The organism is Burkholderia sp. AU16482 (genome assembly GCF_002223285.1).
GTDB lineage: Bacteria > Pseudomonadota > Gammaproteobacteria > Burkholderiales > Burkholderiaceae > Burkholderia > Burkholderia semiarida.
In genome coordinates this window covers 675,928-733,598 of the sequence record NZ_NKEY01000003.1, presented here as the reverse complement: position 1 = coordinate 733,598, position 57,671 = coordinate 675,928, and the positions used below count along the sequence as shown (strand labels likewise).

Genomic DNA, 57,671 nt, shown 5'->3' with positions numbered 1-57,671 from the left:
CTTCGCCGAGCGTCGGATGCGCGTGGATCGTGCCGCCGATGTCTTCCAGCCGCGCGCCCATCTCCAGCGACTGCGAAAACGCCGCGGCCAGCTCCGATACACCGCGCCCGACCGCCTGCCAGCCGACGATCAGATGATTGTCGCGCCGCGCGACGACGCGCACGAATCCGTCGGTCGCCTGCAACGTCATCGCGCGTCCGTTCGCGGCGAACGGGAACGACGCGCTCAGACAATCGACGCCGGCCGCGTGCGCGTCGTCCGGCGACCAGCCGGCCGTCACGATCTCGGGATCGGTGAAGCACACGGCTGGAATCGACGCGGGCGTGAACCGGCGGCGCCGGCCGGCGATCAGCTCGGCCACCATCTCGCCTTGCGCCATCGCGCGATGCGCGAGCATTGGCTCGCCCGCGACATCGCCGATCGCCCACACGTTGCGCATCGAGGTCCGGCATGCGTCGTCGATCCGCAGCGCGCGGCCGTTGCGATCGAGCATCAGCGTCTCGAGTCCGAACCCGTCGACGCGCGGCCGGCGGCCCACGGCAACCAGCACGCGGTCGGCCGGCAACGTCTGCTCGGCGCCATCGGCCGCCTGCACGCGCACCGCGCCGTCCTTGGCCAGCCCAAGCACCTTGTGGCCGAGCCACAGCCGCACGCCGAGCCGCGCGAGCGAATCGGCAACCGGCCGCACGAGTTCGGCATCGTACGCGGGCAGCACGCGCTCGGCCGCTTCGACGACGCTGACGTCGACGCCGAGCTTGCGATAGACGATCCCGAGTTCGAGCCCGATATAGCCGGCCCCGACGACGACCAGCCGCTTCGGCAGCGTCGCGGGCGACAGCGCTTCGGTGGACGACACGACGTGTCCGCCGAACGGCATCGACAGCAGCTCGACCGGCTCGGACCCGGTCGCGAGCAACAGATGTTCGCAGCCGATCCGCACCGTATGGCTGCCGGCGACCACTTCCACGGTCTTGCCGTCGATCACGCGCGCTTCGCCGTGCAGCACGCGCACGCCGTTCTTCTTGAGCAGCGCGCCGACGCCGCGCGTCAGCCGCTCGACTATGCCGTCCTTCCAGGCGACGCTTTTCGCGATGTCGATCTCCGGCGTGCGCACACGGATGCCGAGCGCCTCTTCGCCCGCGTGGCCGCACGCCTGTTCGAACGCGTCGGCCACGTGGATCAGCGCCTTCGACGGAATGCAGCCGATGTTCAGGCAGGTGCCGCCGAGCCGGTCGCGTTCGACGAGCACGGTCGGGATGCCGAGCTGGCCGGCGCGGATCGCGGCCACGTAGCCGCCCGGGCCGCCGCCGATGACGAGCAGTGTGGTGTGTTCGTTCTTCATCGGCTCACTCCACGAACAGCAGTGCCGGGCGTTCGAGCACCGCGCGCACGGCCTGGATGAATTCGGCCGCATCCGCGCCGTCGACGACGCGATGATCGAACGACGACGACAGGTTCATCATCTTGCGCGCGACGATCGCGCCGTCGCGGATCATCGGCCGCTCGACGATCCGGTTCACGCCGACGATGCCCACTTCAGGATGATTGATCACCGGCGTCGACACGATGCCGCCGAGCGCGCCGAGGCTCGAGATCGTGATCGTCGAACCGCTCAGTTCGTCGCGCTGCGCACGGTTCGCGCGCACCGCGTCGGCGAGCCGCGCGATTTCCGCCGAGATCGACCACACGTCGCGCGCTTCCGCATGGCGCAGCACGGGTACCGTGAGGCCGCCGTCGGTCTGCGTCGCGACGCCCATGTGCACCGCGCCGTAGCGCGTGACGACGCCCGCCTCGTCGTCGAAACGCGCGTTGATCTGCGGGAAATCGCGCAGCGCGATCACCATCGCGCGAATCAGCAGCGGCAATGGCGTGAGCTTGCCGCGCGTGTCGCCGTGGCGGCGATTCAGTTCCGTGCGCAACGATTCGAGCTCGGTGACGTCGATTTCCTCGACGTAGCTGAAATGCGGGATGCGGCGTTTCGCTTCCTGCATCTTGCGCGCGATCGCGCGCCGCAGGCCGATCAACGGCACGTCGGTTTGGTCATGGCGTTCGTCGTAGCCGCGCGGTTGCGCGCCGCCCGCGCCGCCGCCGGTACGCGCATACGCATCGAGATCCGCATGCAGGATCCGCCCGGCTTCGCCGGTGCCGCGCACGTAGCGCAGCTCGATGCCCATGTCCCACGCGCGCTGGCGCACGGCCGGCGACGCGAGCGGCCGTTCGCCCGGTGCGAGCGCCGCGCGCGGCTGCGCGGCCGGTTCGTCGCGGCGCGGTTTCGCCGGTGCGCGAGGCGCCGCATGCGCGGGCGACTCCGGCGGCTCGGGCGATCCGGACGGCGCGTCGGCCACCGGCTTCGACGCCGCCGACGCGACCGGTGCGGTTGCTACCTTCGTTTCTCGCACCGGCGCCGCCGCCTTCAGGTTGCCGTCGCCTTCGACTTCCAGCCGAATCAGCTCGCTGCCGACCGCCATCATCTCGCCGATCCGGCCGCCCAGCCCGATCACCTTGCCCGCCACCGGTGACGGAATCTCGACCGCCGCCTTGTCGGTCATCACGTCGGCGAGCGGCTGGTCCTCCTTGATCGTCTGCCCGACTTCCACATGCCAGGCCACCAGCTCGACCTCGGCGATCCCTTCGCCGATATCCGGCATCTTGATGACATGAATCCCCATCTCACGCCTCCATCACGCGTCGCAACGCTTCACCGACCCGCGTCGGCCCCGGAAAGTACGCCCATTCCTGCGCATGCGGATACGGCGTGTCCCAGCCCGTCGTGCGCTCGACCGGCGCTTCGAGGTGATAGAAGCAGTGTTCCTGGACCAGCGATACGAGCTCCGCGCCATAGCCGCAGGTGCGCGTCGCCTCGTGCACCACGACGCAGCGCCCGGTCTTGCGCACCGACGCGACGACGGTATCGAGATCGAGCGGCCACAGCGTGCGCAGGTCGATCACTTCCGCGTCGATGCCCGTCTCCTCGGCCGCGGCCAGCGACACGTGCACGGTCGTGCCGTACGTCAGCACCGTCACGCCGTTGCCGGGCCGCACGATGGCGGCCGTATCGAGCGGCACCGTGTAGTAGCCTTCGGGCACCGCGCTCGCCGGATGCTTGAGCCACGACGTGACCGGCCGTTCGTGATGGCCGTCGAACGGGCCGTTGTAGAGCCGTTTCGGTTCGAGGAAGATCACCGGATCGTCGTTCTCGATCGATGCGATCAATAGCCCTTTCGCGTCGTACGGATTCGACGGCATCACCGTGCGCAGCCCGCACACCTGCGTAAACATCGCCTCCGGGCTCTGGCTGTGCGTCTGTCCGCCGTAGATCCCGCCGCCGCACGGCATCCGGATCGTCATCGGCGCGGTGAACTGGCCGGCCGAGCGGTAGCGCAGCCGCGCGCCTTCCGACACGATCTGGTCGGAGGCCGGATAGAAATAGTCGGCGAACTGGATCTCGCAGACGGGCCGCAATCCGTACGCGCCCATCCCGACCGCCGCGCCGACGATCCCGCCTTCCGAGATCGGCGCATCGAACACGCGCGACTTGCCGTATTTGTTCTGCAGTCCTTCGGTACAGCGGAACACGCCGCCGAAATAGCCGACGTCCTGCCCGAACACGACCACATCGCTGTCGCGCCCGAGCATCACGTCCATCGCGGAGCGCAGCGCCTGGATCATCGTCATCGGCTGCGTCGCCGTATCCGTTTCGTGTCGCGCCATGATCACGCTCCCAGTTCCTGGCGCTGACGGCGCAGGTGCGCGGGCAGCTCCTTGTACACGTCGTCGAACATCGAGGCCGGCGACGGAATCCGGTCGTCGGCCAGCGTCCCGTATTTCTCCGCTTCCTTCTGCGCGGCGATCACCTCGGCCTCGAGCTCGGCCGTCAACGCGTCATGCGCGCTGTCCGACCAGATGCCCTTCACGATCAGGTGACGCTTGAAGCGCTCGATCGGGTCGCCAAGCGGGAAATGCGACCAGTCGTCGCTCGGCCGGTACTTGGTCGGATCGTCCGACGTCGAATGCGCGCCCGCGCGGTAGGTCACCCACTCGATCAGCGTCGGGCCGAGATTGCGGCGCGCGCGCTCGGCCGCCCAGCTCGACGCCGCGTAGATCGCGAGGAAGTCGTTGCCGTCGACGCGCAGCGACGCGATCCCGCAGCCGACGCCGCGCCCGGCGAAGGTCGTGCCCTCGCCGCCCGCGATCGCCTGGAACGTCGAGATCGCCCACTGGTTGTTGACGACGTTCAGCACGACCGGCGCGCGGTACACGTGCGCGAACGTGAGCGCGGTGTGGAAATCGGCCTCGGCCGTCGCGCCGTCGCCGATCCACGCGGACGCGATCTTCGTGTCGCCCTTGATCGCCGACGCCATCGCCCAGCCGACCGCCTGGATGAACTGCGTCGCGAGGTTGCCGGAAATGGAGAAGAAGCCGGCTTCGCGATCCGAGTACATCACCGGAAGCTGGCGGCCCTTCAGCGGATCGCCTTCGTTGGACATCAGCTGGCAGATCATCCGCTCGAGCGGCACGTCGCGCGCGATCAGGATGCTCTGCTGCCGATAGGTCGGAAAGCACATGTCGCCGTCGCGCAGCGCCATCGCGTGCGCGGTGCCGATCGCCTCTTCGCCGAGGCTCAGCATGTAGAAGGAGATTTTCTTCTGGCGCTGCGCGATCATCATGCGCGCGTCGAAAATGCGGGTCTTGAGCATCGCGCGCAGCCCGGCGATCAGCCGCGCATCGTCGAGATCGGGCGCCCACGGGCCGACGGCCTTGCCGCTGTCGTCGAGCACGCGCACGAGGCTGCGGGCGAGATTGGCGGTGTCCGCCGCGGCTACGTCGATCGGCGGGCGGCGGACCGCGCCGGCCGGCGATAGATGCAGATAGGAAAAGTCCGTCTTGCAGCCCGGGCGCCCGGTGGGCTCCGGCACATGCAGACGCAATGGCTCTGACAGGCTCATCGTGTCGTCTCCACGCTCGATTGTGTCTCACGCTGGTTGGGAACGCGCGAGCCGGTTGCCGGCCCGCGCGTGAGCTGACGCACGGATAAGCGCGTCAACCTTGGAAATTTATGCCTGGCAGCGGCGGGCGTCGATGCCCAAGCCGCTCGTTCGTGGTGAGCAGATTTGCCATGGCGCCGGCCGGCGCTCGTGAGTGCGGCGGGCAGAGGCGGCGAAGGACGGATTTGCTGCAGCGCATCGTTGCTGCGGCTGAGACGACGAGCGGGCATCGAGGAACGGACGAATCGGCGCCGTCCCGATCATGCGAGGGTACGAAGCAAAAGACCCCGGGAGAAATCCTGGGATCTCCGCGGGGTCTTGCGTCTGGTTCGGGCGCTTGTGCGCCCGGTTGCCGGCTTACTGCGGCGCGCGATCGATCACGCGTCGGGGCGGAACAGGTCGAAGCGGCTGTCGGGTTTCACGTGCACGTAGGCCGACGGGCCGCCCGCACGAAGGATGATGCCCGCGCCGAACGTGTCGAAGATGCCGTCCTTCAGCAGGTCGTGGCGGATATGGACCGCGATGACCTCGCCCAGCACCAGCGTGGCTGGCGTCTCGACACCGTGATGATCGCGCAGCCGGATCACGTCGGTCACCTTGCATTCGAAGTTCACGCCGCTTTCCGCGACGCGCGGCACATTCACGAGACGCGACGGCACCGCGGTCAGGCCGCCGAGTTCGAATTCGTTCACGTCGTACGGCACGGCGGCGCAGGTCTGGTTCATCCGCTCCGCGAGATCGCGCGTCGCGAGATTCCACACGAACTCGCCAGTCTCCTGCACGTTGCGCACGCTGTCCTTCGCGGCGGTGCTCGAAAAGCCGATGATCGGCGGGCGGTAGTTGAACGCGTTGAAGAAGCTGTACGGCGCGAGGTTCAGCGTGCCGTCGCTGCCGCGCGATGAAATCCAGCCGATCGGGCGCGGGCCCACGATCGCGTTCAACGGATCGTGCGGCAGGCCGTGGCCTTGCGACGGTTCGTAATAGTGATGGGTCGAGTCGGTCATGACGGGTGGTCTGGCGAGAGGCAAACGATGGGGAAAAAGCGGTCGGGGGACGCGTTCGCCAAGGTGACGCTGGCGTACGCCGCGACGAGCGTGCCAGTATCACATGGCGCGGTTTTCGGCGCAGCGAAGCTCATCGCGAGCCACGCCGGCGTGCCGCCGCACATGCGTGCGCGCAATAAAAAACCCGCGAGCGCTGATTTCTCGCGGGTTTTTTACACCGTTATCGAATCGCGTCAACGCAATCGATGGTGCCGGGGACCGGACTCGAACCGGCAAGCCAGTTAAGGCGGCGGATTTTCGTCACACTGCTTCTTTCAAAGCCGGCCTCGCGTGCGAGAACCGTTCGTGCGCTGGACTATGCCTTCACCGTCGCGCGCGGGCATGACCGCTGCCCGTGCGCCTTAGGCGCCCCCCGTCTAGTCTCTACACCTTCCTCGCGGGTGCCGCGAGGCTTGGCTCGGCGTTGCCTCGATGCGCGCATCAGGGGTTTCGCCGAATTTGAAGGGTTCTGCACCGACCGTTTCCGGCCGGGCACTCAATCGTTTAAGTCCGCTATGTTTACCAATTTCATCACCCCGGCAAGAGGGCGGACGCGATTCTACCATTGCTTGGCGCATGCGTTCCCTTATTCCGCCGCGCCGCATCGCGACACCGGCCATCGTCGCACCGCCTCGGCCTGCGCATTCGATACCGACACCACGCCCGACGATTTCATCCCGCGCCGCCGCCTCCGTCGATACAATCGGTCGCGCGTCGTCCGACGCCGTCAACCGTCTGACGTTTGTGTCGTGCCGTTCGCGAAACAAGCGTCGCATGCGTCATCGCGAAGTCACAAACGTTTTCGATAATTCCCCGGCCGAAAACGTTTACATCGCATGACTTCATGACCTCGACCATCAAAGACGTCGCTGCCCTCGCGGGCTTCTCGATCGCCACCGTTTCGCGTGCGATCAACGCGCCGCATACCGTCAGCCCCGCCACGCTGCAGACGATCCGCACCGCCATCGACACGCTGCAGTTCCGCCCGAGTCCGCTCGGCCGGCAACTGCGCGGCGAACGCACGCGGCTCGTCGGCGTCGTCGTGCCGACGCTGTCGAACCCGGTGTTCGCCGACTGCCTGCAAGGCATCGACGCGCTCGCGACCGCGGCCGGTTTCAAGTTGATCCTGATGACCACCGAATACGATGCGGCGCGCGAGCGTCATGCAATCGAGACGCTGCGCGAGCAGCGCGTCGAAGGGCTGATCCTCACCGTCGCCGATGCGGACACGCACCCGCTGCTCGACATGCTCGACCGCGACGGCCCGCACTACGTGCTGATGCACAACGACACGCGGCGCCGTCCGTCGGTGTCGGTCGACAACCGCCGCGCCGCCCATGACGGCGTGCAATTGCTGACCGCGCGCGGCCACCGCCGCGTGCTGATGCTGGCCGGTTCGCTCGCCGCGTCGGATCGCGCGCGCCAGCGTCATCTCGGCTATGCGCAGGCGCTCGAGGAAAGCGGCGTGGCCCCGCTGCCGCCCGTCGAGGTCGACTTCAACGCACCCGAACTGCCCGATGCGGTGCTCGCGCATCTCACCGCGCACGCCACGCGCCCGACCGCCCTCTTCTGCAGCAACGACCTGCTCGCGATGGTCGTGATGCGCGGCCTGCGCCGCGCGGGTTTCTCAATTCCCGACGATCTGTCGGTGCTCGGCTTCGACGGCATCGCGATCGGCGAGTTGCTCGCGCCGCCGCTCGCGAGCGTCGCGACGCCGAACCACGACATCGGCTGCCACGCGTGGCAGCGTCTCGTCGAATGCATCGGCGGCGCGGCGATCGACCGCACGTCGACGATCCTGCCGCATGCGGTGCGCGACGGTGCGACGATTGCGCCGCCCGCCACCGACCTGCAACTGCGCAAGGCCTGATCGCAACACGCACGCGCCACGCAAACCGACCACCCTCCCACTCGCCCGGAGACCCACCGTGTCCTTTCGCCTGACCTCGCTGCTGCGCGCGCTTGCCGCGCCGCTCGCCCTCGCCGCGCTCGTTGCCGGCGCCCCCGCGGCTCATGCCGACGAAACGGCGATCTGCTACAACTGCCCGCCCGAATGGGCCGACTGGGCCGCGCAGATCGCGGCGATCAAGCAGAAAACCGGCATTCGCGTGCCGTTCGACAACAAGAACTCGGGCCAGTCGATCGCGCAATTGATCGCCGAGCAGAAGAGCCCGGTCGCCGACGTCGTCTACCTCGGCGTGTCGTCGGCGTTCCAGGCAAAGGAAAAGGGCGTGATCGCACCGTACAAGCCCGCGCACTGGAACGACATTCCCGCGAACCTGAAGGATCCGCAAGGCTACTGGTTCGCGATCCACTCGGGCACGCTCGGCTTCTTCGTGAACAAGGGCGCGCTCGACGGCAAGCCGGTGCCGCGCTCGTGGGCCGATCTGCTGAAGCCCGAATACAAGGGCATGGTCGGCTACCTCGATCCGTCGAGCGCGTTCGTCGGCTACGCGGGCGCCGTCGCCGTCAACCAGGCGCTCGGCGGCAGCCTCGACAACTTCAAGCCGGCGCTCGACTGGTTTCGCAAGCTGAAGGCGAACGCGCCGATCGTGCCGAAGCAGACCGCGTATGCGCGCGTGCTGTCCGGCGAGATTCCGATCCTGCTCGACTACGACTTCGACGCGTATCGCGCGAAATACAAGGACAACGCGAACGTCGAGTTCGTGATCCCGAAGGAAGGCACGATCGCGGTGCCGTACGTGATGAGCCTCGTGAAAGGCGCGCCGCACGACGCGAACGGCAGGAAGGTGCTCGATTTCGTGCTGTCCGACGAAGGCCAGAAGCTGTGGGCCAATGCGTACCTGCGCCCGGTGCGCGCGCAGGCGCTCGGCGCCGACGTCGCCGCGAAGTTCCTGCCGGCGAGCGAATACGCGCGCGCCAAGCCGGTCGACTTCGGCAAGATGGCGGCCGGCCAGCAGGCGTTCGGCCAGCAGTACCTGCAAGTGATGCAGTAAGCCGCGGGACGCAACCGATGCTCGACCTCACTTTTCCGCTGCGCTGGCGCATCGCGCTCGTCGCGCCGGCGCTCGCGGTATTCGCCGCGTTCTGGCTGCTGCCGATGGCGTCGCTCGTGCAGGTGTCAGCCGACGGCGCCTTCTTCTCGCACTACGCGGCGTTGCTCGGCAATGCGCGCTACATGAAGAGCCTCGGCGAGACGGTCGCGCTGTCCGCGGGCGTCACGCTCGCGACGCTCGCGCTGTCGACGATCTCGGGTCTGCTGCTCGCGCGCCGCGAATTCGCCGGCAAGCGCGTGCTGCTCGCGCTGCTCACGTTTCCGCTCGCGTTCCCGGGCGTCGTCGTCGGCTTCATGGTGATCATGCTCGCCGGGCGCCAGGGGCTGATCGGCATGCTGTCGGCGAAGCTCACGGGCGACAAGTGGGTGTTCGCGTATTCGGTTGCCGGCCTGTTCATCGGCTACCTGTACTTCTCGATTCCGCGCGTGATCGTCACCGTGATCGCGGCCGCGTCGAAGCTCGACGCGTCGCTCGAGGAAGCCGCGCGTTCGCTCGGCGCGTCGCCGTGGCGCATCTTCGCCGACATCGTGCTGCCCGCGCTCGCGCCGGGCCTGATCGCGGCCGGCGCGATCTGCTTCGCGACCGCGATGGGCGCGTTCGGCACCGCGTTTACGCTCGCCACCGACCTGAACGTGCTGCCGATGACGATCTACACCGAGTTCACGCTGAACGCGAACATCGCGACGGCGGCGGGCCTCTCGATCGTGCTCGGCATCGTCACCTGGGCCGTGCTCGCGCTCGCGCGCCGCTTCACCGGCCACACCGCCGCCGCCGCGGCCTGAGGAATCCTTCATGCAATCGCTTTCCGGCTCTTCCACGCTGTCGTCGGCGCCCGCTCCGTCGCATGCGAACGGCGTCGCACGACGGGCACCGCGCGTCACGGGCGCGCGCGCGATCGCCGCGCTGCAATGGAGCGTCACGCTGCTGCTGTGCGCGTTCCTGATCGTGCCCGTCGTGATGTCAGTGCTCGCGGGGCTGACCGTCAACTATTTCCGCGGGCTGTCGAGCGGCCTCACGCTGCGCTGGCTCGAACAGGTGTGGCAGCAGTATCACGGCTCGGTCGCGCTGTCGCTCTACGTCGCGTTCGCGACGCTCGCGATCGTGCTCGCGATCGGCGTGCCGGCCGGCTATGCGCTCGCGCGCAGCAAGAGCCGCGTCGCGCGTGCGATCGAGGAAGCGCTCGTGCTGCCGGTCGCGCTGCCGGGCCTGGCCTCGGCGCTCGCGCTGCTGGTCGTGTACGGCGGCTTCACCGCATTCCGGATGAGCCTGTGCTTCATCGTCGTCGGCCACGTCGTGTTCACGCTGCCGTTCATGGTGCGCGCGGTCGCGGCGGTTGCGGCCGGCGCCGACCTGCGCACGCTCGAGGAAGGCGCGGCGAGCCTCGGCGCGTCGTTCGTCACGCGCTTCGTCACGATCGTGCTGCCGAACCTGCGGCCGGGCATCGTCGCCGGCGCGCTCGCGGTGCTCACGCTGTCGATCGGTGAGTTCAACCTCACGTGGATGCTGCATACGCCCGACACCAAGACGCTGCCGGTCGGGCTCGCCGATACCTATGCGTCGCTGCGGCTCGAAGTCGGCAGCGCGTACACGATCCTGTTCCTGCTGATGACGCTGCCGCTGCTCGTCGCGATGCAGTGGCTCGGCGTCGATCCGTCCGGGACGCGTGCGCTGAAGAAGCGCCCGCGCTGACCCTGTGCTGACTTTACCGATTCCATGAAACTCGATTCCACGCCCATCACCCTGACCGGCTGCGCGAAGACGTTCCGCGGCACACGCGTGCTCGAGCCGCTCGACCTGTCGATCGGCGCCGGGGAAACGCTCGTGCTGCTCGGGCCGTCCGGCTGCGGCAAGACGACCACGCTGCGCCTGATCGCGGGCCTCGACACGCCGGACGCCGGCGGCACGATCGCGTTCGGCGACGACGACGTGACCGCGCTGCCGATCGAGCGCCGGCAGGTCGGCATGGTGTTCCAGAACTACGCGCTGTTTCCGAACCTGACGGTGCGCGGCAACGTCGGCTACGGGCTGAAGATCCGCAAGACCGAGCCGCGCGCGTTGCGCGAACGCGTCGACGAACTGCTCGCGATGATGCGGCTCGACGCGCATGCGGACAAACCGATCGATCAACTGTCGGGCGGCCAGCGTCAGCGCGTCGCGCTGGCGCGCGCGCTCGCGGTGCGGCCGCGCGTGCTGCTGCTCGACGAACCGCTGACCGCGCTCGACGCGAAGCTGCGCGACGTGCTGCGCCGCGACATGAACGCGCTGCTGCGCGCGCTCGGCGTGACGACCGTCTACGTGACGCACGATCAGGCCGAGGCGATGGAGCTCGGCGACCGGATCGTCGTGATGGGCGCGGGCCGCATCGAGCAGATCGGCACGCCGCGCGAGATCTACTACCACCCCGCGAACCGCACGGTCGCGCACTTCATCGGCACGCTGAACCGGCTGGCGGGCCAATGGCGCGACGGGGCGCTCGCAACGACGGGCGGCGCGATCGTCACGCCGCATGCGGCCGACGAATGGTTCTTCCGCCCCGAGGACGCGCAACTCGCCGATCCCGCGCACGCGCCGCTGCGCGGGGCGGTCGGCGCATGCGCGTTCCTCGGCGAGCGCACGCGGCTCACGATCGAGGATGCGGCGCCCGACGCGCTCGTGATCGACGTACCGGGCCGCATCGCGCTCGCGCGCGGCACGGCGGTCGGTCTCACGATCGCGCCGGAAGGCCTGATCGCGCTCGGCGCGTAAGCCGCCGATCGGGCATCATGCATGCAGCCCCCCACGACGGCGCACGCCGCCGCGACAACAACCAGACGATTCCGAGGAACGACGATGCTGCTTGCTCAAATCAGCGATCTCCACATCAAGCGGCCGGGCCAGCTCGCGTACCGGCGCGTCGACACCGCGGCCGCGCTCGCGCGCTGCATCGCGAAGCTGAACGCACTCGTGCCGCGCCCCGACGCCGTGCTCGTCACCGGCGACCTGACCGACTTCGGCCACGATGAAGAGTACGGCAACCTGCGCGAGCTGCTCGCGGCACTCGAGATGCCGTACTACCTGATGATCGGCAATCACGACGACCGTGCCGGTCTGCGCCGCGCGTTCGCCGATCGCGCCGAGTTGCAGGACGGCGAATTCGTGCAGTACGCGCTCGACGTCGGCGCGGTGCGCGTGCTCGCGCTCGATTCGCAGGTGCCGGGCGCGAGCCACGGCGACCTGTGCGACGCGCGGCTCGCGTGGCTCGCCGCGCAGCTCGACGCCGCGCGCGCGCAGCCGGTGATCGTCGCGCTGCATCACCCGCCGTTCGTGTCGGGCATCGGCCACATGGACAAGCTGCGTCTAGCGCCCACCGCCGCCGCGAAACTCGATGCGCTGCTGCGCGCGCATCCGAACGTCGAGCGCGTGCTGTGCGGCCACGTGCACCGCACGATGTTCACGCGCTTCGGCGGCACGCTCGCGTGCGCGGTGCCGTCGCCCGCGCACCAGGTCGCGTTCGACCTGCGGGCCGACGCGCCGTCCGCGTTCCGGCTCGAACCGCCGGCGTTCGCGGTCCACCGTCATGCGCCCGATACGGGGATGACGTCGCATCACGTGTATATCGACGAAGGCGCGGGGCCGTATCCGTTCTACGAGCCGACGGGCGAGCTGGTCGACTGACCGATGTGAAGCGCGGTGACGGGCGACGGCCGGCCCGTCGCGCCGGCTTGCCGCCGGCAGGATTCGCGTCGCTCCGGTATGATCGGCAGCCTCGACCGGCGCCCGGCCTGCCGGCGCATCCGACGCGTGCGCCGCCTGCCGCGCCGCCCCACTCCGTTGCCGCCGCCATGTCCACCGCCTCCACCGACCGTCCGACCGACGCCGCCTCGCCCCACTACTCGCGCAGCCTGCTGTTGCTGCTCGCGACGATCGCGGGCGTGTCGGTCGCCAACATCTACTACAACCAGCCGCTGCTCGACAGCTTCCGCGCGACCTTTCCGGACGGCGCGTCATGGATCGGCGCGGTGCCGACCGCGACGCAGCTCGGCTATGCGGCCGGCATGTTCCTGCTCGCGCCGCTCGGCGACCGTTTCGATCGCCGCGGGCTGATCCTGCTGCAGATCGCCGGGCTGTCGATCGCGCTGATCGTGGCGGCCGCCGCGCCGTCGCTGGCCGTGCTCGCGGTCGCGAGCCTCGCGATCGGCATCCTCGCGACCATCGCGCAGCAGGCCGTGCCGTTCGCCGCCGAAATCGCGCCGCCGGCCGAACGCGGCCACGCGGTCGGCACCGTGATGAGCGGCCTGCTGCTCGGCATCCTGCTCGCGCGTACCGCCGCCGGCTTCGTCGCAGAGTATTTCGGCTGGCGTGCGGTGTTCGCCGCCTCGGTCGCGGCGCTCGTCGCGCTCGCCGTCGTGATCGTGCTGCGGCTGCCGCGCAGCTCGCCGACGTCGACGCTGTCGTACGGCAAGCTGCTCGGCTCGATGTGGCATCTGGCCGTCGAATTGCGCGGGCTGCGCGAGGCATCGCTGACGGGCGCCGCGCTGTTCGCGGCGTTCAGCGCATTCTGGCCCGTGCTCACGCTGCTGCTCGCCGGCGCGCCGTTCCATCTCGGCCCGCAGGCAGCCGGATTGTTCGGGATCGTCGGCGCCGCGGGCGCGCTCGCCGCGCCCTATGCGGGCCGCTTCGCGGACACGCGCGGCCCGCGCGCGATCATCTCGCTCGCGATCGCGCTGCTCGCGCTGTCGTTCGTGATCTTCGCGCTGTCGGGGTCGAGCCTCGTCGGGCTCGTGATCGGCGTGATCGTGCTCGACGTGGGCGTGCAGGCCGCGCAGATCTCGAACCAGTCGCGCATCTATGCGCTGAAGCCCGACGCGCGCAGCCGCGTGAACACGGTGTACATGGTGTGCTACTTCATCGGCGGCGCGCTCGGCTCGTCGGCCGGCGTCGCCGCATGGCGCGCGTTCGGCTGGACCGGCATGTGCGCGGCCGGCCTGCTGTTTGCCGCGCTCGCCGGCTGGTCCCACCACCGCGGCGGCCGGCGCGGCTGAGCGGGATCGGCTGCGGCTGCGGCTGCTGCGGCTGCGGCGGCGTCACGCGTCGGTGCGCGCAGCGGCCGGCTCGGCGGCGGCGGGCGGCGGCGCGAACGCCGGGGCCGGGTCGATCACCGCGCCGGGATCCATGACCGCGGCAGGCGTCGGTACCGCCAACGGGACGGCCGAAGGCGCGAGAATCGGCGCCGGATCGGGTGTCGCCATCGGCGCGGACGGCGGCGAAGCATCGCTTGTGAGCGCCTGCTCCACCGCCGCGGCCGGTGCGGCCGGTGAAGTGGCGGCCGAGGCGGTGGCCGTCGCAGCCGCGGGCCGACGCGCCGGATCGAACACGAACGACAATCCGACGCTGCCGAGAATCGCGACGGTCGCGACGACGGTCGCCATCGTCACTGGTTCGCCGAGCAGCAGCGCACCGAGCGCGACCGCGACGATGGGATTCACGTACATGCAGCTGCTCGCGATGATCGGGCTCGTATGGCGGATCAGATAGCCGTACGCGACGTACGCGGCCATCGTGCAGAACACCATCAGGTACACGAACGCGAACACCGACCCGACGGCCAGTTGTTCGACGCGTTCGCCCAACAGCCACGCGACGATCGTCGACATCAGCCCGCCGAGGCCGATCTGCAGCGACGTCGACAGGAACAGGTCGGACGGCAGCTTGAGCCGCGTCGCGAGATGCGCGCCGCCCGCCCAGAACAGTGCGCCGGCCAGCACGCAGATCGTGCCGAGCGCCGAGTTCGCGGCGGCCGCGCCGCCCGAATTCAGCACGACGATGCCGACCATCCCGAGCGCGACGGCCGCCCATTCGCCCTTCGCCACCGGCCGCCCGGCGACCGCCGCGATCACGGTCGCGAACAGCGGCACCGTGGCCACCATCACCGCGGCCGACCCGCTGCTGACCGTGCGCATGCCGAGCGCGATCGTGCCGGACGACAGCGCGACGAGCATCGTGCCGACGATCGCCGAGTTGCGGATTTCCAGCAGCGTCGGCCATTCGGGCTTGCGCCGCAGCGCGAAGATGAACAGGCCGATCCCGCCGAGCAGGTTGCGCAGCCCCGACAGCAGCAGCGGCGGAAACGACTGCAGCGCGAAATGCAGCCCGCTGTAAGTCGAGCCCCAGACAAAATAGATGAAGACGAGCGCCAGCGCCACGCGACCGCCGCGGCTTTGGGGCAGGCGGATCCGGAACGAAAATCGGGCGAGGAAATCGAGAAGGCGGTCGAGCGGTGTCATTGCGCTGCCCGCCCGCACGTCGCGTCGCGTGCTCCGCGGAAAGACGCCGGCAATGCCGGCAAACGGTCCAGGCGGAACCGGGAAGGCAGAGCAAACGTGCGGAACGACATGGCAGTGCGAACGGCGACGAAAAAGAACCGGCAAGCGGCGGCAGAGGGACAAAAAAAACGCGCGCAACCGTTTTCGGTTGCGCACGCTCGGCATTATGGCATCAAGGATTCGAAAGCATCGTCAGACCTATCCGAAAGGATCGGGAGTGACGTTTCGGCGCGACACCTGGCGTGCCGCGAGCCCTTCCCGTCTACCGCGCCAGTTCGACCTGCACGACCGCGCCGCTCTCGTCGGCCGACAGCACGGTGATCCGGCGTCCGGACACCGTATCGACGATCGACTTGCCCGGCATCAGCGGCGCGTCCTTCATGCCGTCCGCGCTGCCGGGCGTCGCATCGACGAGGGTGTTCTTGATGCTCACGGTGTTCGGGTGGCGCATGATCCGCACCGTCACGCCGTTGACGAACGGTGACGTGTCCGGCCAGTCCTCGAACGTGCCGCGCTTGCCTGCGTCGAGCTGCGGACGGCGGAATTCGAGCACCAGCGCCGAGCCGTCCCCACGCGGCAGCCGGTAGCCCTGCTTGCCCGGCAGCGTGCTCCACAACGGCGCGAGGCGATACGTGCCGGGCTTGACGATGGCGGGCACGTCCTCCTCGGAAAGCCAGCCGGTAAACAACTGGTAATCGATCGGATACATCCGCCGGCCGCCACCGCCCACGGTATCGGTCGGATCGTCGATGCCGCCCGTCACGCAGCCGTTGCCGATCACGACGGCGCCATCCTTGACCGGGCAGTGTTGCAGCGAATCGGGGTGGTGTACGCCGAGCCCGTGCCCGAACTCGTGCGTCCACATCCAGTACCCATGCCCGGAGCCGTTCGACAGGATCCACGCGCCCGGGCTCCCGGCCAGACCTGAAAATCTGCATTCGCGGTTCGACGGGAAATCGACGAACAACAAGTTGAACTTGCCGGCATCGACGCCGCGCGCCTTCGCCGCGGCCTTCGCCTGCGCGCGAATGGCGACCGAATCGCACCCCTTGGGGAAATCGCCGAGATCCACGTCGGTCAGCATCGTGCCTTCGATCCCAAACTTGCCGCGCGATGCCAGCTTGAGGTAGTGCGCGAGCGACGAAAAATCGTCGCCGTCACCGAATACCGCCTTGCGGATCGGCTCGGCGGGATTCGCCGTCTGGCCCGTAAAGCGGCCCGTTATCAGCAACACGCGATCGGTGCCGCCGACCCTGCGCATCAGGGTCGGCACTTCACCTTCGTAGGTCCAGCGTGCGGCGGGCTGGCCAGCCTCGGGCAGCATCGCGAGCGCGTCCTCCGTCGCCTGCAGCGCGGTGCCTTTGTTCGTATCGGCCCAGTGCTTGTTCAGCATCGTGAACGCGCCGTTCGGATCGAGCATCGCCGCACGCCACAGCCGCGTCGTCGGGTAATCAGCGCCGCCGCACGACGACATGCTCACCGCGCCCGGCGCGGCAGGCGCCGCACGCAGGCAGACGTCGCGGCTCTGCGATGCGGCCAGCACGTTCTTCACCCTGAAGTTCTCGTTGTTGGCCCGCTCCATCCGCCAGCGCTGCGCGTCCGATCCCGAACAGGCCGCGAACCCGACGGACACGCCATCGACAGTCGACATCGTGAGGCAACGCTCACCGCCTTGCGCGAGGTTGCGGATGGCGAAGCTCGTGTCGATGGGTGCTGGCGGCGGTTCGACCGGGGGTGGTTCGACCGGCGGAGGCTCGACCGGCGGAGGCTCGACCGGCGGAGGCTCGACCGGCGGAGGCACGATCGGCGGCGGCACAACCGGCGGCGGCACAACCGGCGGCGGCACAACCGGCGGCGGCACAACCGGCGGCGGCTCGCCGGGCACCTCCTCGGGCAGCGTGGGCGCCGGATCGGCCAGTTCGACGTCGCCCGGCTCCGGACGCGGGCTCGCGTCCTCGATCTGCACGACCTCGGACGAATCGTCACCGCCGCAGGCCGACAACGTCAAACCCGCCAGCAGACAAAATGCTCCCAACGGCAAACCACGCCGAAAAAATACAAGATTCATGCTAATCGACTCACCGCGAATAGGAAAAAGGAAGGCGCAGCCGCACACGCATCACACCGTGCGCGACCAGCGTTACTCGACCTGTCATTCGCGATTCGAATAGCGAATAGGTTAAATTCCGCTGCTGCCAGATACATACGTCAATTGACGCCGATCTCCCGCGAGGAGACCGGCGCGACGAGAAAATTATAAAATTCGACGTATTCGGCAAACAATCGTACAAGTACTAAATTGCGGCCCTCATTAACGCCATGAAATTCGACCTTTACCGATCTTTTTCGAGATAAGTCGCCAGTCCATCGCGCGATGCGGCCCACGTCACGATCCGCCGAACCAGTTGTAGCCCTGATCTACCCAGTAGCCGCCCGGGAACGTATCGGTCACGAAGATTTCCATGATGTGCTTCGGGTTCTTGTAGCCGAGCTTGGTCGGCATCCGCAGCTTCATCGGGAAACCGTACTCCGGCGGCAGCTGGCGGCCGTCGTATTCGAACGCGAGCAGCGTCTGTGGATGCAGCGCGGTCGGCATGTCGATGCTTTCGTAGTAGTCGTCCGCGCACTTGAAGCCCACGTATTTCGCGTGTGTGTCCGCGCCGGCGCGCGCGAGGAATGCGCCGAACGGCGTGCCGCCCCAGCGGCCGATCGCGCTCCACCCTTCCACGCAGATATGGCGCGTGATCTGTTCCGCGTGCGGCAGTGCGCGAAGCTCGTCGAGCGTCCATACGCGCTTGCCCGTCACGCGGCCCGACAGCACGAGCCGATACGTCGACTCGTCGACGTGCCGCACTTCGTCGATCCCGTAGTACGCGTTGAACGGGAACGGGCGCGTGATGTCGGCCTCGGTGTAGGTCGGCGCGAGCTGGTTCGGGTTGAACAGCCACGCCTGCACGCGGTCGTTCATGCGCGACACTTTCTCGAGGAACGTGTTGACCGACGCGTCGTCCTGCAGCGTGCAGCCGGTCAGCATCGTGAGGCCGCCGAGCGTCAGCACGCGCCGGTTGAAGAGCCGTCGCGACGGCATCTCGAGTTCGCGGCGCACGTCGAGCTCGAGCGATTTCCGGTCGAGCGCCCAGCGCGGCTCGCCGCGGTTTTTTTCGGATTCCGACATGATAATTTCCTTCGCCCGCGAAGCGGGTCAGCGGCCGCGCAGCATCGCGAGCAGCGAGCGCGGCACGAGCAACGCCATCGCGACATGGACGACGACGAACGCGACCAGCAGCGACATCGCCCAGAAATGCACGATGCGCGCATTGTCGTAACCGCCGAACAACTCGCGCAACAGCGGGAACTGTACCGATTTCCAGATCGCGAGCCCCGACAGCACCAAGACGACGAGATCGACGATCGCGGTCAGATACGCGGCACGTTGCACCGCGTTGTAGACGCTCAGGTCGTCGTGCGACAGCCGCCCGCCGAGCGCGGCGCGCACGTCGCGCCACACCGACGCAGGTGTCACGGGCAGCAGCTTGCGTGCGAAGCGCCCCGTCGCGATCGACATCGCGAGGTAGAACAGGCCGTTGCCGACCAGCAGCCACATCGCCGCGAAATGCCATTGCAGCGCACCGCCGAGCCAGCCGCCGAGCGTGATGCCGTGCGCGAACGTGAACGACGGATAGATCGGCGACGCGTCATAGATGCGCCAGCCGGACAACGCCATCAGGATCGCCGCGAGCGCGTTGAGCCAGTGGCTCGCGCGCACCCACCGCGGATGGATCGTCGGCGCGGGCGGCGGCGCATTCGCGCGATCAGTGACAGGGACCGTTTGCATGATGAAGACTCCCGGGATGATGTGACGGGGCGCGACGCGCGCCGGTGACCGGCCGGTCGCGCCCCGCACGCATTCGTTAGTTCGACGGGCTCATGGCGTCCTTCTTCATCGCGTCGTCCTTCTTCATCGAATCGTGACCCATCGCGTCCTTCTTCATCGCGTCCTTCTTCATCGCCTGCTTCTTCATGCCGTCCTTCTTCATGCCGTCCTTCGCCATCGCACCGTCCTTCGACATCGCGTCGTGGCCCATCGCGTCCTTCGACATCGACATGCCGTCCTTCGACATCGCATCGTTCTGCGCGTAGGCCCCCGTTGCGATCGTGGCAAGTGCGGCGATACAGGTGGCGACGAATACTTTTTTCATGACATCTCTCCGATACATGGGTTAAGGAGCCGAATAGACGGAGCACGCGGACGGAAATGACAGCGATGACGAAAATTTTTTGCGCCTGAAAAAAGGGAACGGACTACTGCCCCGCTCGGCCGTTCTGTCCGGCCCTGCATCGCGGTTCGACCGCAGCGCTTGCTGCGGCGCAGCGTGCGCGCACCAGCGGCCGCGATCCGGCCATCGCCCGGCGCCATCCGCGCCGCATCCGGTTGAAACCGCCGCCAAGCCGGTGTATCGTGTGCGCTGCTAACGCGGGGGTCCTGCAATGCGTTCGGTCAAACAACCGGCATTGCGGGTGAGAAATACCCTTTGAACCTGATCTGGATAATGCCAGCGCAGGGAAGCGTACGGATTTCGCCGCCATCCCTCTGACGAAACCCGCCGCCTCACCAAGCCTTGTCTCCTGCTTAGCTCGAGCCCCACATTCGTCAAGGGCTCCGGGCAAGCGCCGAAGCGCCTGTCCGGCGCCCGCACAGGAGATTGCATGAACGCCAATCCGAAGTTTCTGTCTGCCGACGCCCACGTCGACGCCGCCGCCGTCGCCCCGCTGCCCAATTCGCGCAAGGTGTATGTCACCGGCTCGCAACCCGACATCCGCGTGCCGATGCGCGAGATCACTCAGGCCGACACGCCGACCGGCTTCGGCGGCGAGAAGAATCCGCCGATCTACGTGTACGACACGTCGGGCCCGTACACCGATCCGGACGCGAAGATCGACATCCGCGCGGGCCTGCCCGCACTGCGTCAGCGCTGGATCGAAGCGCGCGGCGACACCGAAGTGCTCCCCGGCCTGTCGAGCCGGTACGGCCTCGAGCGCGCGGCCGACCCGGCCACCGCCGACCTGCGTTTCCCGGGCCTGCACCGCAACCCGCGCCGCGCGCAGCCCGGCAAGAACGTCACGCAGATGCACTACGCGCGTCAGGGCATCATCACGCCGGAAATGGAATACATCGCGATCCGCGAGAACCAGCGCCGCGCCGAATACATCGAGAGCCTGAAGTCGAGCGGCCCGAACGGCGCGAAGCTCGCCGCGATGATGGGCCGCCAGCATCCGGGCCAGGCGTTCGGCGCCGCGGCCTTTGGCGCGAACGCGCTGGCCGAGATCACGCCGGAATTCGTGCGCGACGAAGTCGCGCGCGGCCGCGCGATCATCCCCGCGAACATCAACCATCCGGAATCCGAGCCGATGATCATCGGCCGCAACTTCCTCGTGAAGATCAACGCGAACATCGGCAACTCGGCCGTCACGTCGTCGATCGGCGAGGAAGTCGACAAGATGACGTGGGCGATCCGCTGGGGCGGCGACACGGTGATGGATCTGTCGACCGGCAAGCACATCCATGAAACGCGCGAGTGGATCATCCGCAACAGCCCGGTGCCGATCGGCACGGTGCCGATCTACCAGGCGCTCGAAAAGGTCAACGGCAAGGCCGAGGACCTGACCTGGGAAATCTTCCGCGACACGCTGATCGAACAGGCCGAGCAAGGCGTCGACTACTTCACGATCCACGCGGGCGTGCGCCTGCAGTACGTGCCGCTCACCGCGAACCGGATGACGGGCATCGTGTCGCGCGGCGGCTCGATCATGGCGAAGTGGTGCCTCGCGCATCACAAGGAAAGCTTCCTGTACGAACACTTCGAAGAGATCTGCGAGATCATGAAGGCGTACGACGTGAGCTTCTCGCTCGGCGACGGCCTGCGCCCCGGCTCGATCTACGACGCGAACGACGAAGCGCAGCTCGGCGAACTGAAGACGCTCGGCGAGCTCACGCAGATCGCGTGGAAGCACGACGTGCAGGTGATGATCGAAGGCCCCGGCCACGTGCCGATGCAGTTGATCAAGGAGAACATGGATCTCCAGCTCGACTGGTGCAAGGAAGCGCCGTTCTACACGCTCGGGCCGCTGACCACCGACATCGCGCCGGGCTACGACCACATCACGTCGGGCATCGGCGCCGCGATGATCGGCTGGTTCGGCACCGCGATGCTGTGCTACGTGACGCCGAAGGAACACCTCGGCCTGCCGAACAAGGACGACGTGAAGGAAGGCATCATCACGTACAAGCTCGCCGCGCACGCGGCCGACCTCGCCAAGGGTCATCCGGGCGCGCAGGTGCGCGACAACGCGCTGTCGAAGGCGCGCTTCGAGTTCCGCTGGGAAGACCAGTTCAACATCGGTCTCGACCCGGACAAGGCGCGCGAATTCCACGACGAGACGCTGCCGAAGGATTCGGCGAAGGTCGCGCACTTCTGCTCGATGTGCGGCCCGCACTTCTGCTCGATGAAGATCACGCAGGACGTGCGCGAGTTCGCGGCGCAGCAAGGCGTGTCGGAGACCGAAGCGCTGAAGAAGGGGATGGAGGTCAAGGCGGTCGAGTTCGTGAAGACCGGCGCCGAGATCTACCACCGCCAGTAAGCGCGCCGCGAGCCGCACCGCTCGCATCGCGCCGCGCGAAGCCCGCTTTCGAGCGGGCTTTTTTGCGCATGTCGCGTGCCTGCCGGCGCAGGGGAAACAATTGATTACGAAACCGCGCGAGCCTTAACAAGTCCTTACAGCAGCGCCGCAGGACGGCGCGTAGATTGGGGTCATGCGTGGCCGCCGGTCGGTCGCGCGCCTTCCGTTCACTACCACAAGGACAACGATCATGAATTCGATTCGGCGTTTTGGGGTATGCGCGCTCCTCGTCGCGACAGTGGCCAGCCTGTCGGCCTGCGATTCGATGTCGCGGCGCCAGCGCGATACGGCAATCGGTGCGGGTGTCGGCGGCGTCGCCGGCGCGGCGATCGGCGGCAACGCGCTGTCGACGCTGGGCGGCGCGGCGGCCGGCGGCATCATCGGTAACCAGATCGGCAAGTAAGCAGCCCGACTCCGGCCGGCCGGGCGTCATCCGGCCACGGCCGATCGGCTCAACGGCGCTTCCGCACCGCGGACGCGCCGTTTTTGCATGTAGCGCCGCAGGGCGTGGCCGCTGACCGGAAATGATCGGTTACCGTTTCTCATACCGTGTCACCGGTCCTCGGCCTAAGCTTCGAGTATCTGCCGATAGCCGGCTGCGCCGGAGACACATCATGAACAGGACCTTCGTCGCCTCGGCGCTTGCCTGCGCGACGCTTGCCGGCTGCTATTACCCATACGCCTACTATCCCGGAGGCTATTACACGGCGGCGCCGGCGCCGGTACAGCCCGCGCCCGTGTATGTCGATCCGGCCCCCGCCTACTACTATCCGGCGCCTGCGTATGGGCCGGCGTGGGGCGGCTATTGGGGCCCGGCACTGTCGCTCAATTTCGGTTTCGGCGGACGCGGCGGCTGGCGTCATCGCTGATCGGCCGCACCGCGCGTGGCCGCCCGCCGCCGGGCACGACCGGCGACGTTCCCGTTTCTTGTCGTTTCATCCGATCATGAAACGACGGTGTGGTAACGCGGTGTAAGATCCTCGCATCCCGTCCCGCCCTCCCCGATCGATGTCGCCCAAAAACGCTTTCCTGCTGACCGTGCTCGCCGCCCTGTGGGGCGCATCCTTCCTGTTCATCCGGATCGGCGTGGTCGATTTCGGCGTCGCGCCGCTGATGGCGCTGCGCGTGGGCATCGGCGCGCTGTTTCTCGCGGGCTTCGCGCTGACGCGCTTCAAACCGGCCGATCTCGGCGCCCGGTTGCGCCGTCATGCGTGGCCGCTGTTCGTCGTCGGCGCGCTGAATTCCGGCATCCCGTTCTGCCTGTTCGCGTTCGCCGAATTGACGCTGTCGGCCGGCGTGACGTCGGTGATCAACGCGACGACGCCGCTGTGGGGCGCGCTCTTCGCTTATCTGTGGCTGAAGGACAAGCTGTCGCTGCCGCGCGCGCTCGGCCTCGTCATCGGGTTCGCCGGCGTACTCACGCTCGTGTGGAACCAGATCGCGACCGCGCACGGCGACACGGGCGCCGGCGCGACCGCGCTCGCCGCGGCGGCCGCACTGGGCGCGACGCTGCTGTACGGCGTCGCGGCCAACTATACGAAACGCAACCTCGGCGGCGTCGATCCGCTCGTCAACGCAGCGGGCAGCATGATCGGCTCGACCGTGCTGCTGCTGCCGTTCGCGATCGCGACGTGGCCGGCCGCGCCGATCGGCGTGCACGCATGGGGCGCGGTGCTCGCGCTCGGCGTCGCGTGCACGGGCATCGCCTATTTCATCTTCTTCTACCTGATCGCGCACATCGGGCCCGCCCGCGCGATTACCGTGACGTTCGTGATCCCCGTGTTCGGCCTGCTGTGGGGCGCGCTGTTCCTCGGCGAACACGTGTCGGCCGTGATGATCGAAGGCTGCGCGATCGTGCTCGTCGGCACCGCGCTCGCGACCGGCGTGATCAAGCGGATTCCCGGCGTCCGGCCCCGCGGCGGCGAAGCGGCCTGACGATCGGCACGCCGGGCGCGCACGGACCGTCGCAGGCCGCAGCCCAGTGGCCGCCGCGCGGCAATGCCGATGACGGCGCGCCGCGGGTTGGCCGACATGCCGCCGATCGCACCGCGGCGCGCGGCATTCGTCTCATTCGTCTGACAGCGGCGGCCGGCCGCCGGGATTTCCCGTATCGGGCGGCAACGACGCACGATCACGCCCTGTCGCGGGATGATCGCCCGCGGCCGCGGCGCGCTTCGTTTCGCGACGATCATGCACCGTACGCACGCATGCGGCGCCCGCGGCCGCGCCGCCGCCCGCGTGCCGGAATCGCGATGTAGCGTTTGCGTCTGGAGTTACCCTGATACGCGCGCCGCGGCAATCCCGTTACACTCGGGACACTTATCCGCAGAAGGCAGTCTCGATGCCCCACGTTCTTTCGCGTCCGCCTGCGCATGCGGCTGCATCGGCGTGGCGGAGTGTCGACACCCCGCCGCCCCCGCCTGGGCACCGTTGACATGAAGCCCACCCGCGACCTGTCGCTCGACGCCCTGCTCGAACGCCTCACGCCGACACCCCACGGCTGGCTCGCCACCTATCGCACCACGACCTTGCGCAGCGTGTTCCAGCCCGTGCTGTCGATCACGCACAAGCGCGTCGTCGGCTACGAGGCGCTGCTGCGCGTCGTCGACGGGAACGGCGCGCTGGCGTCGCCCACCGCCCTGCTCGACAAGACGCGCGGCGACGCCGACGCGCTGCTGCTCGACCGGCTCGCGCGCTGCCTGCACACGGCCAACTTCGTCGCGCAGGGCATCGGCGACGGCTGGCTGTTCCTGAACGTGACGCCGCGCGTGCTCGATACGGGCCTCGTGCAGCGCGAGTTCGTCGAGGCGCTATGCCGGCATTTCGCGCTGCCGCCGAACCGCATCGTGCTGGAAGTGGTCGAGCAGCCGGCGCGCGACGAAGCCGCGCTCGCCCGCACGATCGACATGATCCAGCATCGCGATTTCCTGATCGCGATCGACGATTTCGGCACCGGCTTCTCCAACTTCGACCGCGTGTGGCGGGCGCGACCCGACATCGTGAAGCTCGACCGCTCGCTCGTCGAGCGTTCGACCAGCTCGGCCGAGGATCGCCGCATCATGCATCACCTCGTGTCGATGCTGCACCAGGCCGGCGCGATGGTGCTGGCCGAAGGCGTGGAAAGCGACGACGCGTTGCAGGCGCTGATGGAAGCCGACATCGATTTCGTGCAGGGTTTCCGGTTCGGTCAGCCCGATGCATCGATCGCGCACGCGAGCGCGGCGGCGCCCGCGATGCTCGACGCCGCGTGGCGGCGCTTCATCGCCCGCCGGCACACGCCGGTGGCCGCCGGGCAGCCGGGCTTCGACGCGATCGAACGCCTCGTGCTCGGCGGCGCGGCCGCGTTTTCGGCGAGCGGCAACCTGCAGGACGCCGCACAGCGCGTATTCGCGGTGCCTGCCGCGCGTCGCGTGTTCGTCACGGACGAGACGGGCGAACAGTTCCTGCCGTCGATCGGCGCCCCGCTCGACGATAGTCAGGCGAGCGCGACCCGCCTCGCCCCGTTGTTCCCGGAGACCCACAGCAACTGGTCGCGACGCCCGTATTTCCAGCGCGCGATCGCCGCCCCCGGGCGCGTCGCGCTGATGGGCCCGCACTTTTCGCTGACGGAAGGCCGCGACTGCTATACGGCCGCCGTCGCGATCCGCGCGCAGAGCCGGCTCGTCGTGTTCTGCGTCGATTTCGTGCTCGACAGCGCCGGAACCGTGATGCGCTAGCGGGCCGCGCGCGGCGGACCTTCGCTCGCGACGAGCACCGGCCCGTCGTTCGTCAGTCGACCACCTTCCCTCGCCCCGACTTCACCACGCTGCGGCGCGACTTGTGTTCGAGCCGCCGTTCTTTCGACGCACGCGTCGGCCGCGTCGCGACCCGCGCACGCGGCGTGTACGCGACGCTGCCGATCAGCGTATCGAGCCGCGCGAGCGCCGCCTCGCGGTTCTTCTCCTGCGTCCGATATTCCTGCGACTTGATCACGACGATGCCGTCGCGCGTGATGCGCTGGTCGGACAGCGCGAGAAGCCGCTCCTTGAGCACCGGCGGCAGCGACGACGCGCGGATGTCGAAGCGCAGATGAATCGCGCTCGACACCTTGTTCACGTTCTGCCCGCCCGCGCCCTGCGCGCGCACGGCGGTCCATTCGACCTCGGCCGGATCGAGCGTGTAGCGGATCATCATCGCGAAACCTCCATGCGGCGCCGGGCGAGCGCCTCGTCGATGCGGGCCGCGAGCCCCGAATCGCGCTGCGTGCGCGTCGCGACTGCCTGCGCCAGCACGCGCCGCGGCCCGATCACCTGCACGCGCGTGCGGGCGCGCGTGACGGCCGTATAAACGAGCTCGCGCGTAAGCACGCGGCCGAACGACGCGGGCAGCACGAGCGCCGCCTCGTCGAATTCCGAGCCCTGCGATTTGTGCACCGTCAGCGCGAACGCCGTCTCGTGCGGCGGCAACGCGGCCGGCGACACCGCGCGCACGGTGCCGTCCGCGCGCCGGAACCACACGCGCAGCACGCCGTGCGCGTCGGGCAGCGCAATGCCGATGTCGCCGTTGAACAGCCCCAGCGCATAGTCGTTGCGCGTAACCATGATCGGCCGCCCGGTGAACCAGTGCGCGCCGACCGCGAGCGGCACGCGCGCCGCGTGCCGCACGTGCGCGGCCACCAGCGCATTGACGTGTTCCGCGCCACGCGAGCCGCCGCGGGTCGCGCACAGAATCCGGAACCGGTTGAGCGCGTCGAACAGCGGCAGCGGATCGGGCACCGGCGCGGCCAACGCGTCGCGCAATGCGTCGAGATAGGCGCCGAAGCGCCGCGCGAGCCGCTCGACCGTCGACGACGTCAGCGTGTCGCCCGCATCGTCATGAAACGACGCGGCGGCCGAGTCGTCGGCAGGCAGCGCATCGAGCGCCGCCTGCACATCGCCGCGGCGGATCGCGAGCGACAGACGTCCGATCGGCGAATCGAGACCGAACCGGTAATTGCGTTCGAGCCACACGACGCAATCCGCGAGCGGTGCCGGAGCGGACGTGCCGGCGGACGCGGCGGCGACTTCGCCGGTCAATGGCGATGCGGCGGCCGTCACCGACGCGAGCGCCGCATCGGCTGTGTCGAACGGCGGCAGCTCGACGGTGTCGAGCCACGCGAGTTCGTCGGCCTCGATCCACGCGGGCGCAGTGCCGCCCGATACGCTGACATCGGCCGGTGCCGACTCCGCGTGCGATGGCGGCGCGATGCCGGGCGACGACGCTTCGTCGTCCTGCGGTTCGTCGTCGAAGAGCGACGCCTGTCGCGCATCGACTTTCGGCCGAGCCGCCGGCTTGCGTGAAACGGGTACGGACGCCGATGGCGACGCCGAAGCCCGTACGGAAGCGGAAACCGGATGCGCGGCCGGAACCGCAGCCGGTGCGGCTTCGTCCGGCACCGGCAACGCCGCGACGAACGCCGCCTCGTCGATGCCCAGCGCCTGCGCGATGCGCGTGCGCGCCGCGGCCGTGAACGCCGGCCGCGCGCTCAGCTCCGCGAATACGGCGCCGGCCTCGACCGCGGCCAGTTGATCCTTGTCGCCCAGCAACACGAGCCGCGCGCCCGGCGCGAGCGCGTCGAGCAGATGCGCGGCGAGCGCGACGTCGATCATCGACGCCTCGTCGACGACGATCAGATCGTACGGCAACGGATTGTCGCGATGATGCCGGAAACCGCCTGCTCCACCGCCGCCCAGCAGCCGATGCAGTGTGTACGACGTGTCGGGCAGGCGCGCGGCGAGTTCCGGCGGCAGATCGCCGGCGCGCGCGTGCAGCGCCTCCTGCATCCGCTGTGCGGCCTTGCCGGTCGGTGCGGCCAGCGCGATGCGCAGCCCCGGGTGCGCGTCGAGCAGACAGGCGAGCACGCCGACGACGGTCGTCGTCTTGCCCGTGCCCGGCCCGCCGCTGACGATCGTCACGCGGCCCGTCAGCGCGACGATCGCCGCGACGCGCTGCCAGTCGACTTCGCCAGTGGCCGGCCCGAAGTAACGGGCGAGACTGTCGCGCAACCGGTCGGGCGACAGGCGTTCGTCCGGCGCGGCGACGCCGGCCTGCGCGACGAGCGCATCGGCGAGCCGCCGTTCGTAATCGAAATAGCGCGACAGGTACAGGTGATCGAGCCGGTCGACGATCAGCGGCCGCTCGTCGCCGCGCGCGAGCGTGCCGAACGCGACCACGCCGCTTGCGGCCAGCGCCGCGCGGACCTCGTCGAGCGGCGCTTCGTAGCGCTGCGCGAGCGCGCCAAGCGCGACGCACACGTGGCCGCCGGCGGTCGCGCGGCTCGTCGCGAACGCGGCGCGCGCCGCCCAGCGTGCCGCTGCGGGCGGCGCACCGGCACGCCGCGCGAGGTCGCCGATGCGGCGCGCGAAGCCTTCCGCGAGCGCGATGCCGAAATCGGCCGGCTCGGGCAGCCGCGCGACGAGGCCGCCGGTGAATTCGAGCATGTCGTCGGATGCGGTCATGCGCGGCTCCCTTCCATCATCCGGTCGAGTGCGTCGACGAGCGCGCGCGCGGGCCGCCGCGCATGCACGCCGGCCGGCTCGCCGCCGCTGCGCCAGCCGGGCCGCACACCGCGCACGAACAGGTACAGGTAACCGGCGATGTGCGTGTCGTAGTCGTAATCGGGCAGGCGGCCACGCAGGTAACGGTGCAGCGCGACCGTATAGAGCAGCGCCTGCAGGTGATACGCGTGATCGGCCATCGCGACGTCGAGCGCGCGCGGGCCGTAGGCATCCGGCGTCGTGCCGAGGTAATTCGACTTCCAGTCGACGATCCAGAAACGGCCGTCGTGTTCGACGATCATGTCGATGAAACCCTTGATGAAACCGGCGAGCGTACCCGCCTCCAGTGCAACGTCCGGATAGCCGTGCGCGACCAGCAGCCGGCGTAGCGCCGTCAGGTCGAGCGACGGCGCCGGAAACAGGAAGCCCATTTCGTCGAGCCGCTTCGCCGGATCGAGATCGGCAAGCCGCATGCCCGGCACGAGCTCGGTGTGCACGACGTCGTCGACGAGCCGCGCCATCATCGCCGGCAGGCGCGTCGCAAGTTCCGGCTCGGCCTCGACCGGCCGGTCGTGCAGCGCGCCGAGCGCGGCGGTGTGCCACGACTCGGGCTCGGTGAACCGGCTGAGCTCGAACAGGCGGTGCAGGCATTCGCCGGCCGCCGCGCCGCGCGGGAACATGAGGATGTCGTCGTCCGGCGGGCCGGCCGAGGCCGTATCGGCCAGTATCGGTTCGCCGTCGGGCGTCACCGCCGCAAGCGCATCGTGATCGGGCCGCAGTTCGTCGTCGGGCACGGCCGCGACGCCCGCCTCCTCCCGCGCCATCGACGCGGTCAGCGAGCTGAAGCTCGCCATCCGCCACGCATCGCGCAGCACGCGTGTCGCATGGCGCGCCGCGAGCATCTGCGACGCGTCGTGCCCGGCTTCGAGACGCTCGCGGCGCGCAGGCACCGGCAGCGGCGCGACGCTCACGGGGCCGCCCGCGAGCGCGTGCCACGCCGCGTCGAGCGCGGCTTCGTCGGGCGGCTCGTCGAGCCACGCATCGAACGCAGCGCCGGCCCCCGCGACGAGCCAGTTGAGCACGCTGCGCCGCGCTTCGCGCGTCGAGCGCGACGACAGGTAGGGCCCGGCGACGACATAGCAGCGATAGACCGCGCGCGTGAGCGCCACGTAGACGAGCCGCGCGCGTTCCGCGGCCTGCTCGCGCAGCGCCTGGCGCGCCGCGTGCGCGGCCGCTTCGTCGTCGCATCCGTAATGCAGCACCGCATCGCCCGCCTCGTCGTGATACTCGCGCGCATCGGGCAACGCGGACGACGGCGGCTCGCGCAGCCCGCCGTCGTTCAGGAACGGACAGAACACGATCGCGTATTCGAGCCCCTTCGACTTGTGCACCGTGACGATCTGCACGAGATTGCGATCGGATTCGAGCCGCAGTTGCGCTTCCTCGCCGCCGCCGTCGAGCCGTTGCGCGGCGAGCCAGCGCAGCGTCGGCGCGATGCCCGGCTGCGCGGATGCACGGGCCTGCGTCAACTCGGCCAGATGGTTGATGTCGGTCACGCGGCGCTCGCCGTCCGCACCGGCCATCAGCCGCTCGGCGATCCGCAGCTCGCGCGTGAACGTGCGCCACATCACCGCGAAACCGCGTTCGCGCCACAGCAGCCGATACCGCGAGAAGCGCTCGACCCAGCTCATCGCGTCGGCACCGTCGGCCGCCGGCGCGCCGGGTGGCGCGCCGCCGTCGCCCTGCTCCATGCGCCACAGCGCGCCGGCATCGAGCCCGAACCAGTCGGACGCGAGCGCCGCGCGCAGGCGCCGCAGGTCGCCCGGCGCATCGATCGCCGCCAGCACGCGTTCGAGCTGCTCGGCGTCGCCGGTCAAGAACACCGACGCCTGCGCCAGCTCGACGCTGCCGATGCCCCACGTCGCGAGTACGCGCTTCACGAGGCTGCCTTGCCGGTGCGTCTGCACGAGCACCGCGATGTCGCCCGGCGACAACGGCGTGTCTCCCAAGCGCACGCGCCCTTCACGCGCGCCGCGCATCAGCCGCGCGATCTCCGCCGCGCACGCCTGGGCGGCCTGCGCCTGCGCATCGCGCTTGAGCAGCGTGCGTTCGCCGCCCGGCAGCGCCCACACCCGGAAATCGCCGGCGGGGCCCGGATCGGTTTCGTCGACGAACGGCGCACGCACGCGCGTGCCGGCGCGCACCGCGTAATAGTCGAGCCCGTCGAGCACGAACGCGCGCGGATTCGACATGAACAAGCGGTTGCACGCGTCGACGATCGCGGGCGTCGAGCGCTGGTTGACCGCGAGCGTGTAGCACGCGCTCGCCCGTGCGCGCGCGGCGAGATAGGTATGCAGATCGGCCGCGCGGAAACTGTAGATCGCCTGCTTCGGATCGCCGACGAGGAACAGCGGGCCGCCCGGCGCGAAGATCCGGTCGAAGATCGCGAACTGCAGCGGATCGGTATCCTGAAACTCGTCGATCAGCGCGGCCGGATAGCGTGCGCGCAGCGCCTCGGCGAGCCACGGATGCGCGTGCAGCGCGTGATACAGGTTCGCGAGCAGATCGTCGAACGACACGACGCGCCGCGTGCGCTTGCGCTCGGCCAGCTCGCGCGGCGCCATGTCGAGCCATTCGGCGATCAGCGCGAGCCAGCGCGCGCGCTGCGTGGCCTCGGCCGCGGCCACGGCGGCCTCGAGCGCGTCGGCCACGTCGAAGAACGCGTGGGCGGGCGTCGCACCGCCTTTTTTCGTCGCCTTGGTCAGGGCGGTTTGCGTGAGCTTCAGCGCGGCTTTCGGCAGCGCGGCCGTCGCGTCGCCCTGCGCGAAATGCGCCGCCCACGCGGCGAGCGCATCGGCGAGCGCGTCGGGCTTGTGCGAGCGCTGATTGAGCGCGGGCTGCGCGGCGCGCAGCAGCGCATCGATCGCGTCGCGCTCGGCCGCCCACATCCGCGCGGCCTCCGCGAAGCATTCGGCCGCGGCCGCTTCGGCCGATTCGTCCGGCTCGGTCACGCCATCCCAGCGCAGCGCGGCAAGCGGCTTCTTCAGCCGGCGTGCGAGCTGCGCATCGAGCGCGGCCGGGCCGGCGCCCGATTCGACGAGCCACGTCGCGAAGCCCGGCCAGCGCGCGGCCGCCGGTTCGACACGCGTGCGCCAGAAATCCGCCGCGAGTTCGAAGCGCAGCGACGCATCGTCGGCCTCCATGTCGAACGCGAACGGCATCGCCGCCGCGAACGGCGCTTCCTGCAGCGCGCGCTGGCAGAACGCGTGGATCGTATGGATCGCCGCCTGGTCGAACGCGCGCAGCGCACGCCGGATCCGCTTCACGGCCGTCTCGGGATCGAGCGCGCCGTCGTCGCCGAGCGTGGTCTCCAGCAGGCGCGCGATGAACGGATCGCCGCCGTCGTCGCCCGTGTCGAGCGCATGCGCGAGCTGCGCGAGCCGGCCGCGAATCCGCTCGTGCAACTCGGCCGTCGCCGCTTTCGTGAACGTCACGACGAGGATCTCGTCCGCGCCGAGATCCTTTTCGAGCAGCAGGCGCACGTACAGCGCGCAGATATTCCAGGTCTTTCCGGTGCCGGCCGACGCCTCGATCTGGTTGACGCCGTCGAGCGGGCACGCGAATACGTCCAGTTCGAGCGCCTGCTGCTGCGCCCCGGCGCTCATGCGACCTCCTTCAGATGTTCGACGAGCGGCTCGAACACGAGCCGCGCGAGCGTGCCGAACGGCTCGTCTAGCGACGGATGCGCGCCGCGCCACGCGATCGCGATGGCCGGATCGTCGGCTTCGCTCACGACCCGCTCGTTGATCCACACGCTCGCGGCCTTGGCCTCGCCGTCGGACACCCGCGCCCATGCACTGCGCGGGAAAAACCGCAGCGGCATGCGCCGCCCCGCGCGGAACAGCGCGGCCAGCGGCGCGAGCCGTTCGAGCGGCGCCGCGACGGGCGTCAGCTCGAACGCGCCGCCGCTGCCGAACCACAGCGTGCGGCGCGGGCCGCCGGGCTCGATCGCACAGTAGACGAGATGCGCGAGCCACGCGGACAGGTAGTCGCGCGCGCTCGGCCGCGCATAGCGGTAGATGACCTGGCCGGCCGGTGTCAACCGGTTCAGCGTGCCGTGCAACTCGAGCGGCGCGCTCACCGCGTCGGCCGCCAGCATCGCGTCGTCGGCACCGAACAGCGCCTGTTCGGTGTCGGGCCATTTCGGCACGACGGCGAGCGAGAACGGCCGCCGCTCGATGCCGCCGGCCAGCGCACCGCGCACGTTCGACGCAAGCTGCGTCATCGAGCCGAGCGCCTGGTCGCGCCACACCGCGCCCGTCGCGCCGCCGGGCAGTTCGGGGCTCGCGTCCGCGATGCGCAGCGCGTGATCGTGCACGCCGCCCTCGCCCGCTTCGATCAGGAGCGGCAGCACGCGCTCGGCAAGCGCGTCGCTGCCGGCGAAGTCCAGCGCGAACGGCTCGGTATCGAGCAGTTCGGCCTGCGCGTCCGCCAGCACGATGCCGAGCCGGCCGCGCAGCAACGCGCGCGCCGGATGCCGCCAGAAACGTTCGAATTCGCTGAACGCGACGGGCTCGACCGGCTCGGCCGGCAGCGGCTGCGCGAAGAACGGCTGCTCGCGCGGCCCGCCGCGCGACGCTTCGGCGGCCAGCAGCGACGCAAGCGTCGCCCGCTCGGTGTCGTACGAAACGAGTTCGCTGCCGGGCTGGAAATACGCGGCCGCGAACGGCTGCAGCGGATGCTCGACGATGAACGCGCGCCGCGCGGCATCGACCGCATCCGGGGCGGCGCCGGGCCCCGCCGTGACGATCGCCAGATGATCGAGTAACTCGTCGACGAGCGCGGCGGGCGGCAACGGCGCATTGTCGCGGATGCTGCGGCCCGTATAGGCGATCAGCAACCGGTCGCGGGCAGCCAGCAGCAGGTCGAGAAACAGATTGCGCTCGTCGTCGCGGCGCTGCCGGTCGCCCAGCTTCGGCAGCACGGCCATCAGGTCGAATTCGTCCGCGCGCGCGAGGCTCGGCAGCACGCCGTCGTCCATCCCGAGCAGGCAGACGATGCGATACGGCAGCCCGCGCAAGCTCGTGAGCGACGAGAACGTGACGCCGCCCCACGGCACCCCGCCGCGGGCCGGATCGTCGAGCGCCGCGGTGAGCCCCGCGCGGACGACGGCCGCCGGCAGCGCCTCGTCGGGCGCGCCTTCCGTCATCGCGGCCAGCATCGCGTCGAGCGCGTCGCGCACGCCGGCCAGCGCGTCGGCATACGCGGCGCCCGAATCGAAGAAGCGCGCGAGCGTGTCGGCGAACAGCTCGCTCCAGCCGCGCGGCGTGTGCGACTGCGCGAGCCGCCGCGCGAAGCCGTCGAGATCGTCGGTGAAGCGTGCGAGCCGGCCGAGCAGTTCGGCCTCGCTGCCCGTGGCCGCCTCGATCGGCAGCCATGCACCGATCGGCGCCGCGCCTTCGGGCATCGCATAGCCGAGAAAGAGCCGCGCGAGCGCATCGGAGAACGTATGGCGCGGCGCGGGCACGGCCGCGTCGTCGCTCGCGCGCGGCGACAGCCCGCGCCGCGCGCCGGCGGCCGCGAGCCAGGTCTGCACCGTTTCGAGCGCGGCCGCGTCGATGTCGTAGCGCGCGGCCACCGCATCCACGCGCAGCCATTCGACCAGCTCCGGCGCGCCGACCTGCCGCTCGGGCAACGCGAGCCAGTCGAGCAGCACGCGCGCGACCGGGTTCGCCTGCGACGGCGGCAGGCCGGTGATCCGGTACGGCACCCGCGCGCCGCCGGCGCCTGCGGTGCCGAACACCGCGTCGATCAACGGCCCGGCCGCGGCGAGATCGGCGACCGCAACGAGCACGTCGGACGGCTGCAGGCTCGCATCGGCGTCGAACCACGCGAGCAGCCGGTCGTGCAGCACCTCGAGCTGGCGCGCGAGGCTGTGGCACACATGCACCTCGATCCCGCGCTCGAGCGGCGTGCCGCCGATGTCGGCCTCCGGCTGCAGTTCGAGGATCGCGTTCTGCACGCGCGCGAGCCACGTCGGTGCGGGATTCTCGACGAAACGCGACGCATCGCCCGACGCCGCGCTTTCAGTCAGCTCGTGCAGCATGTGCAGTTGCGCCTGCGTCTGCCTGCCCCATTCGGCGAGCAGCGGATGGCCGACTTCCTGGTAATCGCGCCGCCCGGCCGCATCGAGCGCCTCGGCGTGCGCGGCGGTCACGATGTCGAACCAGAATTCGCGGCACGGATTCAGCGCGTAGACGCGCACGTCGATCCAGCGCGACAGTTCGCGCAGCAGCGCGACGTGCAGCGGCGGCATCGTCGGCAGCGCGAACACGCTGACCGATTCGGGCCAGTCGGCGCGCGCGACCGTATCGGCATCGAGATGGCGCGCCTCGACGAGGAAACGGTGCGCCGGCGGCGTGCCGCTGTCGCTCAGCTCGGCGAGCAGCGCGCGCCACAGCGCGGCCTGCCAGCGCTCGTCGTCGCGCGCGGCGTCGCTGATCCCGCGCGGCGCGGCGTCGCCCGCGAGCACCGACTCGCCGGCCTGCCACGCGGCCAGCCATTCGGGGCGGTAGGTCAGGTAGTGATCGAGCACGGCCGCGACGCGATGGGCCAGCTCGTAGCGCATCGCATCGTCGGAGGCCGACAGATACGCGACCAGCCGCGGCGACGCGAGCCACGGCGCGTCGCCTGCCGCCTGCGCGAACAGCCGGTAGCAGCGCCACACGAGCCGGTCGGGCGCGAACGGCGAACGCGCGGGCACCGCCAGCACGCGGCCGATCTGCGCCCACAGCCACTGCGCGAGATACGTGAACTCGACGTTCGCGCACACGCCGTTGCGCGCGGCGATGTCGAGCTCGAGGCGGCGGCGCAGCGCCGCGCTCGGCACGATGACCTGTTGCGGCGCCCACGGGCCGTTACGGGCCGGGAACGCGGCCAGATCCTCGAGCAGCGCGTCGGCCAGCGTTTCGTGACGGTTCGAATAGAAAAGATGGAGCATGAAGCGGGCGTCGGAACCTCGGACCGGCGGGGCCGGGCGAACAGGATCACCAAGGATAGCAAATGGGCCGCCGCCGCGAACCTCGGCCGGAAAGCCAGCTTTTGCGAACCGCGAAATACGATAGACTCGTCGCCAGTCAATACGCCGCCCCCGGGCGTCTTCGTCTGCCATTCAGCCCATCGATGCGCTATTCGGTCGAAATCAGAAAGTTTTTCTACAGCCAGTACTTTTTCGGCGGCCTGCGCATCGCGGTCGGCGTGTCGCTGCCGGCCGTGTTGTGCCTGATCGTGTTTCACAACCGCGAGCTCGGCTTCACGATCTCGACGGGCGCGCTCGGCGCGTGCGTCGTCGACATGCCGGGCCCGCTCAAGTACAAGCACAACGAAATGCTCGCGTGCAGCGTGATCGGTTTCCTGGCGGCGCTCGCCACCGGCCTCGCGACACCGAACATCTTCGCGCTGTGGCTCACGATCGTGCCGCTCACGTTCGTGCTGTCGCTGATCGTCGTCTACGGCAACCGCTGGCCGCAGATCAGCTTCGCGACGCTGTTCATGATGGTGATGACGCTCGAGGAGAAGTTCACGCCGCTGCAGGCGTTCGTCAACGCCGGCTGGATTCTCGCGGGCGGCCTCTGGTACACGTACTGGGCCACGCTCGTGTCGCAGTGGCAGGCGCGCCGGATCGAGCAGCAGGCGCTGGCCGAAAGCCTGTTCGCCTGCGCCGACTACCTGCTCGCGCGCGCGCAGTTCTACGATCTCGACGCCGATCTCGACGAGTGCTACCGCAATCTCGTCGCCCGGCAGATCACCGCGGTCGAAACGCAGGAAACCGCGCGCGACATCGTGCTGCGCAACCTGCCGAAGCTGCGGCGCGGCAAGCTCGATCCCGGCCGCACGACGATGTACAACCTGTTCATCAACAGCGTCGATCTGCACGAGCTGTTCGTCGGCGCGCACACCGACTACCCGCTCGTGCGCAACACGTTCGGCGGAACGGACCTGATCATCTTCTACCGCGACCTGATCCGCAAGGCCGCGGCCGATCTCGAGGAGGTCGGCCTCGCGGTGCTCGAAAACCGCGCGCCGCATTCGCACATCAGCGTGAAGGCCGAGCTGCGCGCGATCGAGTACGAGATCGAGCTGATGCGCAAGAAGAACTTCGCGGCCACCCACGCGGAAGCCTATGCGGCCGTGGTCGCGACGTTCCGGCGCATCTGGAGCGCGACGCGCCTGATCGACCGGATGCGCCGCAACCTGTCGGGCCGCGCCGATCCGCAGCAAACCGAACTGAAGATCGACAAGGCGCTCACGCGCTTCCTGCAGCGCCGCCGCCTGTCGCCGCTGCTGATCTTCTCGAACCTGAACATGCGCTCGCCGAGCTTTCGCCACGCACTGCGCGTGACGATCGCCGTGGCGGTCGGCTTCTGGATCGGGCGCCTGCTGCCGCTCACCAACGCATACTGGATCGTGATGACGACCATCATCATCCTGAAGCCCGGCTACTCGCTGACCAAGCAGCGCAACGCGGCGCGTATCGTCGGTACGCTGATCGGCTGCGCGGCGAGCGTCACGCTGATCTACACGGTGAAGGACACGCACCTGCTGATCGCGATCATGTTCGGGTCGATGGTGATGAGCTACAGCCTGCTGCTGTTCAACTATGCGGCGAGTGTCGTGTTCACGTCGTCGTACGTGCTGCTGATGTTCCACCTGCTCGCGCCGGGCAGCATGCGGATCATCGGCGAGCGCGCGATCGACACGGTGGTGGGCTGCATGATCGCGATCGCCGCGAGCCGGCTGTTCCCGTACTGGGAATACCGGCTGATGGGCAAGCTCGTCACCGACATGCTGAGCTCCACCCGCAAGTATTTCGAGGCCGTGTGGCGCGCCGGGCGCGGCATGTCGCCGCCGACGGTGCCAGCCGCCGACGGTGCCGCCGTCGTCGCGGGCGTCGCCGCGGCGATCGAATCTCCGGCGGCCAGCCTCGACGACGACTACCGCTACCGGCTCGCCCGCAAGGACGTGCACATCGCGTTCGCGAACCTCGGGCAGGCGTTCCAGCGGATGATGATCGAGCCGAAGGCGCACCAGCGCTTCGTGCCCGAACTGAACGACCTGCTCGTGCAGACGCACGTGCTCGGCGCGCAGATCACGGCGGCGGCGCCGCTGATCCGCAGCGCGTGCGCGGCCGACGGCGGGCTCGTCCACGACGACGCGCTGCAGCGCGGCCTGGCCGCCGTGCTCGACAATCTCGAGAAGGCCGAAGCCGGCGAGCCGCCGCCGGCTGACCAGCTCGAAGCATCGAAGCAGATCACGCGCGATCTCGATGCGATGGTCGTGTCCGCGGAAAAATCCGATGCGGTCGGCGCCGAGCTCACGCACGACCTGAAGGTGCTCGCGCACCAGTGCAAGCAGATGCTCGCGTCGTCGCTGCTGATCCGCAAGGACGCGAGCGTGATCCGGCTGCCCGCCTGAGCGCGGATGTCCGTGTTCTACGCGCGGATCCGCCCGAAATTCGCGCCCGCGTCACGTTGACGCACGGCCGACCTGTCGATACGGCGCGCCGGTTTCGGCGCGCCTTCCGCTGACCCGGTTCCGCACGGCGCCCGTCGCACCGGAAGCCGCGAATCGACGCCGTTCGCCTGCCGCGCGCGCGACCCGAGCGGGCCGCGCACCGGCACGTCAGTGCGACGCCGCGCTCGCGGCCTCGGCCGGATGGGCCTCGTCGTACGCGTGCTTCTGCGAAATCGCGTTGTACAGGATCGTCCCGATCACGAGCAGCACGGCCACGACGATCAGGATGCTCACATTGCGGACAGGGTTCTTCTTGCGCTGATCGTTCATGGTCGGTGCTGCTCCGTCAAATTCCTCGAAGCGGGCATTCTACGCGCTTGCGCCCGCGCCGGGCCGCCCCGTTCGCCGGCCTCCGTCCCCGGCTTCTCCCCTGCTTTCCGCAAGCTTTCGTTTGGTAATCATTCCCATTTCGATTTAGAATCCAGAATCTTTCACTTTGTAATGTTCCGGGTCGCTCGGGCGGCAGGCGCGCCCCGGAACGCTCCCTCGTCCACCTGCCCCACCGGAGTCTCCATGTCGAATCCGCGCACCCGCCTGCTGCCGCTCGCCGGCGCCCTCGTCCTGGCCGCGGCCGCCTTCGCGCCGCTTGCCCAGGCAGCCGAGGAAGTGAGCCTGTACACCACCCGCGAGCCGAAGCTGATCCAGCCGCTCATCGACGCGTTCACGAAGCAGAGCGGCGTCAAGGTCAACACGGTGTTCGTGAAGGATGGCCTGCTCGAGCGCGTGAAGGCGGAAGGCGCGCAATCGCCGGCCGACGTGCTGATGACGGTCGACGTCGGCAACCTGCTCGACCTCGTCGACGGCGGCGTCACGCAGCCGGTGCGCTCGAAGGCGCTCGACGATGCGATTCCCGCGAACCTGCGCGGCGCGAACGGCGACTGGTACGCACTGTCGCTGCGCGACCGCGTGCTGTACGTCGAAAAGGACCTGAAGGTCGATGCGTTCCGCTACGAGGAGCTCGCCGATCCGAAATGGAAGGGCAAGGTCTGCATCCGGTCGGGCCAGCATCCTTACAACACGGCGCTCGTCGCGGCGATGATCGCGCATGACGGCGAAGCCGCGACCGAAAAGTGGCTGCGCGGCGTGAAGGCCAACCTCGCGCGCAAGGCGACGGGCGGCGACCGCGACGTCGCACGCGACATCCTCGGCGGCATCTGCGACGTCGGCCTCGCGAACGCCTACTACGTCGGCCACATGAAGAATGCGGAACCCGGCAGCGATGCGCGCAAGTGGGGCGACGCGATCAAGGTCGTGCGTCCGACGTTCGCGAATACGAAGAGCGGCGGCACGCACGTGAACATCAGCGGCGCGACGGTCGCGAAGCACGCGCCGCACAAGGCCAATGCGGTGAAGCTGCTGGAATACCTGGTCTCGCCCGAAGCGCAGGCGCTGTATGCGCAGGCGAACTACGAATACCCGGTGCGCGCGAACGTGAAGCTCGACCCGGTGATCGCGAGCTTCGGCACGCTGAAGGTCGACCCGCTGCCGCTCGCGGATATCGCGAAGCATCGCAAGCAGGCGAGCCAGCTCGTCGACAAGGTCGGCTTTGACAACTGACGCATCGCCTGCCCGCGCGGTGCGCGAGCCGCGCGGTCCGCGTGCGCGCCTGTGGCCGCGCGCGGGCAGCCTGTGGCTGATCGCGGCGCTGGCGATCGCCGCGGCGGTCGCGGCGCCGCTCGCGGTGCTCGTGGCCGCCGCGTTCGACGCCGATCTCGCGCACTGGCGGCATCTCGCCGAATTCGTACTGCCGCAGGCGCTCGTCAACACGCTGCTGCTGCTCGCCGGCGTCGGCACGATCGTGTCGATCGTCGGCACCGGCTGCGCGTGGCTCGTCACCGCGTACGATTTCCCCGGCCGCCGGATCCTGACCTGGGCGCTGCTGCTGCCGCTCGCGGTCCCCACCTACATCGTCGCGTTCGCGTATCTCGACCTGCTGCATCCGATCGGCCCCGTGCAAGGCGCGATCCGCTGGCTGCTCGGCTTCGACAGCCCGCGCCAGTTCCGCCTGCCCGACCTGCGCTCGCTGCCCGGCGCGATCTTCGTGCTCGGCTTCGTGCTGTATCCGTACGTCTATCTGAGCACGCGCGCGATGTTCGTCACGCAGTCCGTGAGCCTGCTCGAAGCCGCGCGCACGCTCGGCGCCGGCCGCGTCGCGACGTTCTGGCGCGTCGTCGTGCCGCTTGCACGGCCGGCGATCGCGGTCGGCGTGAGCCTCGCGCTGCTCGAAACGCTGAACGATATCGGCGCGTCGGAATTTCTCGGCGTGCAGACGCTGACCGTGTCCGTCTATACGACGTGGATCACGCGCTCCGATCTCGCCGGCGCCGCGCAGATCGCGCTGGCGATGCTCGCGATCGTCGTCGGCATGATCGCGCTGGAACGCTACGGACGCCGCCGCCAGCGCTACGCGCACGGCCGGCGCATGCGGCCGATCGCGCCGCGCCGCCTGACCGGCTCGGCCGCGCTCGCCGCCGCGGTGCTCGGCTGGCTGCCGGTCCTGCTCGGCTTCGGCGCGCCGGCCGCGTACCTCGCGGTCGAAACGGCCAAGCGGCTGCACCTCGTCGGCGGCGTATCCGCGCAATTGATGACGGGGCTCGCGAACACGCTGACGATCGCGACCGCCGCCACCGCCGCGACGCTCGCGTGCGGGCTCGTCGTCGCGTGGGCCGCCCGCGCGCAGCGCGACAGCGCCCGGGCAGGCCCTGCCCGCCTGTGCGCGCGGATCGCGAGCCTCGGCTACGCGGTGCCGGGCACCGTGCTCGCGATCGGCCTGCTGATGCCGTTCGCGGCGGCCGACCGCCTGTTCGGCGCGGCGCTCGGCCGCGACGCGCTGCTGCTGATGGGCTCGGCCACCGCGCTCGTGATCGCCTATACCGTGCGTTTCCTCGCGATCCCGGCCGGCGGCATCGAGGCCGGCCTCGCGCGCATTCCGCCGTCGCTCGAACAGGCCGCGCGCTCGCTCGGCGAGACGGCGGGCGGCACGCTGCGCCGCGTCCACCTGCCGCTGCTGCGGCCCGCGCTCACGACAAGCGCGCTGCTGGTGTTCGTCGACGCGATGAAGGAATTGCCGGCCACGCTGCTGCTGCGCCCGCTGAACTTCGACACGCTCGCGACCTGGCTGTATGCGGAAGCCGCGCGCGGCACCTATGAAGAAGGCGCGGTCGCCGCGCTCGCGATCGTGCTGGCCGGGCTCGTGCCCGTGATCCTGCTCGCCCGCACCCGCCACAAGATCGGAGCCTGACACCGTGAACCTGCTCGAACTCGACGACCTCTGCGTCGCCTACGACACGCCGCACGGCCGCCGCACCGTGGTCGACGGCCTGAGCCTCGCGCTGCCGCGCGGCGACATCGGCTGCCTGCTCGGCGCGTCCGGCTGCGGCAAGACCACCGTGCTGCGCGCGATCGCCGGCTTCGAGCCCGTGCGCATGGGACGCATCGTGCTGGACGGCACGCCCGTCGCGGCGCCGTCGCTCGACGTGCCGCCGGAGCGGCGGCGCATCGGCATGATGTTCCAGGATTACGCGCTGTTCCCGCACCTGAGCGCGGCCGACAACGTCGCGTTCGGCCTGCGGCGCATGCCGAAGGCCGAACGGCGCCTGCGCGTCGCGGAGATGCTCGACCTCGTCGGCCTCGCCGATTCCGGCGACGCCTATCCGCACGAACTGTCGGGCGGCCAGCAGCAGCGCGTCGCCCTCGCGCGCGCGCTCGCGCCGTCGCCGGAACTGCTGCTGCTCGACGAGCCGTTCTCGAATCTCGACGTCGATACGCGCGAGCGGCTCGCGTTCGAGCTGCGCGACATCCTGAAGCACACGGGTCATACCGCGATCCTCGTCACGCACAACCAGGCGGAAGCGTTCGCGATCGCCGACCGGATCGGCGTGATGAAGGACGGCCACCTTGCGCAATGGGATACGCCGTATGCGCTGCACCATCATCCGGCCAGCCCGTTCGTCGCGGATTTCGTGCGCCGCGACGCGCTGGCCGACGAACGCGCACGCGCGCTGGCGCGCGGCCGATGAAGCGGCGCCGCCGGCGCGGCGGCGCGCCCGTCAGGCGGGCTCGGCCAGATCGCGCACGGGCAGCGCGGTCGAATACTTGATCTGCTCCATCGCGAACGACGAGCTAACGTCGAACAGCGGCACCGTGCGAATCAGTTGCTTGTAGACGCGGTCGTAGTCGTCGATGCCGGCCACCACGACGCGCAGCAGGTAATCGGTCTCGCCGCTCATCCGGTAGACCTCGACCACTTCCGGCATGTCGCGCACCGCCTGCGTGAAGCGCTGCGCCCATTCCTCGGTGTGCTGGTTCGTGCGGATCGCGACGAACACGGTCGTGCCCACGCCGAGCTTGCGCGCATCGCACAGCGCGACCTGCGCACGAATCGCGCCGGTTTCCTTCAGCCGCTGCACGCGCTTCCAGCACGGCGTCTGCGACAGGTTCACGCGCTGGGCCAGCTCCGCGATCGGCAGCGTGGCATCCGTCTGCAGCAGCTCCAGCAGCTTGCGATCGATGGCGTCCATTTCTCCATTCCCTCGTCGATAGAAATTTATTCTATTCATCCTGCCCAACGGGGAACAATATGAAAAGTGTCCGGGCGCGTCGACCGGTGTAAATACCGACCCGTCACGCACTCACCGCGCCAAACGAAACAGGCGACGCCACCCGCGAAGCGTGGCGTCGCCTGACATCGCCGCGCGTCGCGGCTTGCCTGCCGCGCGCGGGCCCGCGCTCACACGTCGCCGCCGGCCGTCGCGCCGCTCAATACGCGACCGTCGCGATCTCGCGCACGAAGCTGTCCTGCTCGAGCGCATCGACGAACGCGACCGCGTAGTCTTCCGCCGAGATCTTGCTGTTGCCTTGCGCGTCGACGATCAGCTTGCCGGCGCCCGTGCGGAACGTGCCCGTGCGCTCGCCCGGCGCGATCAGCGCGGCCGGCGCGAAGAACGTCCAGTCGAGATCCGCGACCGTCTTCAGGTAGTCGAGCGCGTCGCGATGCGCGAGCGCGACCGCCTTGTACGCTTCGGGGAAACCTTCGGTATCGACGAGCTGCTTGCCCGGCGCGACTTCGAGCGAACCGGCGCCGCCCACCACGACGAGCCGCTTCAAACCGGCCTGACGCGTGCCGGCGACCAGCGCCTTCGCGACCGCGACGACCTGCGCCGCATCTTCCTGCTTCGGGCCGTACGCGCTTGCGACGACGTCATGCCCCGGCAGCGCGGCCGCGATGCTGGCCGCGTCGAACAGGTCGGCCGCCTTCGCGGTGATGCCGTCGCCGGATGCGCCCGGATGGCGCGACAGCGCGGTGACGCGGTGGCCGCGCCGCACGGCTTCCGCCGCGATGCGCGAGCCGATCATGCCGGTGGCGCCGAACAGCGCGATATTCAAAGAACGTTGCGTCATGTCGATTCTCCAGAAAAGAAAATATGTAACATAGTCAATTACATATAAGATCGAAAAAAACGGGGCGAAGCCCCCGTTGCGCCGACCGCCGCGCGTACGCGCCGTCCGGCTTCCTGCCCTGCCTGCCCGCGGTCACCCGCCGGCGTGCGCCGCCCGCTGCGTGCGCTGCTCCCGATCCAGCATGTCGGTCGTCACGTCGACCAGCGTGCGCGTGGCGAGCGACGCTTCCATCGCGCGCTGTGCGTCGCCGATATAGCCGGTCAGCGCGCTCTGGATGTGCCGCCCGACGAGACACGCCGGATTCGGCGCCTCGCGGTGCAGCGCGAACAGTTGCGCATCGTCGACCGCGCGATACACGTCGAGCAGCGTGATCTCGCCGGGCTCGCGCGCCAGCAGCGCGCCGCCGCCCGCGCCGAGTTGCGACGTGGTCAGCCCTGCTGCCGCCAGCATCGACAGCAGCCGGCGAATCAGCGCCGGATTCGTATTCACGCTGCCCGCGATGACGTCGGACGACAACGGCACGCCTTCCTGCATCGACAGCAAGGCGAGCACGTGAACGGCAAACGCGAACCGGCTGCTGGTATTCATTCCTGACTCACTCGGCGACGCCGGCCCGACCCGCAACCGGCGACATGTGTAACCATGATAATTACATTTTGCGGATCGTGCAAGCCCGCGTCATTCGCCGCTCGCGGGTTTCGCCCCGGCGGCGCTCTGCTGGCTCCACTGCTGGAGTTTCTTGCCGGCTTCGGCGATCTTCGCGCCCGCTTCGGAAGCCGCATGCGCGACGACCGCGGACGCCGCCGCGTCGATCTGCGCCTGCGCAGCCGACGCGAGGCCGCTCGCGGACAACGGCGGCACGGCCGACGCCGCGGACGCGATGCCGGCCTTCGCCGCGTTGATCTGTTGATTGACGGTGCTCGCCACCTGGTCGAGCGCCTTGGCCGCGTTGTTGGCGGCATCGGCGGCCGCGCTCGCGGCCGTATCGGGTTGCGCGGTGGACGTACCGGACTTCTCGCAGCCCGCGAGCAACAGCAGCGCACCGGCGGCCACGGCCGCCAGCACGGACCCGGGCACGCGACGCGCCCGCGATGTCTTCATGTTCATCAGCAATCTCCGGCCGCACGTGGCGCGACCTCGTGGTTGGACCGGTGTCGATGATACCGCCTGTGGAACAGGCCCAATGACGACCCGTTGTTAAAAATGCCTTTCAATTTCGGATTCGTCTGATTCAATCGAACGCGCCACGCCTCTAAAGTGGGCACGCCTCAATTCACTTCGTACGTGCCCCCTTTTTCTTCGTCATGGCTTTCCTCATCGATTGGTTCATCGTCCTGGCCGCGCTGCTTGCCGCCACCCTGTTCCTCTGCCTGCGCGCGCCGTCGGCGCGCCGTCTCGCCGAATCGGGACGTCCACGCCGCATCGCGTCCGCGCGCCTGCTCACCCAGGCCGTGATCGGTTTCTGGACGGCCGCGCTGATCGTCGCGCGAGGCATTCTCGGCGCCGATGGCGACGGCCAGTCGCTCGCGGGCTTCGCGGCGCTCGCAGTCGCCGCGATCGGGCTGTCGGCCGTCGCCCTCTACTGGTCGGCGTGCGCGCTGCGGCTGCGCCGGCCGCCCGTGCTGTTCGCGCGCCACTGACGCGCCAGATCGGTGCGTGAGCGGCGCACGCCGCGCACCGCTTCATTCGGCGTACGCACCAATTTCGTCATAATCGCACCACAAACGCGCATCCGGCGAACCGATCGGCGGCCGGCGGCCACGCCCCGATCCCGTGCACGATTCACCGGCATGCCGCATCGCACGGTACCCGGGCACCAATTTCACGCAGTCATTCACCAGCTTGGCTCGATACTTGCATTCCTCGCCCGTTTTTTGCGCAAGGAAGCCACGGCATGGATGGTCTGAAATCCGGCGTCGACACACTGTTCCTGTTGATCGGCGCCGTCATGGTGCTCGCGATGCACGCGGGCTTCGCCTTTCTCGAACTCGGCACGGTCCGCAAGAAGAACCAGGTCAACGCGCTCGTGAAGATCCTGGTCGACTTCTCGGTGTCGACGCTCGCGTATTTCCTCGTCGGCTACACGATCGCGTACGGCGTCGAATTCTTCGACGACATCGGCTCGCTGTCTCAGCACAACGGCTACGCGCTCGTGCGGTTCTTCTTCCTGCTGACGTTCGCCGCGGCGATCCCGGCGATCGTGTCCGGCGGCATCGCGGAGCGCGCGAAGTTCAATCCGCAGCTCGTCGCGACGCTGATCATCGTCGGCTTCATCTATCCGTTCTTCGAAGGGATCGCGTGGAACGAGCGCTTCGGCGTGCAGGCCTGGCTCGCGCACGCATTCGGTGCGCCGTTCCACGACTTCGCGGGCTCGGTCGTCGTGCATGCGTTCGGCGGCTGGGTCGCGCTGCCGGCCGTGCTGCTGCTCGGCGCGCGCCACGGCCGCTATGCGAAGGACGGGCGGATCGCCGCGCACCCGCCGTCGAACATCCCGTTCCTCGCGCTCGGCGCATGGGTGCTCGCGGTCGGCTGGTTCGGCTTCAACGTGATGAGCGCGCAGACGCTCGACAAGATCAGCGGCCTCGTCGCGGTGAACTCGCTGATGGCCATGGTCGGCGGCACGCTCGCGGCGTGGATGGCCGGCCGCAACGACCCGGGCTTCACGTACAACGGGCCGCTCGCGGGCCTCGTCGCGGTCTGCGCGGGCTCCGACGTGATGCACCCGATCGGCGCGCTGGTCACGGGCGCCGCGGCCGGTGCGCTGTTCGTCGCGATGTTCACCTGCGTGCAGAACCGCTGGCGCATCGACGACGTGCTCGGCGTCTGGCCGCTGCACGGGATGTGCGGCGCGCTCGGCGGCCTCGCGGCCGGCGTGTTCGGGCTGCCCGCGCTCGGCGGTCTCGGCGGCGTGTCGTTCCTGTCGCAGCTCGTCGGCACGCTCGGCGGCATCGCGATCGCGACCGCGGGCGGCACGCTCGTCTACGGCGCGCTGAAGGCGACCGTCGGCCTGCGTCTCGATCGCGAAGCGGAATTCGACGGCGCCGACCTGTCGATCCACCGCATCTCGGCCACGCCCGAGCGCGATTGACCTGCCGACGCACACTCGACGCGTCATTACGTTTTCGATTCAAAAAACTTTCATCTAGCGTCCTTACACTTCCGTCCAGTTTTCAATACGCCTTCGCGAAGCTTGTCGCCCGCGCTTCGCGAAGGCCATTCTTCCAACAACCGAAACTGGACTCCACATGCCCGCGTTGCCCAATGCTTCCCGTCGTCAGGCCCTGAAGATCCTCGCCGGCGCGCCGATGCTTCCCCTTTCCGGCCTCGCGCTGCCGGCCCTGCTGACGGGTTGCGGCGGCGACGACGATCCCGCGTCGACGCCGGTCGCCGCCGCCTATACGTCGGCGGCCTTCTCGGCGATGGCCGCGCCGACGCTCGACAACGCGGCCGCGATGGCGACGACGACGGTCGGCTCGACGCTGTCGGTGTCGTTCTCGGACGGCTCGTCGCGCAACTTCAAGCTCGCGTACAAGCCGTTCTTCGTGACGGGCGACATGGTGCCGGACGGCAAGGGCGGCACGACGCTCGCGGGCGGCTACTACGACATCAACAACCAGCCGATCATCGATCGCTCGGTGGCCGGCAAGGAGCGCCAGTTCTATTCCGACTGCCCGGACGGCAGCTCGCTGCTGACGCTGAAGAACGCGAACGTGCCCGGCGTGAAGGGCAACACGGTGTTCGCGGTCGTGCAGTTCGAATACACGACGCGCGACCTGGCGAGCGCGTCGCAGTACGGCCAGCTGCCGTCGCCGATCGCCGTGCTCACGCTCGACCAGGACCCGGCCACCGGCACGCTGAAGCTCGTGAAGTATCACAACGTCGACACGTCGAGCGCACACGGCCTGTGGATCACGTGCGGCGCGAGCCTGTCGCCGTGGGGCACGCACCTGTCGAGCGAGGAATACGAGCCGGACGCGACGAAGGCCGCGACCGACGCGCAGTTCAAGGCGTTCAGCAAGAACACGTTCGGCGACGAGACGAAGGCGAACCCCTATCACTACGGTCACCTGCCCGAGATCACCGTGAATCCGGACGGCACGGGCACCGTGAAGAAGCACTACTGCCTCGGCCGCATCTCGCACGAGCTGATCCAGGTAATGCCGGACCAGCGCACCGTGATGATGGGCGACGACGCGACCAACGGCGGCCTGTTCATGTTCGTCGCCGACAAGGCGGCCGACCTGTCGGCCGGCACGCTGTACGTCGCGAAGTGGACGCAGACGTCGTCGGCCGGCGCCGGCACCGCGACGCTCACGTGGATCAGGATCGGCCACGCGACCAGCAGCGAGATCGAAGCGCTCGCGAACACGCTGAAGGCGTCGGACATCATGGACCTGGTGACCGTCGACCCGAACGATGCGAGCTACACGAAGATCCACTTCGGCGGCAAATTCAACTGGATGCGCGTGAAGCCGGGGATGGAAAAGGCGGCCGCGTTCCTCGAGACGCACCGCTACGCGGCGCTGCTCGGCGGCAGCATGGCGTTCACGAAGCTCGAAGGCACGACCGTGAACGCGAAGGACAAGATCGTCTACACGGCGATGTCGCGGATCGAGACGTCGATGGTCAAGGGCAACGCGGTGTCGCGCGACGTCGCGCTCGACAAGAAGATCGCCGCGGGCGCCGTCTACGCGCTGAACCTGAAGGCGGGCCAGCGCGACACGACGGGCGGCGCGATCGACAGCGAATGGGTGCCGGTCGACATGGGCGCGCCGGCCGCGCTCGTCGGCGAGGATCTCGCCGCGGCCGACGCGCTCGGCAACCTCGCGAACCCGGACAAGATCGCGAACCCGGACAACCTGAAGTTCTCCGAAAAGCTGCGCACGCTGTTCATCGGCGAAGACTCGGGCATGCACGTGAACAACTTCCTGTGGGCCTACAACGTCGACACGAAGTCGCTCGCGCGCGTGCTGTCGTGCCCGGCCGGCGCCGAATCGACGGGCCTGCACGCGGTCGACGAGATCAACGGCTGGACCTACATCATGAGCAACTTCCAGCACGCCGGCGACTGGGAATCGCCGCTGCACGACAAGGTCAAGCCGACGCTCGACCCGCTCGTGCGCGCGAACTACAAGGACCGCTTCGGCGCCAGCGTCGGTTACCTGACGGCCGAGCAGACCAGCATCAAGCTCGCGAAGGGCTGACCGTCGCGCGCGGGGACGTTGCGCGTTGCAGGGCGCCCTGACCGGGCGTCCCTGACCGGGCGTCCCTGACCGGGCGTCCCTGACCCGGCCTCCCGGACCGGGCGTTCTTTCTTCGATCACCGTTCATTCGTCGGCGCTCCACGCCGTTTCATGCGCGATGCCCACTCCGGGCATCGCGCTTTTTTTTTTGCGTGAAGCGAGCGCGAGCGCGGCGCGCATCGCGCGTGCAGGCGGGCGCGATGCGACCGTGGACAGGCGTTTGCGGCGATCGGAGGATAATACGGGCCTGACGCGTCCGGGCGGACGGTCGGAAAGACAGGCAAAAAAAAGCGCCACGGAGACCGTGGCGCTAAAAAAGTTCTAGCCATTCCGAGGGCCGTGCTAGAACCTGAGAGACTGCGCGAAACATCGTTGCCGGTTAAACTCTTGAAACGATGTTTCGAAAACGTGAGACATTCTTTCCGTTTCCGCCCGACAAGTCAAGCGGTATTTGCACCGGCTCATGCACTTTCCGGCAACGCTCATTTGAGCGTTTTCCTAATAAACCAAGGGTGAACCCGTAAAATCTCATCCAATGACCGGTTCTCCCGCGGAACATGCATCCTTTGACAATAGTCCTACAATACCAACAAAATTGAAATCGAGTTTCGGAATTAGAGAGAATCCCTCGTGTCGACACCTGTAACCTCTCCCGCGTCGCGGGACCGTGAATCGTCGCCCGACGAGATCACCGCCCTCGCCCGCGGCCTCGCCGTGCTGCGCCGCATCGCGGCTGCCGACGCGCCCGTCAGCAACCGCGAGCTGACCGAATTGACCGGCATCCCGAAGCCGACCGTCTCGCGCATCACCGCGACGCTCGTCAGCGCCGGCTTCCTGTTTCAGTTGCCCGACAGCGAGCGCTTCGTGCTCACCGCGTCGGTCCTCGAACTGAGCCACGGCTTCCTGCGCAACTTCGACATCCGCGCGCGTTCGCGGCCGTTCATGATCGAACTGGCCGAACGCACGTCGCTGTCCGTGCACCTCGCGGTGCGCGACCGGCTCGACATGGTCGCGATCGACGTGATCCGCCCGCGCTCGGCCGTGCTCGTCACGCGCCTCGAGATCGGCTCGCGGATGGACATCGCGCGCACGGCCGTGGGCCGCGCGTATCTGGCCGCGCTCGAGGACGACGAGCGCCGCCTGCTGCTCGAGTCGCTGCGCACCACCGCCGGCGACGACTGGCCGCACGTGTCCGCCCGCCTGACGCCCGCGCTCGACGAAGCGATGCGCGACGGCCACGCGATCGCGATCGGCGAATGGCGCGAGGGGCTGAACGCGGTCGCGGCCGGTTTCGTCGGCCCGTCGGGTCAGCGCTATTCGGTGAATTGCGGCGGCGCGTCGCACCAGTGTCCGCCCGAATGGCTGCGGGAACACGTCGTGCCCGCGCTGCAGGAATGCATCGCGAAAATCACGCGCGAGATCGGCGGCGCGCCGGCCCGGCGCGTCGGCGTGTAATCGTTTCGTCATCGCCGTGTCGCGTTCTGTAACGACCGTAACCCGTTGAAAGATAGACCGCTGGACTGTAACGGGGACGGCACGTAGGATCATGCCCATCGTCGCGCCGCACTCGCGGTGCGCACCGCTCTTTCCCGTGCGGATCGGCGGGGCCCCGGACCGAGCCGGGCCGCCCCGTCGCGTCTTCCGCACGCCCACGCGCAGCCGAGCAGTCCGATTTCCGGCCCGCCGCGCCGTCTTCCTGACAGAACACGATGGATAACGAACAAAAGCCCACGCCCCCTTCGAAAGACCCCGCGCCCGCCGCCGCCCGGCGCCCGCGCCGCACGTTGCTGATCGGCACCGTCGCGGCCGTCGTCATCGGCGGCCTGCTGTGGTGGCACCCGTGGAACCGCACGCCGGCGGCAGGCAGCACGGCGAAAGGCATTGGCGCCAGCGCCGTGGGCGGCCATCGCGGCCGCGGCGGCCCCGCCGCGATGGCGAACGTTCCGCAGCCGGTGCAGGTCGCCACCGCGACGCAGGGCGAGATGCCGATCGTGCTGTCCGCGCTCGGCACTGTCACGCCGCTCGCGAACGTGACGGTCAAGACGCAACTGTCGGGCTACCTGCAATCGGTGTCGTTCCAGGAAGGCCAGATCGTCAAGAAAGGCGACGTGCTCGCGCAGATCGACCCGCGCCCGTATCAGGTCGCGCTCGAGAACGCCGAAGGCACGCATGCGCGCGACGCGGCGCTGCTCGCGACGGCCCGCCTCGACCTGAAGCGCTACCAGACGCTGCTGTCGCAGGATTCGATCGCGTCGCAAACCGTCGATACGCAGGCATCGCTCGTCAAGCAGTACGAAGGCGCGGTGAAGACCGACCAGGCCGCGATCGATTCCGCGAAACTCAACCTGACGTATGCGCGCATCACGGCGCCGGTCTCGGGCCGCGTCGGCCTGCGCCAGGTCGACCCCGGCAACTACGTGACGCCGGGGGACACCAACGGCATCGTCGTGATCACGCAGTTGCAGCCGATGAGCGTGATCTTCACGACGTCGGAAGACAACCTGCCGCAGATCCTCAAGCAGATGAACGCGGGCCGGAAGCTGTCGGTCACCGCCTACAACCGCAACAACACGGTGCCGCTCGAGACGGGCTCGCTCGCGACGCTCGACAACCAGATCGACACGAGCACCGGTACGGTCAAGCTGCGCGCGAATTTCGACAACAAGGAAGGCATGCTGTTCCCGAATCAGTTCGTGAACACGCGGCTGCTCGTCGACGTGCTGCGCAACGCGATCATCGTGCCGACCTCCGCCGTGCTCACGGGCTCGATCGGCCAGTTCGTCTACGTCGTGAAACCCGACAACACGGTGACGGTGCGCAAGGTCACGGTCGGCCCGGTCGACGGCGAACGCACGAGCATCGTCAGCGGCGTGGCGCTCGGCGAACGCGTGGTGACCGACGGCTCGGACCGCCTGCGCGAAGGCTCGAAGATCTCGATTCCGGCCGACAAGCCGAAAGGCGCGTCGGGCGCGCGCGGCGCCGGCGCGGCGTCGGGCGCATCGGCTGCGTCCGGTGCAGCCGGCCATCGCGGCGGACACAAGCACGGCGCGTCGCAGGCAGCGGCCCCCGCGGCCCAGTAACGCGCGGGCCGCTCGATGAATCCATCCCGCCTCTTCATTCTCCGGCCGGTCGGCACCGCCCTCCTGATGGCGGCGATCATGCTGGCCGGCCTCGTGGCGCTGCGCTTCCTGCCGCTCGCCGCGCTGCCCGAGGTCGACTACCCGACGATCCAGGTCCAGACCTTCTACCCGGGCGCGAGCCCCGAAGTGATGACGTCGTCGGTCACCGCGCCGCTCGAACGCCAGTTCGGGCAGATGCCGTCGCTGAACCAGATGTCGTCGCAAAGCTCGGCCGGCGCGTCGGTGATCACGCTGCAGTTCTCGCTCGACCTGCCGCTCGACATCGCCGAACAGGAAGTGCAGGCCGCGATCAACGCGGCCGGCAATCTGCTGCCGTCCGACCTCCCTGCCCCGCCGATCTACGCGAAGGTGAACCCGGCCGATGCGCCGGTGCTCACGCTCGCCGTCAAGTCGAAGACGCTGCCGCTCACGCAGGTGCAGGACCTCGCCGACACGCGCCTCGCGATGAAGATCTCGCAGATCGCCGGCGTCGGCCTCGTGAGCCTGTCGGGCGGCAACCGGCCGGCCGTGCGGATCCAGGCGAACCCGACCGCGCTCGCGCAGTACGGGATGAATCTCGACGACCTGCGCACGACGATCTCGAACCTGAACGTCAACACGCCGAAGGGCAACTTCGACGGCCCGACGCGCGCGTACACGATCAACGCGAACGACCAGCTGACGAGCGCCGACCAGTACAACAGCGCGGTCGTCGCGTACAAGAACGGCCGCCCGGTGATGCTGACCGACGTCGCGACGGTCGTCGCCGGCTCGGAGAACACCAAGCTCGGCGCATGGGTGAATGCGGACCCGGCGATCATCCTGAACGTGCAGCGCCAGCCGGGCGCGAACGTGATCGCGACCGTCGACGCGATCAAGGCGCAGTTGCCGAAGCTGCAGGAAACGCTGCCGGCCGCGCTCGACGTCGAGATCGTCACCGATCGCACGACGATGATCCGCGCGGCCGTGCGCGACGTGCAGTTCGAGCTGCTGCTCGCGGTCGCGCTCGTCGTGCTGGTGATGTACCTGTTCCTCGCGAACGTCTACGCGACGATCATCCCGAGCCTGTCGGTGCCGCTGTCGCTGATCGGCACGCTCGCGGTGATGTACATGGCCGGCTTCTCGTTGAACAACCTGTCGCTGATGGCGCTCACGATCGCGACCGGCTTCGTCGTCGACGACGCGATCGTGATGATCGAGAACATCGCGCGCTACGTCGAGGAAGGCGAATCGGGGCTCGAGGCCGCGCTGAAGGGCTCGCGGCAGATCGGCTTCACGATCATCTCGCTGACGGTCTCGCTGATCGCGGTGCTGATCCCGCTGCTGTTCATGGGCGACGTGGTCGGGCGCCTCTTCCACGAATTCGCGATCACGCTCGCGGTGACGATCGTGATCTCGGCGATCGTGTCGCTCACGCTCGTGCCGATGATGTGCGCGAAGCTGCTGCGCCATTCGCCGCCGCCCGAGAGCCATCGCTTCGAGGCACGCGTGCACCGCGCGATCGACTGGGTGATCGCGCGCTACGCGGTCGCGCTCGAATGGGTGCTGAACCGCCAGCGCTCGACGCTCGTCGTCGCGCTGCTGACGCTCGGGCTGACCGCGCTGCTCTATGTGTTCGTGCCGAAGGGCTTCTTCCCCGCGCAGGACACCGGCGTGATCCAGGCGATCACGCAGGCGCCGCAGTCGATCTCGTACGGCGCGATGGCCGAACGCCAGCAGGCGCTCGCGGCCGAGATCCTGAAGGACCCGAACGTCGCCAGCCTCACGTCGTTCATCGGCGTCGACGGCAGCAACATCACGCTGAACAGCGGGCGGATGCTGATCAACCTGAAGGCGCGCGACGAACGCGGCGAAACGGCCGCGCAGATCATCCGCGGCCTGCAGCAGCGCGTCGCGAACGTCACCGGCATTTCGCTGTTCATGCAGCCGGTGCAGGACCTGACGATCGACTCGACGGTCAGCCCGACGCAATACCAGTTCATGCTGACGAGCCCGAATTCGGAAGAATTCGCGACCTGGGTGCCGAAACTCGTCGCGCGGCTGCAGCAGGAGCCGTCGCTCGCCGACGTCGCGACCGACCTGCAGAGCAACGGCCAGTCGGTGTACATCGAGATCGACCGCGCGAGCGCCGCGCGCTTCGGCATCACGCCGGCAACCGTCGACAACGCGCTGTACGACGCGTTCGGCCAGCGCATCGTGTCGACGATCTTCACGCAATCGAACCAGTACCGCGTGATTCTCGAGTCGGAGCCGAAAGAGCAGCACTACGCGCAATCGCTGAACGACATCTACCTGCCGTCGGCCGGCGGCGGCCAGGTGCCGCTGTCGTCGATCGCGTCGTTTCACGAGCGGCCGTCGCCGCTGCTGGTCGCGCACCTGTCGCAGTTCCCGTCGACGACGATCTCGTTCAACCTCGCGCCGGGCGCGTCGCTCGGCGAAGCGGTCAAGGCGATCGGGGCCGCCGAGAAGGACATCGGCCTGCCCGGCTCGTTCCAGACGCGCTTCCAGGGCGCGGCGCTCGCGTTCCAGGCGTCGCTGTCGAACCAGCTGTTCCTGATCCTCGCGGCGGTCGTCACGATGTACATCGTGCTCGGCGTGCTGTACGAGAGCTACATCCACCCGATCACGATCCTGTCGACGCTGCCGTCGGCCGGCGTCGGCGCGCTGCTCGCGCTGATGATTACCGGGCACGACCTCGACATCATCGGGATCATCGGCATCGTGCTGCTGATCGGCATCGTCAAGAAGAACGCGATCATGATGATCGACTTCGCGCTCGAGGCCGAACGCGTCGAAGGCAAGCCGCCGCGCGAGGCGATCTACCAGGCGTGCCTGCTGCGCTTCCGGCCGATCCTGATGACGACGCTCGCCGCGCTGCTCGGCGCGGTGCCGCTGATCGTCGGCTCCGGCGCGGGCTCCGAGCTGCGCCAGCCGCTCGGGATCGCGATCGCCGGCGGCCTGATCGTGTCGCAGGTGCTGACGCTGTTCACGACGCCCGTGATCTACCTCGGCTTCGACTCGCTCGCGCGCCGCATGCGCGGCTGGTTCGAGCGGCACGGCCCCGACGCCGGCACGCGCACGGACGTGTAAGCGATGAACCTGTCGCGTCCCTTCATCACCCGCCCCGTCGCGACGACGCTGCTCGCGCTCGGCGTCGCGCTCGCGGGCCTGTTCGCGTTCATCAAGCTGCCGGTGTCGCCGCTGCCGCAGGTCGACTTCCCGACGATCTCGGTGCAGGCGTCGCTGCCGGGCGCGAGCCCGGAAACGGTCGCGACCAGCGTGACGAGCCCGCTGGAGCGGCACCTCGGCTCGATAGCGGACGTCTCCGAAATGACGTCGACGAGCACGGTCGGCAATGCGCGGATCATCCTGCAGTTCGGCCTGAACCGCGACATCGACGGCGCCGCGCGCGACGTGCAGGCCGCGATCAACGCGGCGCGCGCCGACCTGCCGGCCGCGCTGAAGAGCAACCCGACCTACCGCAAGGTCAACCCGGCCGATTCGCCGATCATGGTCGTGTCGCTGACGTCGGAGACGGCGTCGCCGGCGAAGGTGTACGACGCCGCGTCGACGGTACTGCAGCAGTCGCTGTCGCAGATCGACGGGATCGGCCAGGTCTCCGTGAGCGGCTCCGCGAACCCGGCCGTGCGCGTCGAGCTCGAACCGCAATCGCTGTTCCACTACGGGATCGGCCTCGAGGACGTGCGCGCGGCGCTGGCCTCCGCGAACGCCAACGCGCCGAAGGGCGCGATCGAGTTCGGCCCGCAGCGCTTCCAGCTCTACACGAACGACCAGGCGTCCCAGGCGTCGCAGTATCGCGATCTCGTGGTCGCCTACCGCAACGGCTCGGCCGTGCGGCTGTCCGACCTGTCCGACGTCGTCGATTCGGTCGAGGACCTGCGCAACCTCGGATTGTCGAACGGCAAGCGCGCGGTGCTCGTGATCCTCTACCGCTCGCCCGGCGCGAACATCATCGAGACGATCGACCGCGTGCGCGCGGCGCTGCCGCAGCTCACCGCGTCGCTGCCCGCCGACATCACGGTCACGCCGGTGCTCGACCGCTCGACCACCATCCGCGCGTCGCTGAGGGACACCGAGCACACGCTGCTGATCGCGATCAGCCTCGTCGTGATGGTCGTGTTCCTGTTCCTGCGCAACTGGCGCGCGACGCTGATCCCGAGCGTCGCCGTGCCGATCTCGATCGTCGGCACGTTCGGCGCGATGTACCTGCTCGGCTTCTCGATCGACAACCTGTCGCTGATGGCGCTGATCGTCGCGACCGGCTTCGTCGTCGACGATGCGATCGTCGTGCTCGAGAACATCTCGCGGCACATCGAGAACGGCAAGTCGCGGATGCAGGCCGCGTTCGACGGCGCGCGCGAAGTCGGCTTCACGGTGCTGTCGATGAGCATCTCGCTCGTCGCGGTATTCCTGCCGATCCTGCTGATGGGCGGGATCGTCGGGCGCCTGTTCCGCGAGTTCGCGCTGACGCTGTCGCTCGCGATCGCCGTGTCGCTCGCGGTGTCGCTCACGCTCACGCCGATGATGTGCGCGCGCCTGCTGCCCGACCAGCACAACCCGCAACGCGAGGGCCGCTTCGGGCGCTTCCTCGAACGCGGTTTCACGCGCATGCAGCGCGGCTACGAGCGCTCGCTGTCGTGGGCGCTGCGCCGGCCGCTGTTGATCCTGCTGACGCTGTTCGCGACGATCGGGCTGAACGTCTACCTGTACGTCGTCGTGCCGAAGGGCTTCTTCCCGCAACAAGATACCGGGCTGATGATCGGCGGCATCCAGGCCGACCAGTCGACGTCGTTCCAGGCGATGAAGCTGAAGTTCTCCGAGATGATGCGGATCGTGCAGGGCAACCCGAACGTGAAGAGCGTCGCGGGCTTCACCGGCGGCACGCAGACCAACTCGGGCTTCATGTTCGTCACGCTCAAGGACCGCACCGAGCGCAAGCTGTCGGCCGACCAGGTGATCCAGCAGTTGCGCCCGCGGCTGGCGGACGTCGCGGGCGCGCGCACGTTCCTGCAGGCGGCGCAGGACATCCGCGTCGGCGGCCGGCAGAGCAACGCGCAGTACCAGTTCACGCTGCTCGGCGATTCGAGCGCCGACCTGTACAAGTGGGGGCCGATCCTGACCGAGGCGCTGCAGAAGCGCCCCGAGCTGACCGACGTGAACTCCGACCAGCAACAAGGCGGCCTCGAGGCGATGGTGACGATCGACCGCGCGACGGCCGCGCGGTTCGGCATCAAGCCCGCGCAGATCGACAACACGCTGTACGACGCGTTCGGCCAGCGGCAGGTCTCGACGATCTACAACCCGCTGAACCAGTACCACGTCGTGATGGAAGTCGCGCCGAAATACTGGCAGAGCCCGGAGATGCTGAACCAGGTGTGGATCAGCACGTCGGGCGGCAGCGCGAACGGCTCGCAGACCACCAACGCGGCCGCGGGCACCTTCGTCGCGACCTCGGCCGGCACGTCGAGCGCCGGCACGGCCGCGCAGAGCGCCGCGGCGATCGCGTCCGACTCCGCGCGCAACCAGGCGCTCAACGCGATCGCGGCGAGCGGCAAGTCGAGCGCGTCGTCGGGCGCGTCGGTGTCGACGTCGAAGTCGACGATGATCCCGCTGTCGGCGATCGCGACGTTCGGGCCGAGCACGACGCCGCTGTCGGTCAACCACCAGGGGCTGTTCGTCGCGACGACGATCTCGTTCAACCTGCCGCCCGGCGTGTCGCTGTCGCAGGCGACGCAGATCATCTATCAGACGATGGCGGAGGTCGGCGTGCCGCCG

General features: G+C 68.9%; 43 protein-coding genes and 1 riboswitch (2 of these 44 only partly in view). Of the genes, 24 read left to right on the top strand and 19 right to left on the bottom strand.

Annotated features, from left to right (window positions below; all coding sequences use genetic code 11):
- The 5 genes from lpdA to CFB35_RS05930 all read right to left on the bottom strand — a co-directional run.
- Nucleotides 1–1,342, bottom strand: the 5' portion of a protein-coding gene (lpdA, locus tag CFB35_RS05950; RefSeq protein WP_089464646.1) for a dihydrolipoyl dehydrogenase. 50 nt of this gene lie to the left of the window's left edge; only the first 1,342 of its 1,392 coding nucleotides appear in the window; it begins with the start codon at nucleotides 1,340–1,342; its stop codon lies off the left edge, out of view.
- Between the two features lie 4 nt (nucleotides 1,343–1,346).
- On the bottom strand, nucleotides 1,347–2,669 hold the full coding sequence (locus CFB35_RS05945) for a dihydrolipoamide acetyltransferase family protein (protein ID WP_089464645.1): 1,323 nt from the start codon (nucleotides 2,667–2,669) through the stop codon (nucleotides 1,347–1,349).
- Nucleotide 2,670: 1 nt separating this feature from the next.
- On the bottom strand, nucleotides 2,671–3,711 hold the full coding sequence (locus tag CFB35_RS05940) for an alpha-ketoacid dehydrogenase subunit beta (RefSeq protein WP_089464644.1): 1,041 nt from the start codon (nucleotides 3,709–3,711) through the stop codon (nucleotides 2,671–2,673).
- A 2-nt stretch (nucleotides 3,712–3,713) separates the two neighbouring features.
- The gene (locus CFB35_RS05935) at nucleotides 3,714–4,946 is read right to left on the bottom strand and encodes a 3-methyl-2-oxobutanoate dehydrogenase (2-methylpropanoyl-transferring) subunit alpha (RefSeq protein ID WP_059573914.1); all 1,233 of its coding nucleotides are present in this window, start codon (nucleotides 4,944–4,946) and stop codon (nucleotides 3,714–3,716) included.
- Nucleotides 4,947–5,362: 416 nt separating this feature from the next.
- Complete coding sequence (locus tag CFB35_RS05930; protein WP_059573915.1) at nucleotides 5,363–5,989, bottom strand: flavin reductase family protein; 627 nt, start codon at nucleotides 5,987–5,989, stop codon at nucleotides 5,363–5,365.
- An 883-nt stretch (nucleotides 5,990–6,872) separates the two neighbouring features.
- Between CFB35_RS05930 and CFB35_RS05915 the strand changes: the two genes are divergently transcribed.
- The 7 genes from CFB35_RS05915 (at nucleotide 6,873) to CFB35_RS05885 (ending at nucleotide 14,066) form a co-directional block, all read left to right on the top strand.
- A complete protein-coding gene (locus CFB35_RS05915; RefSeq protein WP_059573916.1) occupies nucleotides 6,873–7,898 on the top strand; it encodes a substrate-binding domain-containing protein in 1,026 nt (341 codons plus the stop codon).
- Nucleotides 7,899–7,956: 58 nt separating this feature from the next.
- The gene (locus tag CFB35_RS05910; protein ID WP_089464642.1) at nucleotides 7,957–8,985 is read left to right on the top strand and encodes an ABC transporter substrate-binding protein; all 1,029 of its coding nucleotides are present in this window, start codon (nucleotides 7,957–7,959) and stop codon (nucleotides 8,983–8,985) included.
- A gap of 17 nt (nucleotides 8,986–9,002) precedes the next feature.
- Nucleotides 9,003–9,827 (top strand): ABC transporter permease, encoded by an 825-nt coding sequence (locus CFB35_RS05905; protein WP_089464641.1) that lies wholly within the window; start codon nucleotides 9,003–9,005, stop codon nucleotides 9,825–9,827.
- Nucleotides 9,828–9,837: 10 nt separating this feature from the next.
- Entirely contained in the window at nucleotides 9,838–10,734 is an 897-nt protein-coding gene (locus CFB35_RS05900; protein ID WP_089464640.1) for an ABC transporter permease, read from the top strand.
- 24 nt (nucleotides 10,735–10,758) lie between these two features.
- Nucleotides 10,759–11,790, top strand: coding sequence for an ABC transporter ATP-binding protein (locus tag CFB35_RS05895; RefSeq protein ID WP_089464639.1), 1,032 nt, complete (start codon nucleotides 10,759–10,761; stop codon nucleotides 11,788–11,790).
- Between the two features lie 84 nt (nucleotides 11,791–11,874).
- Nucleotides 11,875–12,699, top strand: a complete 825-nt coding sequence (locus CFB35_RS05890; RefSeq protein WP_089464638.1) for a phosphodiesterase — start codon at nucleotides 11,875–11,877, stop codon at nucleotides 12,697–12,699.
- A 167-nt stretch (nucleotides 12,700–12,866) separates the two neighbouring features.
- The gene (locus CFB35_RS05885; protein WP_059573921.1) at nucleotides 12,867–14,066 is read left to right on the top strand and encodes an MFS transporter; all 1,200 of its coding nucleotides are present in this window, start codon (nucleotides 12,867–12,869) and stop codon (nucleotides 14,064–14,066) included.
- 42 nt (nucleotides 14,067–14,108) lie between these two features.
- Here CFB35_RS05885 and CFB35_RS05880 read toward each other — a convergent pair whose 3' ends face one another.
- A complete protein-coding gene (locus CFB35_RS05880) occupies nucleotides 14,109–15,308 on the bottom strand; it encodes an EamA family transporter (protein ID WP_060011728.1) in 1,200 nt (399 codons plus the stop codon).
- Nucleotides 15,309–15,609: 301 nt separating this feature from the next.
- On the bottom strand, nucleotides 15,610–16,998 hold the full coding sequence (locus CFB35_RS05870) for an RICIN domain-containing protein (RefSeq protein ID WP_226093728.1): 1,389 nt from the start codon (nucleotides 16,996–16,998) through the stop codon (nucleotides 15,610–15,612).
- A gap of 37 nt (nucleotides 16,999–17,035) precedes the next feature.
- Between CFB35_RS05870 and CFB35_RS35270 the strand changes: the two genes are divergently transcribed.
- Nucleotides 17,036–17,518 carry a hypothetical protein gene (locus CFB35_RS35270; RefSeq protein ID WP_230971914.1) on the top strand — a complete coding sequence of 161 codons (483 nt, stop codon included), beginning with the start codon at nucleotides 17,036–17,038 and terminating at the stop codon, nucleotides 17,516–17,518.
- A 215-nt stretch (nucleotides 17,519–17,733) separates the two neighbouring features.
- Here the strand turns inward: CFB35_RS35270 and CFB35_RS05865 are convergent, their stop codons facing one another.
- The 3 genes from CFB35_RS05865 to CFB35_RS05855 all read right to left on the bottom strand — a co-directional run bounded on the left by CFB35_RS05865 (nucleotide 17,734) and on the right by CFB35_RS05855 (nucleotide 19,546).
- The gene (locus CFB35_RS05865) at nucleotides 17,734–18,522 is read right to left on the bottom strand and encodes a molybdopterin-dependent oxidoreductase (RefSeq protein ID WP_060011467.1); all 789 of its coding nucleotides are present in this window, start codon (nucleotides 18,520–18,522) and stop codon (nucleotides 17,734–17,736) included.
- 27 nt (nucleotides 18,523–18,549) lie between these two features.
- Nucleotides 18,550–19,182 carry a cytochrome b/b6 domain-containing protein gene (locus CFB35_RS05860; RefSeq protein WP_060011466.1) on the bottom strand — a complete coding sequence of 211 codons (633 nt, stop codon included), beginning with the start codon at nucleotides 19,180–19,182 and terminating at the stop codon, nucleotides 18,550–18,552.
- Nucleotides 19,183–19,258: 76 nt separating this feature from the next.
- Nucleotides 19,259–19,546 carry a pentapeptide MXKDX repeat protein gene (locus tag CFB35_RS05855; RefSeq protein WP_059573924.1) on the bottom strand — a complete coding sequence of 96 codons (288 nt, stop codon included), beginning with the start codon at nucleotides 19,544–19,546 and terminating at the stop codon, nucleotides 19,259–19,261.
- A 267-nt stretch (nucleotides 19,547–19,813) separates the two neighbouring features.
- A riboswitch (TPP riboswitch) is annotated at nucleotides 19,814–19,930 on the top strand.
- A 124-nt stretch (nucleotides 19,931–20,054) separates the two neighbouring features.
- Here CFB35_RS05855 and thiC point away from each other — a divergent pair.
- The 5 genes from thiC (at nucleotide 20,055) to CFB35_RS05825 (ending at nucleotide 25,741) form a co-directional block, all read left to right on the top strand.
- Nucleotides 20,055–21,986 (top strand): phosphomethylpyrimidine synthase ThiC, encoded by a 1,932-nt coding sequence (gene thiC / locus CFB35_RS05850; protein WP_059573925.1) that lies wholly within the window; start codon nucleotides 20,055–20,057, stop codon nucleotides 21,984–21,986.
- Nucleotides 21,987–22,215: 229 nt separating this feature from the next.
- Nucleotides 22,216–22,428, top strand: coding sequence for a glycine zipper 2TM domain-containing protein (locus tag CFB35_RS05845; protein ID WP_059573926.1), 213 nt, complete (start codon nucleotides 22,216–22,218; stop codon nucleotides 22,426–22,428).
- 211 nt (nucleotides 22,429–22,639) lie between these two features.
- On the top strand, nucleotides 22,640–22,894 hold the full coding sequence (locus CFB35_RS05840; protein ID WP_059573927.1) for a hypothetical protein: 255 nt from the start codon (nucleotides 22,640–22,642) through the stop codon (nucleotides 22,892–22,894).
- A 139-nt stretch (nucleotides 22,895–23,033) separates the two neighbouring features.
- The gene (locus CFB35_RS05835) at nucleotides 23,034–23,960 is read left to right on the top strand and encodes a DMT family transporter (RefSeq protein ID WP_059573928.1); all 927 of its coding nucleotides are present in this window, start codon (nucleotides 23,034–23,036) and stop codon (nucleotides 23,958–23,960) included.
- Nucleotides 23,961–24,460: 500 nt separating this feature from the next.
- Nucleotides 24,461–25,741, top strand: a complete 1,281-nt coding sequence (locus CFB35_RS05825) for an EAL domain-containing protein (RefSeq protein WP_059573929.1) — start codon at nucleotides 24,461–24,463, stop codon at nucleotides 25,739–25,741.
- Between the two features lie 52 nt (nucleotides 25,742–25,793).
- Here the strand turns inward: CFB35_RS05825 and arfB are convergent, their stop codons facing one another.
- The 4 genes from arfB to recC are packed head-to-tail and all read right to left on the bottom strand — an operon-like array spanning nucleotide 25,794 to nucleotide 35,540.
- Nucleotides 25,794–26,198, bottom strand: a complete 405-nt coding sequence (gene arfB, locus CFB35_RS05820; protein ID WP_059573930.1) for an alternative ribosome rescue aminoacyl-tRNA hydrolase ArfB — start codon at nucleotides 26,196–26,198, stop codon at nucleotides 25,794–25,796.
- Nucleotides 26,195–28,501 carry an AAA family ATPase gene (locus CFB35_RS05815; protein ID WP_059573931.1) on the bottom strand — a complete coding sequence of 769 codons (2,307 nt, stop codon included), beginning with the start codon at nucleotides 28,499–28,501 and terminating at the stop codon, nucleotides 26,195–26,197. The genes arfB and CFB35_RS05815 overlap by 4 nt, the downstream gene beginning before the upstream one ends.
- Nucleotides 28,498–32,205, bottom strand: coding sequence for an exodeoxyribonuclease V subunit beta (gene recB, locus CFB35_RS05810; RefSeq protein ID WP_059573932.1), 3,708 nt, complete (start codon nucleotides 32,203–32,205; stop codon nucleotides 28,498–28,500). The genes CFB35_RS05815 and recB overlap by 4 nt, the downstream gene beginning before the upstream one ends.
- Entirely contained in the window at nucleotides 32,202–35,540 is a 3,339-nt protein-coding gene (recC, locus tag CFB35_RS05805; RefSeq protein ID WP_059573933.1) for an exodeoxyribonuclease V subunit gamma, read from the bottom strand. Before recC ends, recB begins: the two co-directional genes overlap by 4 nt.
- 182 nt (nucleotides 35,541–35,722) lie before the next feature.
- On the opposite strand from recC, the gene CFB35_RS05800 reads away from it, so the two are divergent.
- On the top strand, nucleotides 35,723–38,014 hold the full coding sequence (locus tag CFB35_RS05800; RefSeq protein WP_059573934.1) for an FUSC family membrane protein: 2,292 nt from the start codon (nucleotides 35,723–35,725) through the stop codon (nucleotides 38,012–38,014).
- A 207-nt stretch (nucleotides 38,015–38,221) separates the two neighbouring features.
- Here the strand turns inward: CFB35_RS05800 and CFB35_RS05790 are convergent, their stop codons facing one another.
- The gene (locus CFB35_RS05790; RefSeq protein WP_006476417.1) at nucleotides 38,222–38,383 is read right to left on the bottom strand and encodes a hypothetical protein; all 162 of its coding nucleotides are present in this window, start codon (nucleotides 38,381–38,383) and stop codon (nucleotides 38,222–38,224) included.
- A gap of 243 nt (nucleotides 38,384–38,626) precedes the next feature.
- Between CFB35_RS05790 and CFB35_RS05785 the strand changes: the two genes are divergently transcribed.
- From CFB35_RS05785 to CFB35_RS05775, 3 genes are read left to right on the top strand one after another with little or no spacing between them, the layout of a single operon-like run.
- Nucleotides 38,627–39,670, top strand: a complete 1,044-nt coding sequence (locus CFB35_RS05785; protein ID WP_060011463.1) for a Fe(3+) ABC transporter substrate-binding protein — start codon at nucleotides 38,627–38,629, stop codon at nucleotides 39,668–39,670.
- Nucleotides 39,660–41,354 carry an iron ABC transporter permease gene (locus CFB35_RS05780; protein ID WP_060011461.1) on the top strand — a complete coding sequence of 565 codons (1,695 nt, stop codon included), beginning with the start codon at nucleotides 39,660–39,662 and terminating at the stop codon, nucleotides 41,352–41,354. Before CFB35_RS05785 ends, CFB35_RS05780 begins: the two co-directional genes overlap by 11 nt.
- A gap of 4 nt (nucleotides 41,355–41,358) precedes the next feature.
- Nucleotides 41,359–42,132, top strand: a complete 774-nt coding sequence (locus tag CFB35_RS05775; protein WP_059573938.1) for an ABC transporter ATP-binding protein — start codon at nucleotides 41,359–41,361, stop codon at nucleotides 42,130–42,132.
- Nucleotides 42,133–42,162: 30 nt separating this feature from the next.
- Here the strand turns inward: CFB35_RS05775 and CFB35_RS05770 are convergent, their stop codons facing one another.
- The 4 genes from CFB35_RS05770 to CFB35_RS05755 form a co-directional block, all read right to left on the bottom strand.
- Complete coding sequence (locus CFB35_RS05770) at nucleotides 42,163–42,633, bottom strand: Lrp/AsnC family transcriptional regulator (RefSeq protein WP_059573939.1); 471 nt, start codon at nucleotides 42,631–42,633, stop codon at nucleotides 42,163–42,165.
- Nucleotides 42,634–42,871: 238 nt separating this feature from the next.
- Nucleotides 42,872–43,513 (bottom strand): NAD(P)-dependent oxidoreductase, encoded by a 642-nt coding sequence (locus CFB35_RS05765; RefSeq protein WP_060011459.1) that lies wholly within the window; start codon nucleotides 43,511–43,513, stop codon nucleotides 42,872–42,874.
- A 132-nt stretch (nucleotides 43,514–43,645) separates the two neighbouring features.
- Nucleotides 43,646–44,101 (bottom strand): Rrf2 family transcriptional regulator, encoded by a 456-nt coding sequence (locus tag CFB35_RS05760; protein ID WP_059573941.1) that lies wholly within the window; start codon nucleotides 44,099–44,101, stop codon nucleotides 43,646–43,648.
- Nucleotides 44,102–44,191: 90 nt separating this feature from the next.
- Nucleotides 44,192–44,620, bottom strand: coding sequence for a hypothetical protein (locus CFB35_RS05755; RefSeq protein WP_059573942.1), 429 nt, complete (start codon nucleotides 44,618–44,620; stop codon nucleotides 44,192–44,194).
- 197 nt (nucleotides 44,621–44,817) lie between these two features.
- Here CFB35_RS05755 and CFB35_RS05750 point away from each other — a divergent pair, with 197 nt between their 5' ends.
- The 7 genes from CFB35_RS05750 to CFB35_RS05720 form a co-directional block, all read left to right on the top strand.
- Nucleotides 44,818–45,153, top strand: coding sequence for a hypothetical protein (locus CFB35_RS05750; protein WP_059573943.1), 336 nt, complete (start codon nucleotides 44,818–44,820; stop codon nucleotides 45,151–45,153).
- A gap of 254 nt (nucleotides 45,154–45,407) precedes the next feature.
- Nucleotides 45,408–46,601 carry an ammonium transporter gene (locus tag CFB35_RS05745; RefSeq protein ID WP_059573944.1) on the top strand — a complete coding sequence of 398 codons (1,194 nt, stop codon included), beginning with the start codon at nucleotides 45,408–45,410 and terminating at the stop codon, nucleotides 46,599–46,601.
- 157 nt (nucleotides 46,602–46,758) lie between these two features.
- Nucleotides 46,759–48,717: a PhoX family phosphatase gene (locus CFB35_RS05740; RefSeq protein ID WP_059573945.1), complete on the top strand. Its 1,959-nt coding sequence runs from the start codon at nucleotides 46,759–46,761 to the stop codon at nucleotides 48,715–48,717.
- A 669-nt stretch (nucleotides 48,718–49,386) separates the two neighbouring features.
- A complete protein-coding gene (locus CFB35_RS05735) occupies nucleotides 49,387–50,211 on the top strand; it encodes an IclR family transcriptional regulator (protein ID WP_059573946.1) in 825 nt (274 codons plus the stop codon).
- A 254-nt stretch (nucleotides 50,212–50,465) separates the two neighbouring features.
- Entirely contained in the window at nucleotides 50,466–51,836 is a 1,371-nt protein-coding gene (locus CFB35_RS05730; protein ID WP_059573947.1) for an MdtA/MuxA family multidrug efflux RND transporter periplasmic adaptor subunit, read from the top strand.
- Between the two features lie 15 nt (nucleotides 51,837–51,851).
- Nucleotides 51,852–54,965, top strand: a complete 3,114-nt coding sequence (locus tag CFB35_RS05725; protein ID WP_059573948.1) for an MdtB/MuxB family multidrug efflux RND transporter permease subunit — start codon at nucleotides 51,852–51,854, stop codon at nucleotides 54,963–54,965.
- Between the two features lie 3 nt (nucleotides 54,966–54,968).
- Nucleotides 54,969–57,671, top strand: partial view of an efflux RND transporter permease subunit gene (locus tag CFB35_RS05720; protein ID WP_059573949.1) — the 5' portion only. Its footprint extends 606 nt past the window's final position; the window shows 2,703 of its 3,309 coding nt (coding positions 1–2,703); it begins with the start codon at nucleotides 54,969–54,971; the stop codon falls past the right edge of the window.

Excerpts from the sequence above, each read along its gene's own strand:
- CFB35_RS05945 (WP_089464645.1), bottom strand. The coding sequence starts at position 2,669 with ATGGGGATTCATGTCATCAAGATGCCGGATATCGGCGAAGGGATCGCC.
- CFB35_RS05940 (WP_089464644.1), bottom strand. The coding sequence starts at position 3,711 with ATGGCGCGACACGAAACGGATACGGCGACGCAGCCGATGACGATGATC.
- CFB35_RS05935 (WP_059573914.1), bottom strand. The coding sequence starts at position 4,946 with ATGAGCCTGTCAGAGCCATTGCGTCTGCATGTGCCGGAGCCCACCGGG.
- CFB35_RS05930 (WP_059573915.1), bottom strand. The coding sequence starts at position 5,989 with ATGACCGACTCGACCCATCACTATTACGAACCGTCGCAAGGCCACGGC.
- CFB35_RS05915 (WP_059573916.1), top strand. The coding sequence starts at position 6,873 with ATGACCTCGACCATCAAAGACGTCGCTGCCCTCGCGGGCTTCTCGATC.
- CFB35_RS05905 (WP_089464641.1), top strand. The coding sequence starts at position 9,003 with ATGCTCGACCTCACTTTTCCGCTGCGCTGGCGCATCGCGCTCGTCGCG.
- CFB35_RS05900 (WP_089464640.1), top strand. The coding sequence starts at position 9,838 with ATGCAATCGCTTTCCGGCTCTTCCACGCTGTCGTCGGCGCCCGCTCCG.
- CFB35_RS05895 (WP_089464639.1), top strand. The coding sequence starts at position 10,759 with ATGAAACTCGATTCCACGCCCATCACCCTGACCGGCTGCGCGAAGACG.
- CFB35_RS05890 (WP_089464638.1), top strand. The coding sequence starts at position 11,875 with ATGCTGCTTGCTCAAATCAGCGATCTCCACATCAAGCGGCCGGGCCAG.
- CFB35_RS05885 (WP_059573921.1), top strand. The coding sequence starts at position 12,867 with ATGTCCACCGCCTCCACCGACCGTCCGACCGACGCCGCCTCGCCCCAC.
- CFB35_RS05880 (WP_060011728.1), bottom strand. The coding sequence starts at position 15,308 with ATGACACCGCTCGACCGCCTTCTCGATTTCCTCGCCCGATTTTCGTTC.
- CFB35_RS05870 (WP_226093728.1), bottom strand. The coding sequence starts at position 16,998 with ATGTCGACTGTCGATGGCGTGTCCGTCGGGTTCGCGGCCTGTTCGGGA.
- CFB35_RS35270 (WP_230971914.1), top strand. The coding sequence starts at position 17,036 with ATGGCGAAGCTCGTGTCGATGGGTGCTGGCGGCGGTTCGACCGGGGGT.
- CFB35_RS05865 (WP_060011467.1), bottom strand. The coding sequence starts at position 18,522 with ATGTCGGAATCCGAAAAAAACCGCGGCGAGCCGCGCTGGGCGCTCGAC.
- CFB35_RS05860 (WP_060011466.1), bottom strand. The coding sequence starts at position 19,182 with ATGCAAACGGTCCCTGTCACTGATCGCGCGAATGCGCCGCCGCCCGCG.
- CFB35_RS05855 (WP_059573924.1), bottom strand. The coding sequence starts at position 19,546 with ATGAAAAAAGTATTCGTCGCCACCTGTATCGCCGCACTTGCCACGATC.
- thiC (WP_059573925.1), top strand. The coding sequence starts at position 20,055 with ATGAACGCCAATCCGAAGTTTCTGTCTGCCGACGCCCACGTCGACGCC.
- CFB35_RS05845 (WP_059573926.1), top strand. The coding sequence starts at position 22,216 with ATGAATTCGATTCGGCGTTTTGGGGTATGCGCGCTCCTCGTCGCGACA.
- CFB35_RS05840 (WP_059573927.1), top strand. The coding sequence starts at position 22,640 with ATGAACAGGACCTTCGTCGCCTCGGCGCTTGCCTGCGCGACGCTTGCC.
- CFB35_RS05835 (WP_059573928.1), top strand. The coding sequence starts at position 23,034 with ATGTCGCCCAAAAACGCTTTCCTGCTGACCGTGCTCGCCGCCCTGTGG.
- CFB35_RS05825 (WP_059573929.1), top strand. The coding sequence starts at position 24,461 with ATGAAGCCCACCCGCGACCTGTCGCTCGACGCCCTGCTCGAACGCCTC.
- arfB (WP_059573930.1), bottom strand. The coding sequence starts at position 26,198 with ATGATGATCCGCTACACGCTCGATCCGGCCGAGGTCGAATGGACCGCC.
- CFB35_RS05815 (WP_059573931.1), bottom strand. The coding sequence starts at position 28,501 with ATGACCGCATCCGACGACATGCTCGAATTCACCGGCGGCCTCGTCGCG.
- recB (WP_059573932.1), bottom strand. The coding sequence starts at position 32,205 with ATGAGCGCCGGGGCGCAGCAGCAGGCGCTCGAACTGGACGTATTCGCG.
- recC (WP_059573933.1), bottom strand. The coding sequence starts at position 35,540 with ATGCTCCATCTTTTCTATTCGAACCGTCACGAAACGCTGGCCGACGCG.
- CFB35_RS05800 (WP_059573934.1), top strand. The coding sequence starts at position 35,723 with ATGCGCTATTCGGTCGAAATCAGAAAGTTTTTCTACAGCCAGTACTTT.
- CFB35_RS05790 (WP_006476417.1), bottom strand. The coding sequence starts at position 38,383 with ATGAACGATCAGCGCAAGAAGAACCCTGTCCGCAATGTGAGCATCCTG.
- CFB35_RS05785 (WP_060011463.1), top strand. The coding sequence starts at position 38,627 with ATGTCGAATCCGCGCACCCGCCTGCTGCCGCTCGCCGGCGCCCTCGTC.
- CFB35_RS05770 (WP_059573939.1), bottom strand. The coding sequence starts at position 42,633 with ATGGACGCCATCGATCGCAAGCTGCTGGAGCTGCTGCAGACGGATGCC.
- CFB35_RS05765 (WP_060011459.1), bottom strand. The coding sequence starts at position 43,513 with ATGACGCAACGTTCTTTGAATATCGCGCTGTTCGGCGCCACCGGCATG.
- CFB35_RS05760 (WP_059573941.1), bottom strand. The coding sequence starts at position 44,101 with ATGAATACCAGCAGCCGGTTCGCGTTTGCCGTTCACGTGCTCGCCTTG.
- CFB35_RS05755 (WP_059573942.1), bottom strand. The coding sequence starts at position 44,620 with ATGAACATGAAGACATCGCGGGCGCGTCGCGTGCCCGGGTCCGTGCTG.
- CFB35_RS05750 (WP_059573943.1), top strand. The coding sequence starts at position 44,818 with ATGGCTTTCCTCATCGATTGGTTCATCGTCCTGGCCGCGCTGCTTGCC.
- CFB35_RS05745 (WP_059573944.1), top strand. The coding sequence starts at position 45,408 with ATGGATGGTCTGAAATCCGGCGTCGACACACTGTTCCTGTTGATCGGC.
- CFB35_RS05740 (WP_059573945.1), top strand. The coding sequence starts at position 46,759 with ATGCCCGCGTTGCCCAATGCTTCCCGTCGTCAGGCCCTGAAGATCCTC.
- CFB35_RS05730 (WP_059573947.1), top strand. The coding sequence starts at position 50,466 with ATGGATAACGAACAAAAGCCCACGCCCCCTTCGAAAGACCCCGCGCCC.
- CFB35_RS05725 (WP_059573948.1), top strand. The coding sequence starts at position 51,852 with ATGAATCCATCCCGCCTCTTCATTCTCCGGCCGGTCGGCACCGCCCTC.